The organism is Ligilactobacillus animalis KCTC 3501 = DSM 20602 (genome assembly GCF_001434535.1).
In the GTDB taxonomy this organism is placed as follows: Bacteria; Bacillota; Bacilli; order Lactobacillales; family Lactobacillaceae; genus Ligilactobacillus; species Ligilactobacillus animalis.
Map to the genome: position 1 here is coordinate 1 of NZ_AYYW01000011.1, position 57,230 is coordinate 57,230.

A 57,230-nucleotide genomic window follows, 5' to 3' on the forward strand; every position below is an offset into this window, starting at 1 on the left:
AAATATAGAACTAAGCACAACGAATATATCTGTTATGAATGCGGAAATATTATGGACAGAGATGAAAACGCAGTGTTGAATTTATTAGCACTGATATAAAAAATACAGGGGTGGGCTACACCCTTAAACTGTAAGAGTTAGTCACTGTCATTACCCTCTCGTTAGGATATGGGAATACTAATGTTGACGGCAGTAAATAAAATTAGGAAAGGAAAAACTATATAATTCTTTCTAACAGTGTAGAAGAATGTACTTAAACTTCTATATTGTTCTACATTTTATATAGCAGATGAATATTGCGCATCCTTTTCGTGAAGGAAATGGGCGGAGTATGCGTTTGTGGCTCGATAATCTGCTAAGAGCTAAATTAGGTAAGATCGTAGCCTGGAATAATATCGATAAAAACGAATACCTGAATGCAATGAAGCGCAGTCCTGTTTCGACCGGTGAACTCAAATATCTTTTGCAAAATAATTTGACGGATAATCTGAGTAAGGAAAGTTTTTTCAAGGGGATCGATGTTTCATATTACTATGAAGGTTTTAATACCTATAAAACTGAAGATTTGAAGTAAAACTCATGCTGTAGGATATTTGTACTCAGATTTTAAAATTTATTTTGCAAATATACTTGACGCACGATCTATTGCATGGTAATATACTAAAGGTCAATATATGATTCTACCTAAGACTCAGGTGGCGCAAGCCTTAATATCCTGCCGAGGAGTAATGTTACGGTTATTCTCTCTGTGTCTTGGTGGACATGGAGCTTTTTTATTTTAAAAGAGTTTCGACACAATGACTAGGAGGTGAATCAATTGAGTAAAGAAATTATCGCTAAAAAAGCTGCGATCGTTGAAGAAGTTGTTGAAAAATTTGAAAAGGCAAGTTCTGTTGTCGTAGTTGACTACCGTGGTTTAACGGTTGAAGAAGTTACTAACTTGCGTAAAGAATTACGTGAAGCAGGCGTTGAAATGCGTGTTATCAAGAACACATACTTGAAGCGTGCTGCTGATAAGGCAGGTTACGAAGGTCTTGATGATACATTCTCAGGCCCTACTGCCGTTGCTTTTGCTGATGAAGATGTTACAGCTCCTGCTCGTATCTTATCTAAATTCGCAGAAGATCATGAAGCTTTGGAAATCAAGGGTGGTATGATCGAAGGCAAGGTCGTTTCCTTGGAAGAGATCCACGCTCTTGCAAAATTACCAAACCGCGAAGGTATGCTTTCTATGTTGCTTTCTGTATTGCAAGCACCAGTTCGCAACTTCGCATACGCTGTCAAGGCAGTTGCCGACAGCAAAGAAGAAGATGCAGCTTAATGCGCGCATCCTGATCGCTTAATTAAAATATATAATTATTATCTACAAAATGGAGGATTTTAAAATGGCCTTAGATACAGAAAAGATCATTGCTGACTTAAAAGAAGCTAGCATTCTTGAATTAAACGACTTAGTAAAAGCTATCGAAGAAGAATTCGGTGTTTCCGCTGCTGCTCCAGTTGCAGCTGCAGGTGCTGCTGCAGGCGCTGCAGAAGAAAAGAGCGAATTTGATGTTGAATTAACAGATCCAGGTGCTGGTAAAGTTAAAGTTATCAAAGCAGTTAAGGATATCACAGGTCTTGGCTTGAAAGATGCTAAGGGCTTAGTTGATGGCGCTCCTTCCGTTATCAAAGAAGGCGTTGCTAAAGAAGAAGCTGAAGAAATCCAAGCTAAACTTGAAGAAGTTGGCGCTAAAGTTACTCTTAAATAAGAGTTTCTCAACTGATTTACTTTCAGTTTGCTAAAAGACGTATCTCTCATTTGAGGGATGCGTCTTTTTTTAGATTTAAATATCTGTTGTGCGCGATTTTGATTGACAGTTCTTGATGTGTGGTCTAAAATATACAAAAAATATTTTAGGATATGCAAAGTACAGATTTTAGAGACTAGGCAAATAAGTTAAGTATTTGCTAGGAAAAAGCTACAATAAAATTATAAGTGAAGAAAAGAGGTCAAAATATGGGTACTTTAGTTAACGGTAAATGGACGCAAAAAAGTTTAGCTCAACTGCGAGCTGAGGGCAAAGATATCCAAGTCGATCCCGGTTTTCGTAATTGGATCACCCCAGATGGTGCAGCGGGGCCAACAGGTAAAGGTGGTTTTAAGGCTGAGAAAGGTCGGTACCATCTGTACGTTTCTTACGGTTGTCCGTGGGCAAGTCGTGCTTTATTGATGCGTGATCTCAAGGGCTTACAAGACTATATCGGCCTCTCAGTCGTTGATCCGGTATTGGAAGCTGATGGGTGGCAATTTAGCGATTTTCCAGGCACGATCGCTGATCCGATCTTTGGGGCCAAATCATTGCCAGAAGTTTACACCAAAGCAAAAGCTGATTATACTGGGATCGCTAGCGTACCGGTCTTGTTTGATAAACAGACGGGACAGATCGTTAATAATGGATCAGCGGACATCATGCGCATGTTAGAGTCGGCATTTGATGAATTGACGGGAGATCACACCGATTACTACCCTGAGGCTTTACGCACCCAGATCGATGAACTAAATGTTTATTGCGATTCGTTTTATGCTAAAGTCAATGCGACGAAAGATGCTAAAACACAGTCTGAATATGAGCAAGCAGTCGCGCAAGTGTTTACGATGTTAGATGATTTAGAACAGCGTTTAGAAGGTCAAGCATATTTGCTTGGCGATGCTCCAGTTGAGAGCGACTGGAAGATATTTGTTTTCTTAGTGCGCTTTGATGTCGTCTTTTATGGCTTATACAAATGTAACCTCAAACTTTTGAGCGACTATCCTAATCTTTGGCGTTATGTTCGTCAATTGTACAATACGCCAGGAGTAGCAGATGCAGTCAACTTTGAGCATATCAAAGTCCATCATTATCGCGGACAATTAGACTTAAATCCATCGGGGATTGTGCCGGTAGGACCAAAAGAAGATTGGAGTTTATAACTTCCCTAGGTCACCTGTTGTGGGTGGCCTTTTTTTAGTGGGGCATATGGTATAATTAAGAAAGTATAAATTACGAGGGGGTTTTACAAAAATGAAGCAAGCGTTTCAGCAGATGAAAAGCTTCGTTGAAAAAAGAGCAACTATTCTGAAATTAATTTTTGTCCTTTCAGTATTGATTTTTGTAACTTTTGAAATCGGAAAGATCTTTCGCGAGGTCGATTGGTATCAAGTTGAACAGGGACTCGCTGATCAATCATTATTTAGTATTATTTTAATGATTGGTGCCGGTGTTATTGCGGTCAGTCCCATGCTATTGTATGATTTTTCGATCGTTAAATTTTTACCAGATAAATACAGCCTGTGGTACATCTTACGCAGTGGGTGGATCACTAATACGGCAACTAATATTGCCGGTTTTGGTGGCTTTTTAGGAGCAGCTTTGCGGGCTGATTTTTATCACAAAAATGCTAGTAAAAAGCAGGTCGTCTATGCGTTATCTAAGATCGCACTGTTTTTATTAGCAGGTCTATCGCTCTATTGTTGGGTCTCACTAGGATTGATCTTTGGCTTTGATCTTGGTCCACATTTAAAGGGCTATTGGCCGTGGCTGATCGGTGGCGGACTGTATTTTCCGATCCTGTTTCTAACGACTAAATTCAAGCAGGGAGATTTCTTTAAGGATCTGACTTTAAAGCGAGAACTGGTCTTGATCTTAGCTTCATTGTTAGAATGGGGTTTTGCAGCGTTATTTTTCATCTTCATCGGTGAACAACTCGGGATACATACGAATTACGCTGCCGTTTTAGCGTTGTATTTTACAGGTTCGGTATTAGGGATCGTCTCCATGGTGCCAGGGGGCTTGGGCTCATTTGATGTCTTCATGATGTTTGGGTTATTGCCGTTTGGTGTCACCACAGAGCAAGCCGTGATCTGGTTATTGTTTTTCCGTTTGTTCTATTACATCATTCCTTTTGGGATCGGGTTGAGCTTTTTTATCCACTATGCGGGCAGTCAAGTCAATCAGAAGTTAAACGGGATCCCAAAGTTGATCTTGCAAAAGACGGCCCATATATTATTGACCGCTTTTCTATATGTCTCCGGGATCTTATTGTTATTAGAAGCAGCTATTCCTAATTGGGCGTATTCAAACTCATTTTTAGCAAAACTATATCCGTACACCTTTTTATTTATCAACCAGTTGACCGATATTGTCTTTGCATTTGCCTTGATCGGGATGGCACGTGGAATCGAAGCTAAGGTCAAAAAAGCCTATTGGCCGACATTGATCGTTTTAGGGATCGGGATCGTCAATACTTTATGGCGCGTCTACACGCCAACTTTAGCGATCTTTTTAGGTGTGATCTTAGTGATGGTCGTCTTGTCACGTAAAGAGCTCTATCGCAAGCAACTACGCTATTCGATCATTAAAAAGATCGTAGATGGCTCGATTTTTGCGGGGATCTTCTTCTTGTATGCGATCGTTGGGTTTATCAACTCACCAAGCTATGTGCATCATCATCGCGTGCCAACGATCTTTTTATTCCCGGCACAAAGTATCTGGCTTTCCGGGTTTATCGGCTTATTGATCGCGGCTTGTGTCTTATTATTGATCAGTAACTATTTGTGCAGTGGTAAAGACATTTTTGCAAATACTGGTTTTGATAAAGAACGTGTGCGGGCGGTGATCGAAAAATTTGGTGGTAATGAAGTGAGCCATCTAGCCTTTTTACAGGATAAAGAGTTGTATTTTTACACCGAAGATGGCGAAGATAAACTCTTCTTCATGTACCGGATCAAGACTGATAAATTGATCATCATGGGTGAACCGGTGGGCGATCATGCTTATCTCCAAGAAGCTGTCCAAGCGTTCATGCAAGAAGCGGATAATTATGACTATCAATTGGTCTTTTATGAGATCAACGAGAGCTTCACGATGTTACTGCATGAGTATGGGTTTGATTTTATCAAGACAGGTGAAGAAGGCTTGGTCAAGCTAAGTGAGTTTACGCTTCAAGGTAAAAAGCGGCGGGCGCAACGTGCTTTGATGAATAAATTTGAACGTGAAGGCTATGAATTTACTTTTGCCAAACCACCATTTGATGATAACTTGATGGCTGAACTTCAAGCGGTCTCGGATAGCTGGTTAGGTAAACAAGTTGAAAAGGGCTTTTCACTAGGTTTCTTTGATGAAGCCTACTTAAATGAAGCACCGGTCTGTTTGATCCGTGATGCTTCGGGCAAACTAGTCGCATTTGCTTCGATGATGCCGATGGACGAAAAGACATTATCGATCGATCTGATGCGTCACAGTCAAGATGCACCATCCGGGATCATGGACAAGATCTTTATCAGTTTATTCGAGTATGGTAAAGAGCAGGGCTATGAGTACTTTGATATGGGGATGGCGCCGTTATCAAATGTCGGTGAATCACGCTTTAGCTTTATCGGTGAACGAGTTGCGCGCTTTATCTTTGAATATGGTGATCGCTTCTATGCTTTCCAAGGGTTACGTTCCTATAAGAACAAATATGTCACCAAGTGGAGCGCTAAATATACGGCTTATCGAAAGCGGACTTCATTAGTCGATGCGATGATCTTAGTGACATTGACTGTCAACCAAAAGCATATCAAAAAGGGCACCAGACGCAATTTGCTCTTACCAAGATTTTTACAATAAACATTAAGCATCCAGGCATGTGTCTGGGTGTTTTTTGCTTTCTTTGGCAGTAGTTGTTCAGATATACTTAAAGTGGGAATAAACATAGAAGGGATCGGGGAAAATGAAGGATCTATTGTATTTTATTTGGGTAAATGCAATATTTTTTTGGTTACCGCTAATTATCTTAGGTGCAAGTGTAGTTGGCATAATTGCTTTGATCAGAACTAAAAAGTTACCGCCAATTGCCAAGATCGTACTCGTAATACTTGCGCTCCTTATTCTATGGTACGTGGAATTTTACTTGTAGAATAGAAAGGGTTGAGAAAGATGGACGGTTTTTTACAGCTTATGTTGCTCAAAGTGATATTTTTCTTACCACTCTTAACTATTTTAGTAGCAAGTTTAGTGATTATGCTCATTGTGATCAAAACTAAAAAAATGTCGTCCTTGGCTAAGGTCGGGCTTGTTGTGATCTTTGGCCTTATCAGTTTGCTTATGGTGTATGGAATGATATTTGTGGTTATATTTGGATATAATTCTTAAAATTTGGCTCCAGTTGTTAGCTGGAGTCTATTTTTATTGAATGGATTTGGGGAATTTAAGTTCTGTGCTATAATCTGTAACAAATCAAAGGGGAGGAGTGCTTTGTTACAACTACATAAAAATATCAAAATATTTTATTTAGCAACTATTCTGACCACATTAGCGGCATCTTTACCACATGCAGTTTTGACCGTGCTCTTGTTTGCTAAAGGCTTATCATTGACGCAGATCATGCTGGTCCAAGCGACTTATAGTCTGGTCATTTTAGTCAGTGAATATCCCAGTGGCTTATTAGCTGATCTGTATTCTAAAAAAGTTCTCTTTTTATGGGCAAAAGTCTTTTTGATCGGGATGTTTTTGCTAGTTTGGTTAGGTGAAAGCTTTCAGACGATGCTACTTGCTTGGGCGTGCTATGGCTTGGCAATGGCACTTGAAAGTGGGACGCTGGATGCACAACTGATAAATGAACTCAAGCACCAAGATCAAAGCCACCTAGTCGCTAAATTTATCAGTAATACTAATCGTTTGGATCTTATCGGGTTACTGCTGGGCGGGACAATTGGTTCATGGTTGTATTACTCGTTGGGGATAAAGTTTTATTTGGTGAGTGTGAGCTTGACGTTAGTAGCGTTTTTGGCGGTCAGGTATGGTTATCTTGAGGCAAATACTGATATTTCACAGCAAAATTTGAAACAGAGCTTGGTCGCACAAATGGTAACGGGATTTAGCGAACTCAAGCATTCACGGCAGTTACGGCTGATGATCGCCTTGACGATTGCAGGACAATTTTTCTTTCAGGCCCACTACCAACTCTGGCAAGCGTTATTTTTGAAGCAGGGATTTGATAAGGAGCAATTTTATATTTACTATGTTATCTTCCAACTGATAAGTCTTGGTGCCTATAGCTTGCCGGTAAAACTGGACACATCTACGATCAAACGTTGGTATTTGGCATCCATGTTAGGATTAGTGGGTGCGGGTGTGTTTTTAGCATTTACAGTCAAAATGAGTTTTTTACTCAGTTATTTAGTTTTAGTCTTTATCTTCACCCTTTTTGAATATTTCAGCAACGTGCTATTTTCCAAAACAGTTTCACCGACGCATATTTCATCTTTGACTTCATTGCGTTCGAGCTGTGGGCGTCTGGCTTCATTAGCCTCATTGTTGCTGTCGAGTTTACTTTTGACATATCTTTCAGTCAAAAGTGTAGTTTTATTGAATTTTGGTTTGGCGATAATTGCCAGTTTAGGCGTGATCTTTTTAGCGCTCAAGAACAATACAGTTCACAGTAAATAACAAGGGTCCCATTATGATGCGTATCTTTACATCATAATGGGACCCTTGTTATTATATGTTTTTAAAATTCATAATCACTGTCTTGCATAGCTTCCACGTTACCAAGTAAGTAACCATTACCAACTTGAGAGAAGAAGTCATGATTGGAAGTCGAAGTTGAGATCCCGTTCATAACGACAGGGTTAACATCTTCGGCTGTATCTGGGAAGAGCGGATCCATTCCTAGATTCATCAAAGCTTTGTTGGCATTATAGCGCAAGAAAGTCAAAACATCATCGACCCAGCCAACTTGATCATAGAGGAGATGGGTGTATTTTTCTTCATTTTCGTAGAGATCATACAAAAGTTCATACATCCAACCTTTGAATTCTTCTTGTTCAGTTTCACTCAACTCGTTAAAGCCCAATTGGAACTTGTAACCAATATAAGTTCCGTGAACAGATTCGTCACGTAAGATCAACTTGATGATCTCCGCCACGTTAGCGAGTTTATTATGCCCCAACCAATAGAGTGGCGTGTAAAAACCAGAGTAAAAGAGGAATGTTTCCAAGAATACGGAAGCGACTTTCTTTTGCAAAGGTGTTCCGTTTTGGTAGATATCATTGATCTTTTGCGCCTTGTATTGCAAGATCTCATTTGAATCGGTCCAAGCAAAGATCTCTTCGATCTCTTTAGGTGTATTCAAAGTTGAAAAGATCGAGGAGTAACTCTTAGCGTGTACTGATTCCATAAACTCAATATTGTTGAAGACGGCTTCTTCTTGTTGTGTCCGGATATCTTTTTTAAGCACTGCGACCCCATCTTGAGATTGCAAAGTATCCAATAATGTTAAGCCCCCAAAGACTTTAGCAACGACATCTTTATCAGCCTCGGAAAATTCCCGCCAGTCCGCTAAGTCGTTTGAAAGGGGGATCCGAGTATCCAACCAAAATTGTTCGGTCAATTTTTCCCAAGTTGCTTTATCGATCTGGTCTTCTAAATTGTTCCAGTTGATTGCTTTATAGTTTTCCATTTTCCAAATACCTCGCTAAATTACACAGCTTTCGCATTCGTTGACCCCGACTTCATCTTGTGTATCGGTAAACGTGCGGACATAGTAGATCGATTTGATCTGTTTATGATGAGCATAGTTACGTAGGATCGAGAGGTCACGGGTCGTAATCTTATCAGTCCGACCATTCTTCCATTCATAAAGCCCGGCTGGGATCGAGGAACGCATAAAGAGCGTCAAACTCATCCCTTGATCAACATGTTGTTGTGCGGCTGCATAAGTATCGATCACTTTACGCATGTCTAGATCGTAAGCCGAAGTGTAGTATGGTAAAGTTTCGTTTGAAAGATATGGTGCGGGATAATAAATTTTACCGATCTTTCTTTCTTGGCGTTCTTCGATCTTGTTGATGATCGGTTGCAGTGAGGCAGTCGTATCATTGATATATGAGATCGAGCCATTTGGTGCGACGGCTAAGCGATTTTGATGGTAAAGGCCATCTTGTTTGACTGCTTGACTCAATTTTTCCCAATCGGCTTTAGTTGGAATGAAGATATCTTTGAATAGCGCTTTGACTTTTTCAGAATGTGGTGTAAAGTCTTCAGTCAAATACTTGGTGAAGTATTTACCATTGGCATAATCACTCTCTTCAAAACCAACAAAGCTAGTTTGGCGTTCTTTAGCGATCTTGTTGGAAGCAACTAAGGTCCAGTAGTTGAGCAACATGAAGTATAAGCTGGTAAATTCCAAAGCTTCTGGTGAACCATAGTGCATTTGGTTTTTAGCTAAAAAGGCATGTAAGCCCATAGCGCCAAGCCCGATCGTGTGCGCTTGGCGGTTGCCGTGTTGCACGGATGGCACGACATCGATATCTGAATGATCGGTCACAAAGGTCAAGGCCCGTGTCATGGCTTCGACAGACCGACCAAAATCAGGGGAGTCCATCAAGTTAGCAATATTGGTCGAGCCTAAGTTACAGCTGATATCAGTTCCTAAAACATCATAGCCTTGTTGATTGTTGACTAAAGATGGTGTTTGAACTTGCAAGATCTCCGAGCAGAGGTTGCTGGTGATGATCTTACCTTTGATCGGGTTAGCCTTATTAGCTGTATCGACATTGACAACATAAGGATAGCCAGATTCTTGTTGTAATTTTGAGATCTCTTCTTCGAGCAAGCGAGCAGAGATCTTCTTTTTAGCGATATCAGGATCGTTGACCAGATTATCGTATTCGGCTGTAATATCGACGTAAGAGAACGGTGTACCGTATTTTCTTTCGACATCATATGGGTCAAAGAGATACATATCGGCGTTTTGCTTGGCTAATTCGTAGAACTTATCCGGCACGAGCACACCTAAGGAGAGTGTCTTGACCCGGATCTTTTCATCGGCATTTTCTTTTTTGGAAGCTAAAAAGTCGATGATGTCGGGATGGAAAACATTCAGATAAACGACCCCAGCCCCTTGACGTTGGCCTAACTGATTGGAGTAAGAAAAACTATCTTCGAGTAATTTCATGACAGGTACGACCCCAGAAGCTGCGCCCTTGATCCCTTTGATCGGTGCGCCAGCTGAACGCAGGTTACTCAAGGTGATCCCAACGCCACCACCGATCCGTGAGAGTTGAAGGGCGGAGTTGATCACGCGGCCGATCGAATTCATATCATCAGTAACTTGTAAAACAAAACAAGAAACTAATTCACCGCGGCGAGCCCGCCCAGCATTCAAAAAGCTTGGTGTTGCTGGTTGATAGCGTTGGTGAACGATCTCATCAGCTAGTTGCAGCGCTAATTGTTCATCGCCATCAGCAAAGTACAAAGCATTGATCGCTGCACGATCGATGAAACTTTCCAAGTAATAACTACCATCATCGGTTTTTAGCGCATATTGGGTATAAAACTTGTAAGCTGCCATAAAGGTCTTGAAACGAAAATCAGCTGCTTCTAATTGCGCATAGAGCTTTTCGATGAAGGCAAAATCGTATTTTTGGATAAATTGTGTTTCAAGATAATTATTGTCTAGTAAATAGTCAAAGCGTTCTTTAAGTGAAGCAAAGGTCATCGTATTAGGAATGACGTTTTCCTTGAAAAAGGCGCTCAAAGCTGCTTTGTCTTGGTCGAGTTGGATCTGACCGTTTAAAGGAATATTGACTCGGTTGTTTAGGTCGTAGTACGTAACATTGTTGATATCGATATCTTTAAGACTCAAGTTTATTCACCGCTTCCTTGAAATTTTGGACGTCTGTGGGTGTTCCATTGAATTCAAACGAATAGATCACTGGAACATTAAACTTTTTAGACAAGTTTTTAGCTGTAAAAATAAATAACTCTGCAAAATTACGGTTGCCGGTCCCGACGATCCCTTTTAATGATGCAGCGTTATTTGCGTATTCTAAAAATTCAGTCACAGGGTAAGTGATCTCGTCTTCATAAGTCGGTACGATCAAGACGAAAGGTTCATTTACCATAAAAAGTGGGTCCACTGGATCGATCTCAGTGGCATCGACGGTAGGCCCAAGTTTTTTGATGAAGCGTCGGGTCTGCCCGGTGACGCTAAAATAGATTATTTTCATTGAGCTGCCAGCTTCTTTAAGAGATCAGGCCGAAAACCATTGATGATCGGTGCGTGATCTTGTTCTAAAACTGGAACTGTGCGTAAACCTTTTTCTTTTAGGTAGTTGATATATTCTGGATGATCGGAGATATTATGTTCTCCAAATTCAATATTATTCTCCATTAAAAACTTCTTGGTCATCTTGCATTGGATGCAATTATCTTTGGTATATAGATCTAAAGCCATCAGAATAAAACCCCTTCTAATTTGATTGTGATATCAGTATACCACAATTTATACAACATGTAGTATAAATTTTGCTCTGCTAATCGCTAGATATTGTGTCATTGGCTCAACCACGCAAAAAACGGACTCAAAATTTTTTTGAGTCCGTAAAGTGTAAAGTTATATTTAACTGATATTAGTACCAGCCGTTAGCAAGCCAAAATGACTTAGCTGCTTGCCAAGAACCGTAACGATTTGCAACATAGTTATCAGCTACACGTTCTTGGTTTTCTGGGGAGTAATCTCCACCAAGGTAAGAGTTAGTCAATTGATATTTACCATAGTAACGGCCGTTTTGAGCGGTATAAGAACCACCTGATTCAACATTAGCGATCCAAGCTTTAGCACTTGCTTCAGCATCGCTTGATGGAGTTTGTGGAGCAGTTGTTTGCACTTGTTGTGTTTGCTGTTGTGCAGGTTGTGCTTCTTGGACTTGAGTTTGAGCTTGTGGAGCTGCTTGTGCTGGTTGTTGAGCAGCTTGTGAAGCAGCTAAAACGTTGCTACCAAATTCTAAGCGTTGACCAACGAAGATCAAGTTTACATCTTGTAATTTGTTAGCTTGTTGGATCGCATCAATCGTTGTATTGTATTTAAGGGCTAATTCAGATACTGTATCGCCAGCTTTAACGATAATTTCATCGGCATTTGCTGTTTGGCCCAATGCAACTAAACCAGATAACGCGGCAGCTCCCGTAATAACTTTCTTCATTTCCATAAGTAAACTCTCCTTAAAAAAATATTTAATATTTACTTGCTTTTCATTTATCTACACTAGCAGTATACATTTTTTATATAACATACATATTCCGATAAAATTACAATTTGTCACGTTTATGTAACAAACAGATTAATTATTGTCAAATTCCACAAAAATAGAATCTATATGGGAAAATAAAGCATCTTTTTGAATTTTACTTTTTAAGTTATACTTAAAAGTATCGGAGGTGTGCAGAAATGCCTAAAATTTTGTTAATGAATGCCGGAAGTTCATCAGTTAAATGGAAACTATTTGAATTGACCGATGAATCAGTCGTCGCTAAGGGCTTGGTAGAGCGGATGTTAGCTCCAGGTTCAAAGTTTGAGATCAAATATGGAGATCAGACATATCAAGAAATACAAGATAACCTATCTTATGAAAAAGCGGCTGAAATGATCATTGAAAAGATCCAAGAGTTAGAGATCACATCTTTAGCTGACATTAAATGTGTTGGTCACCGTGTCGTAGCTGGAGGAACTAAATTCACGCAAGCTACTAAGATGGATCAAGCAGCGATCAAAGAAGTCTTAGCTTTGAGTGACCATGCTCCATTACATAATCCAATGGAAGCAAAATACATCGAATTGATGCAACAAGTCATGCCCGATACGCCCCAATATGCGGTCTTTGACAGCCAGTTCTTTACACAAATGCCAGAAGAAAATGCGATCTTTAGTTTGCCATATGAATTGACGCAAAAATATGGGATCAGACGTTATGGTGAACACGGGATCAGTCATGAATATTTGGCACAAAAGACAGCTGATCTTTTAGAAAAACCGTTGGCTGATCTTAAATTGATAACTTTGCACTTGGGGAGTGGCTCATCTGTTTCAGCTGTTAAAGATGGAAAAGCCTTTGCTAGTTCGATGGGATTCACGCCTTTGACCGGACTAACGATGGGGACCCGAGCTGGGGATGTTGATCCTTCAATCGTGCTATTTTTAATGAAGAAACTCGATAAAACAGCCGATGAAGTTCTTGAGCTCTTTAACCAAAAGTCAGGGCTATTAGGATTGTCAGGCTATTCGGATGACATGCGTGATATCAAAGCTAATCAAGCTGATCAACGTTGCAAGTTAGCTTTAGATGTTTACCTAAATAAGATCGTGTCATATGTCGGAAGTTATTTTGCCCAATTAGGTGGGGCCGATGTGTTGGTCTTTGCCGGTGGGATCGGGGAAAACAACCCATGGTTACGCGCTGATGTTTGCCAACGCTTAGCTTGTTTAGGCGTTCAATTAGACCAAGAGCTAAATGAAGCTAACCATGAAGGTGTGATCTCCACGGAAACTTCAAAAGTCAAAGTGATGCTAGTTCCAACTAACGAAGAGCTCGCAATGGTCCAACAGATCAAGGCCCAACTGGACTAATAATATGTTATAATCAACATATACTGTGTCTCTAATAATTAAGCTGAACGGCAATTAGACAAAATCTGGAGGAATTTATGGAAAAAATGCAAGAAAATGCAAATATCAAGTTATTTGCATTGAATTCCAATCAAGCGTTGGCACAAAAGATCGCAGATGAACTGGGGATCAAGTTATGTGATGCTTCAGTCAAGCATTTCAGTGATGGTGAGATCCAAATCAACATCAATGAAAGTGTGCGTGGAGACGATGTGTTCATCGTGCAATCAGTCGCTGATCCGGTTAATGAAAACTTTATGGAATTGATGGTCATGATGGATGCATTACGACGCTCCAGTGCTGGTTCGATCAATGCAGTTATTCCTTATTATGGTTATGCACGTGCTGACCGTAAAGCACGTTCGCGTGAACCGATCACAGCTAAGATGATCGCTAATTTCATCACTTTAGCTGGGGCTGATCGAGTTGTGACCATGGACCTACATGCAGGCCAGTTACAAGGCTTCTTCAACATTCCAGTGGATCATTTGTTAGCGATCTACGAACAAGCCGCTTACTTTAAGCAAAAAGGCATTTGTGAAGACGTCGTTGTCGTAGCGCCTGACCATAATAGTGTTAAGGGTGCAAGAAATCTAGCAGATCTCTTGAAAGCACCGATCGCGATCGTTGATAAACGCGATGATGCTCGTTTAGATATCGAGAATTCTTCGATCATTGGTGATGTCAGTGGCCATAACTGCATCGTCTTTGATGATATGATCGATACTGGTGGTAAGATGGCCGATGCAGCGGCAGCTTTGGATAAGGCGGGCGCACGTGAGATCTATGCTTGTGCAACGCATCCGGTCTTTTCAGGAAGTGCCGTCGAAGAGTTAGAAGAATCACCATATAAAGAAGTTGTGGTAACAGATACGATCGCGATCCCAGAAAACAAGCAATTCTCCAAGCTAAAAGTTTTATCGATCGCACCGATCTTTGCGAAAGCAATTTCTTTGATCTATCACAATCGTTCGGTAGATAGTTTGTTCAATAACAACGATAATATTTAATGAAAAGGGGTTCTGTTTTAAACAGAGCCTTTTTTGTTTTGCTTTGATATAATTGGTGTAAATTACATTTAGAAAGGGAAAAAAGTTATGAGTTTGAATTTTGTGCTAGGCACAGCGGCTAAAGACCACCAGACGTTACTGTTAGAGCAGATAAAAAACATCAGTCAAACTGATCCTAAAGCCAAAATATATTACATCGTTCCCAATCATATAAAGTTTGCGGCTGAAGTTTCAGTTTTAGATCAGTTACGGCAAAGTAGAGATCAAGATCTATTAGCCGCTACGGATATCCAGATCCTTTCTTTTTCACGGTTGGCTTGGTATTTTATGAAAAACGATCCTAGCTACCAGTTGCCCCGACTATCGGCTGCTGGAGCTAATATGTTGGTCCATAAGATCTTGCGGACTAAAAACGATGAATTGACGATCTTTAAGAGTGAGCAGACCCAGACTGGCTTTGTGTCACAATTAGCTGGTCAATTGATCGAATTGAGTTTAGCTTTGATCACAAGTGAGGATCTGTGGCATAGTTATGAGATGTTAGAACAGAGTAAAGATACCGATCTAGTAGCTAAGTTGCACGATCTAAGTATCGTTTATCGGGAATTTGAGCAACATATCCAGGGAAAATACCTTGGAACAGCTAATATGCTAGAAGCCTTAGCTAAAAAGTTGGCGCAAAGTGAGCTTAGTCACAGTTATTTTATCTTGGATGGCTTTTCCCAGTTCAACGCCGGCGAATATCAGATCATTACTAGTTTATTGCAAAATGCAGAACAAGTGACCGTTTCTTTAGTCTTGGATCGTCCATATGTCCATCATGCTCCAGAAGCAAGTGAGCTTTTTTACCGCTCAGGTCAAGTGTATTATCGCTTGTATCAGTTAGCACGCCAAGAACATGTTAAAGTCATGGTCGATAGTTTTGCTAAACAAGACCGTGTCAGTGCTGATCTAGTTACGCTGGAAGACTATTGGATTGCTTCAAATGATCTAAAACCATTTACCTTGACCCCTAAGTTGCAAGGTGATCTCCAACTCATCGAGGCTGATGATCGTTTAGAAGAAGTTAAATGTTTAGCCACAAAGATCCGCCAGATGGTCTTACTTGAGGGCTATCGTTACCAAGATTTCTTATTATTGACGCGCCATCTAGATCCGTATAAAAATATTTTGCAACCGACATTTGAGCAATTTGAGATCCCATTTTTTACCGATCTGCAAAAAAAGATGTCCGATCATCCCTTGGTCGAATTGATCCAAGCCCTCTTTTTGGTCGAACAGCGCAACTACCGCTATGAAGATATGATGCGCTTGTTGAAGACAGAGTTGTTGTTACCAAAATGTGAAGGTAAATTCATGCCATTAGCCGAGTATCGCCAAGCTCTTGATCTAGCCGAAAATCAAGTCCTTAAATTTGGCTACCGTAAAAAGGGATGGTTAGGTGAAGATTGGGTCTACTATCGGTTTGGAACTAGTGATTTTGGCGCACGAACGAAAAATGAAGATGAGATCACCGCTAAGATCAATCTGATCAAAAATTATGTAAAAGAACTCTTGCCACCGTTTTATGCGAAGTTGGCTAAAGCTAGTACCGGAAAAGCTGCTGCCAGTTTGTTATATGAATTTTTAGTCGATGCCGGCGTAGTTGAACAGTTAGATCTTTGGCGTAAGCAGGCTTTAAAGGCTGGGAAGGTCGATGCTTCAACGCGTGAAGAACAGGTCTGGGGGACTTTTTGTGATCTTTTAGATGAGTATGTGGAGATCTTAGGTGAGCAGCCATTTGAGCCCCAAGATTTCTTAGATCTGCTCCAAGCAGGTTTTGAAGGAGCAACCTATAGTCAAGTCCCAACGACTTTGGATCAAGTTGTCATCTCTGAAAGCGGGATGGTCCAACCAAATGACAAAAAAGTCGTCATGCTTTTAGGGGCGACAGATTTAGTGATGCCCGACGTTGCTGTCAGTGAAGGGTTATTTTCCGATCATGATAAGGAAATGTTACAGCCGACTCTAAGTGAAACGAGTTACCTACCCGATGATACTGAACATGTTTTAGCCAATGAGCCTTTTTTGAATTATCTTGCCTTCTTGACGCCGACCCAAAAACTCTTTTTGAGTTATCCGCGAAGTGATAATGATCAGCTCGATCTCAAATGTTCACCCTATGTTGAGCGGATCAAACAAGCTTTAGAGCTTCCATTGAGCCACGCCCATAAAAATGATGGAACGAGTGATGCTTTAAATTATATCGGTACTAAACGGACCACAATGAGTGAACTCATCAAAGTCGAACGTCAAGCGATCACCGAACAGCGGGAATTACCCGAAGTTTGGGATCATCTATTCCAAAGCTTTCAACAAGATCCTGCGACTAAACCGTTGTTTGAGCAGTTAAATCGGAGTTTGGACTATAAAAATATTCCTGAGCAACTGACCCCTGAAAGTGTCAAAGGCTTGTATGGTAAAGAATTAAAGACCTCGATCTCGCGGCTAGAAGACTTTTATGCTAATCCGTATGAATATTTCCTAAAATACGGTTTGGGCTTAAAAGAACGTGAGATATTTGAGATGAACGCAGCCAATACAGGTGAATACTTCCATACGTTGCTCGATACATTTTTCAAATTGCTCTTAAAAAATGGGCAAGATCTCAAGTTATTAAAGGGTCCCGAATTTGATGCTTACTTTAGAGAAAGTGTCGAATTGACTAAACGTTTACCACAGTTTAAGATCTTGGATAGTTCTAACCGAATGCGTTTTTTGGCGCGACAATTGAATGCAGCGGCTAAACAAGTTGGGGGAGCGATCCACAAACAGCGGCAATTCAGCAAGTTAAAGACGATCCAGACCGAAGCTTTATTTGGACATGTAGGTGAATTATCCGGTCTAGCTGGGCTGCAATTCACCACACCAAATGATCGTTTAGTGACCGTGCGTGGTAAGATCGATCGGATCGACGAATTGGTTTTAGGGGATAAGCATTATCTAAGTTTGGTCGATTACAAGTCGAGCGCAAAGAAATTTGACCATGCGAAAGCTTATTTTGGCTTAGCGCTACAATTATTGACGTATTTGGATGCTTTACTCAAGAATAAGACGACTTTAGTTAAAGATGCTACAAAAGAGCAGATCGCGACAGCTGGTGCGATGTATATGCACCTTTACAATCCGACCTTCAAGCAAAAAGAGATCTATCAAGCTGTTTATGAAGATGAAGTGCTCAAAAAGAACAAATATAATGGGCTATTGCTAGATCAGACCGATGTGTTAGAGGGGCTAGATGAAAGCTTGCTCGAGAGTTCAGGTAATTCATTGATCTATCCTTTTAGACGAAATAAGAATGGGAGTTATAAAGCAACCGGCGCACAATTAGTGACTGCCGATCAGTTGGAGGCGTGGTTGTTACACAATGAAGAATTGATCAAACAAGCAACGGATATGATCTTTAGTGGGCGGCTCGATCTGATGCCCGCCTTGTTCAAAGATGGTTCGGCGTTACAATACACACCATATGAAGCGATCATGCAGTTTGATCCGATGCTACCTGAAAATAATTATTATCGGCTCCCAACGGAAAAGCCCGCCGATATTTTAAAACTTTTACAAGCTGAGGAGGAAAAATAATGGCTGAGATCAAATTTACACCTGGTCAGCTCCAGGCGATCAACGATGAAGGCAAAAATATTTTAGTTGCTGCTTCAGCCGGCTCAGGGAAGACCCGGGTGTTGGTCGAACGTGTTATCAGGAAGATCAAAGAGAAAACCGCGGTGGACGAGATGTTGATCTTGACCTTTACTGAAGCAGCCGCGCGGGAAATGAAAGAACGGATCCAAGGCGCTTTGCGACAAGCGATCAATGCTGAAGCCGACCCTGAGACTAAGCGGTTTTACCTACAACAACTGACAAAACTCAATGTAGCTGATATCAGTACGATCGATGCATTTTGCTTGCGTATGGTCCAAAAATATTACTATTTAGCCCAGGTCGATCCTGATTTTCGCTTGTTGACTGATGAAACAGAGCGGGCTTTACTGCGCGAAAGTGTTTGGGAAGATCTGCGGGAAGAACTTTACGGTAAGTTAGATTCCTTGTTCGAACAGCTGACCTTGAATTTTTCTAATGATCGCAGTGATGATGGCTTGACTGAACTTGTGATGGAGTTATTTGATTTTGCCAATGTCAATCCTGATCCCAAAGCTTGGCTTGAAGATTTGGCTAAAAATTATCATTTGGAAGCGGGTAATTTAGAGCAAAGTGGTTTTTATCGCAATGAATTCATGCCGTACGTCGCTGAGCAACTGCAAAAATTTGCCAACTATATGGGGCAAGCAGCGCAGATCTTAGAGGAGATCGATGATCCAGAAGATAAGTTAGCAAAATTAAAGGCTCTTTATCATACAGAAGAGCAAGCGCTGTGTAAATTAGCTGAGCTTGATCTGTCAACGATCTCGTATAACGAGCTAAAAGTGACTTTAGAGGCGGTCGAATTCAAACGGGCCCCTGCAGCCCGCTTGGATGATGAACAAAAAGTGCTAAAAAATCAAGCTCAAGCGCTGCGTGATGAGACGAAAAAGCAGTTGAGCGAACTTTTGAGTAATTATTTTAATGCCCAAGAAAGTGAGGCCATTGAGCTATTTACACAAGCTGAGATCTTGGCTAAAAAGGCAGCTGAAGTGGTCTTACGCTTCATGCGCCGCTATCAAGCAGAGAAAAAACGGCGCCATGTCTTGGAATTTAGTGATCTAGAACACCTGACGTTAAAGATCTTACGCCAACAAGAAGATACAAGTGTCAAAGAACTCTTGCAAGCACGCTACAAAGAGATCATGGTCGATGAGTATCAAGATACTAATCAACTGCAAGAAGCGATCTTGACGACTTTGGCGCAGGATAACATGTTCATGGTAGGGGATGTCAAGCAGTCGATCTATGCGTTTCGTTTGGCTGATCCAACACTATTTTTAGGTAAATATCAGAGATTTGGTCGCTCAGATGATCCAAACGAGCGGATCATTTTGGCTGAGAATTTCCGCTCAGCTGAAAATATCACGGCAACGACGAACTTTATCTTTTCACAGATCATGGATCAAAAGATCGGGGAAATGGATTATGACAAAAATGCGCAGTTAGTTTATGGAGCTAAGGATTACCCGGAAATGTCGCTACCGACTGAGATCTTGTTATATACCTCGGAAGAAGATCCTTTGAATGATCCAGCTAAAAAGCCATTAAAAATGCGCTGGGATCAAGAACCAGAAGCGATGGGGCCTGACTTTGAGATCAATTCCAATCAAGAAGGTCAGATCGCTTTAGTGGCTAAGAAGATCAAAGAATTGCATGATGAAAAGTTTGAGATCTATGACCGAGGATCAGGCCAGATGCGTCCGATCACATACGGCGATATTGCAATCTTATCAGAGACACGGACCAATCATCTATTGTTATCTGAAGAGTTGAAGCGACTAGAGATCCCATTTTATGTGCAGAAGTCCCAAAATTATTTTCAAACGACGGAATTGCGGATCATGTTGGCGCTTTTAGCTTTGATCGATAATCCTTACCAAGATATCGAGCTTGCTGCGGTCTTACGTTCACCGATCGTGGGGCTAAAGGAAAATGAGTTAGCCTATCTGCGGATCAATGATAAGAGCGGGGATTATTTCCACGCCCTAGAAAAATTCTATCAAGATCCAAGCAATCAAGGAAAAGAACCGTTTGTCCAAGCGCTTTATGCTAAGATCACACGTTTTATGGAGCAATTGCAAGGCTTTAGAGATCTGGCGCATCAAAATGAACTGGCTACCTTGATCCTAGCGATCTATGAGCAGACAGGCTTTTTGGATTATGTCGGTGGCATGCCAGGAGGGCCCCAGCGCCAAGCTAATCTGCATGCACTTTATGAAAGAGCCGCGATGTATGAACAGAGCAGTTTTAAGGGACTATTTCAGTTCATTGGTTTTATCAAAAAGATGCAAGAAAAACAAGATGATCTCTCCGAGGCGGTCTTAAAGACAAGCGATGACACGGTAAATATCATGACGATCCACGGCAGTAAGGGGCTGGAATTTCCGATCGTATTTTTGATCGATGCGGCTAAAAAATTCAATATGCGTTCACTGGATAAAAAGTATATTTTAAGTGAAAAAGCTGGTCTAGCGATGAATTACTTAGATCAAGAGCGCCGGATCGAACATGAGACTTTGGTCAAAAATCTTGCTAAACAAACCGCTAGAAATAAGAGTGCCGCTGAAAAGATGCGCTTGTTATATGTTGCCTTGACCCGGGCCAAAGAAAAACTCTTTATCGTGGCAGGCTATGATTCACGAGAACAAGTGGAAAAACTGGTCGAAAAGGCTCAAACTTCTGAATTGTTATTGCCAGATGATGTTCGCGCCAATGCCAAAAATTTCATGGATTGGATCTTGCCCGCAGTTGCACGGCGGGAAAATATTGCTCAAGCATTTGATCTCTTAGTGCGACCACACCCAGCTTTAGATGAGATACCAGCCGAATTTGCATTGGATTTTGCTAATTACAACGATATTGCGGATGAACAACGGCTAGCGCAAGTAGATCTAACTAAGTGGTTTGATGAGCAAACCACAGCCCAAACCAAACTTACCCCTGAGATGATAACTAAGATCGATCAGATCCTAGCAGGTAAGTATCAACATGAAGCGGCAACTAGGACTGCTGCCTATCAAGCTGTTTCGGATATCAAGCGTTTGTTTGATGATCCTGACCTTGAGAAAATGGCAAAGATCACGCCCGAGACAACGGCTAATCGTGAAGTCGGTGATTTTAGAAAACCGCGCTTTATGACAGAAGAAGTTCAAGTGACGCCAGCTGCCATCGGGACGGCTGTTCACTTGCTCTTCCAAGAATCGGATCTGACTCAGATCCCAACGATCACAACGGTCAATGCTTTATTGCAACGTTTGACCGCTGATGGCTTGATCACGCCTGAAGTCGCTAAACGGATCGATGTTGCTAAGCTCGTAGCTTTTTATACGACACCGTTAGGCCAAGAGCTCTTAAAAAATCATACGCGGGCTAAGCGCGAAGTAGCTTTTTCGATGGTCTTGCCAGCGGGTAAAGTTTTTGAGGAGTTAGATGAGACCTTGACCGATCCGATCTTAGTCCACGGGATCATGGATGGTTATTTTATCACTGAAAATGATGAGGTCGTTTTATTTGATTACAAGACCGATCATGTTTATGGTGAAGATGGAGTCGAAAAGATCAAACAACGCTATCAAGGTCAGTTGAATTTATATCAAACGGCTTTGGAGCAGATCTTAAATAAACCTGTGCCCCATAAATATCTTTATTTAGTTGAACTTGATCAAGCTGTTGAATTACCGTGATGTCTAACAAATAAAATAATACGACAAGGGACCTACTATGACGCAAAATATGCATCGTAGTAGGTCCCTTACCGTATTATTTATTCATTTTTCTTCGTACTGATCAGTCTTTGTAGATGAATTTTCTTTGGAAGAATTTCACAACTTCAACGATGATGATCATTAAAGCACCAGCGCCTAAAACGATGCCCCATTGTTCTAACGCAAGCGTTGTAACGTGGAACGTGCTATTAAAGGCTGGAACGAAGATCGTCATTGCTAATAACACAGCTGAGGCCAAGACAGCAATGTTGAAGTACTTGTTGTTGAATGTTTCCTTAGAAAAGATCGTTCCATGGATCGATTTGGAGTTAAAGGCATGGAACAATTGGATCACACCTAGAGTTGCATAAGACATTGTCAACGCATCAGCATGGATCTGAGCTGATGTCTCATGGAATGGATAGTTGATCGCGATCCAATAGACCCCAAGCGTTAGGACACCTTCCAAGATCCCTTGGTAGATGATACTTGAACCGACACCATTGGATAGGAAGTTCGACTTGCTACCACGTGGTTTCTTTTTCATGATGTCTTTTTCGCCTTTTTCAACACCTAAAGCGATCGCTGGGAACGTATCTGTGACTAAGTTGATCCATAAGATCTGGACTGGAGCAAAGATCGACCAGTTGAGCATGGTCATCATAAAGAGTGTCAATACTTCACCCAAGTTAGCCGACAAGAGGTACTGGATCGCTTTTTGGATATTGGCAAAGACCTTTCTACCTTCGCGAACAGCTAAAATGATCGTGGCAAAGTTATCATCGGCTAGGACGATATCGGAAGCATTCTTAGATACTTCAGTCCCGGTGATCCCCATGCCGACCCCGATATCAGCAGTCTTTAGAGCTGGAGCATCGTTGACCCCGTCACCAGTCATCGCTACGATCTTGCCATGTGCTTGCCATGCCTTAACGATCCGTACTTTATGTTCTGGAGCAACGCGAGCATAGACCGAGTATTTAGCCACATTTTGCTTCAATTCTTCATCAGACATTGCATCTAGATCGCGTCCGGTGATCACACCACTTTCATCATCTGGTTGAATGATACCTAAGCGGATCGCGATGGCTCTAGCGGTATCTTTGTGGTCACCTGTGATCATAAGTGGGCGGATACCAGCTGATTTAGCTTCAGCAACGGCATCTTTGACTTCAGGTCTTTGAGGGTCGATCATCCCGATCATTCCGGCAAAGATCAAGTCATTTTCAAAATTATCCGATGTTGCTTCAACGTTGCTTTCTGCTTCAGTCAAAGACTTATATGCAAAGCCTAAAACACGTAAAGCTTCGAGCGCTAATTCTTGATTGGTGTTCAAGATCTTATCTTTATCGGCTTGCGTGATCGGTCTGACTTCACCATTATCTTCGATCTTAGTTGTTCGTTGTAAGATCTCATCAACGGCACCTTTGGTCATCAAATAACGTTGGCCAGCATGCGAAACGATCACTGACATCATTTTACGTTCAGAATCAAAGGGGATCGAATTGATCCGTGGAAAATCATTTTGGACTTGTTTAACGTCCATTTGACGATCCAAATAGTATTGGATCAAGGCGGTTTCAGTCGGATCACCGACTAGGCCATCGGGCGTTTCTTGACTATCATTAGCTAAGATCATGATCTGGGCTAAACGTTTTTCAGGTGAGACTTTGAAGCTATCAGCTGCTACTAAGTTATAGTCAGTGTAGAGTTGTTCGACAGTCATCTTATTTTGGGTCAAAGTCCCAGTCTTATCAGAAGCGATGATCTCAGTTGTCCCTAAGGTTTCGACTGCTGGTAATTTGCGGACCAGCGCCTTGCGTTTAGCCATCGTCTGGGTACCTAAGGCGAGGGTGATCGTTACGATCGCAGGTAGACCTTCAGGGATCGCAGCTACAGCCAGTGAGATCGCTGTTAATAACATGTCTAAGACGGATTCACGTCCTGTCATGACCCCAAAGACAAAGATCACAACAGCGATGATCAAGATCAAAACAGTCAAGACCTTACTCAAATGGGTAATGTTTTTTTGTAGAGGAGTTACGGAGTTGTCAACTTCATCTAACATGGTAGCAATATGCCCAACTTGGGTCTGCATTCCCGTTGCAAAGACGACCGCTTCAGCTGTACCATATGTGACGCTGGTGTTCATAAAGCACAAGTTGCTTTGTTCGCCTAAAGGAGGTTCTTTTTCAGTCAAGACACTACTTTCTTTATCGACGGGCACCGATTCGCCCGTTAAAGCAGCTTCTTCGATCTTGAGAGAAGAAGATTCGAGGATCCGCATGTCGGCGGGAACGATATCGCCAGCTTCGAGCAAGACGATATCCCCTGGGACGATCTCATCACTTTTGACTTGCATGACCACACCATTGCGTTTGACACGTGAATAAGGGGTCGTCATTTTCTGTAAAGCATCGATCGCATTTTCAGCCTTGGCTTCTTGAAAGACCCCAAAGACAGCATTTAGGATCACCACTAAAAAGATGATCAAAGCATCGGATACTTCACCTGCAAGCATGGCAACTAGGGCAGCAACCATCAAGATCACGATCATCAAGTCTTTGAATTGAGCGATGAACTTTTGGAGTAAAGTTGTATGCTTCTTGGATTCTAAGACGTTAGGACCGTATTTTTCTTGACGTGCTTTGACCTCAGCTTCAGTCAAACCATTAGCTGAACTCTTTAATTCAGCAAGTGCCTGTTCTCCAGTAAGTTGATAATATTTCGTTTTCAATCACGAAATTCCTCCTTTAATGTGATTTATTAGGTTACAGGGTTATCGTATCACACTTACTTATTAAAAAGAAATTATTCGATGGTAAATTCATTGTAAATTTTATGTAAAATATTGGAAATTAAGGCAAAATAAATCCACATGTGCACACCTGACAGGGGCCCATGTGGAGCTATTTGTATTCAATTAATTGAACTTTTCCCGGGTTATCAGCAAAATCTCGCGAGTGATCCTGCAGTTAAGATATCCCGGTCAGAGCTCCACTAGTATGTCATGTGGTGCTCAATTATTTAGCAGCTTTTTCAGCTTCTTCGCGTTCCTTTAAGAAACTCAATACAGCTTGATGTTCTGCACGACGCTTCTTAACGTTTTTGTTGTTAACTGGGCGGCGGTCGTTACCAACGCCTACGTGTGTATTTTGTGACATGGTAGTCCCTCCCTTCATTACTCATGCAACTTTATATTTTAGCGAAAAACTTCCTAAATATCAAGGGTAAATTATAGTAGTTCTTTAAAAATAGCGGTTCTATGGTATAATTAGCGAAAGATTTGAGTAGAAAGAATGAATTGAAATGAGTATTTTAGAAGTAACAGATCTCTCGATGAGTTATGCGGATAAGCAACTTTATGATCAAGCTTCATTTGTCTTGAACAAAGAAGACCATATGGGAGTTATCGGCCAAAATGGTGCGGGAAAATCGACTTTGATCCGCTTGATCACGGGCCAGACTTTACCGGATGAAGGGCAGATCAAGTGGCAACGTGGCAAAAAGATCGGTTATCTCGATCAATATGCAGAATCAGCGCATAATCTGACTATTGGTGACTTTTTGCAGAGTGTGTTTAAGGGATTATACGAGATCGAAGCTAAACAAGCTAAGTGCTATGCTGATTACGCAACAACTTTTGACGATGCTTTATTGGCCAAAGCGGGTAAATACCAAGAACAGTTAGAAGCAGCTGATTTTTATGGTTTGGATGTCAAGATCGATCAAGTCATGACCGGGCTAGGGATCGATGCCCTAGGTAAAGAACCTCAAGTCAGCAGTTGTTCTGGCGGGCAACGTTCTAAAATCATTTTAGCTAAATTATTATTGGAAGAACCCGATGTTTTACTCTTAGATGAACCGACAAACTATTTGGATACTGAACATATCGAGTGGTTGATCGGTTATCTAAATGAATTTTCGGGTTGCTTTATGGTCATCTCACACGATTATGACTTTTTAGAAGCAATCACTAATATGATCATTGATGTGGCATTTGGTAAGATCACGAAATATACCGGTAGTTTCCAAGCTGCGATCAAACAAAAAGAAGTCAAAAAAGAAGTTCAACTCAAGGCTTATGAAAAACAACGACGCCAGATAGAAAAAGACGAGGCTTATATTCGCAAAAATAAAGCGGGGACACGCGCTGCAATGGCTAAATCACGGCAAAAACGACTGGATAAATTAGAGCGCTTGACGCCACCAAGTGATAATCTCCAAGCTCATTTCAACTTCCCATATCTAGAACTGCTTTCAAGTGCGACTTTGCGGGTCAAAAAGTTATCGGTGGGATATAACAAACCGTTGCCCGAACCAGTGACGTTTTCGATGAGTCACGGGGAAAAAGTCGTACTTAAGGGATTTAACGGAGTCGGAAAATCAACGTTGATCAAATCGATCTTAGGCAAGATCAAAACTTTTGGCGGGACGGCCCAATTTGTTGATGCGGCGGTGATCAATTACTTTACCCAATAGTTAACGTGGCAAGACCCCGAACAAACGCCGCTCCAAGTCTTACAAGATGCCTATCCTAAACTTGAGCCCAAGATGATCCGGCAACGCTTAGCTCGGGCGGGGATCAATGTGGCTAATACACTCAAACCGATGAAGTTATTGAGTGGGGGCGAACAGACTAAGGTCAAATTGTGTTTGCTGGAATTGAAACCAAGTAATTTCTTGATCTTAGATGAACCGACAAATCATCTTGATGATGAGACTAAGCAGGCCTTAAAACAAGCCTTGATGAATTTCCCAGGAAATGTTTTGCTGGTCACTCACGAAGCTTCATTTTATGCTGGTTGGATCGATAAGATATTTGATGTGGAAAATATCCAGCTAAAACGCTGATAAAGTTGACATTTTCCAGGCTTATCCTTATATTGAATTAAGGTCAATTAGTTAAGAAAGGATCACTTTAATTATGAAAAAAGCAAGTTGGATCCATTGGGCAGTTGCAATTATTTTAGTTGGACTTGCAGGATATAGTGCGGTATATATTCACCGTGCCGAAGAAAAAAATGCGCTAAAAGTTGAGCGTCAAGCAAAACTTGATAAGCAAGAAGAGAAACGAAAAAAAGAGCTTTTGCGGGAACAAAAAAAGCATATGCGAACACCGATCGCTTGGGACCAGCCGTCAGAGACCTTGCCATATCCTGATGTAAGTCAGGCTGTCAAGTCTAAAAAGCTCGAGCAAAAGATCTGGTTATTGGTCTCACCAAATAAACAACGCGTTTACGTGCGCCAAGGACCATATACGTTATACACGATGTATGCTTCGATCGGGAAAAATTTTGAAAATGTCAAGAATTATCAAGAAACACCAACTGGAGATTTTAAGCTTCAGAAGGAACGTGGTGAAGAATTCTACGACGCGACGAAGGGCTATGGAGCTAAATACTGGACATCGTTTAGAGGATATGGTGCATATCGCTTTGAGTCAGTGCCATTTGATCAGGCGGGAAAAGTTATCGAAAGTCAAGCTAAAATGTTAGGGCAAAAGGTGACCAAAAAACACAATGTCAAAGCATATGGTAGCATTCGTTTGAGTGTAGCTGATGCTAAGTGGATCATGGATAACCTTCCAGCTAAAACAAAAGTCGTGGTCGAAGATAATGATCCTAAGCATGATGCATGGGAGTATATGAAAGATTGATAAAAAAGGCTCACATCGAGATTTTTCGATGTGAGCCTTTTTTATTAGCCGTTGATCACGACTTTTGTACCGGTTTTTAAGTTTTCTGACATCCATTTTGAATCAGGAATGCTTAGACGGATGCAACCGTGAGAAGCGGATTTTTTACCTAGCTTTTTAGCTTCTTTGACGTTGTAATTGCCAGAAGCATCCGTTGGGACCGAATGGAAGAGGTAGATCCCATGGTCTTTGAATGAGACCCAATTATTAGCCCCTTCATTTAGGGATGTGTTGTAAAATGAATCACCGCGTTCGGGTTCGATGTAGAAAGTACCAGTTGGGGTGTAACTTTCGTATTTACCAGTTTCTTCAGCGTGATGATAACTCCCGCCAGACGAATACATCGTATAGATCACTTTATCGCCTGACATTAGGTAAGTCCGATTCTTTTTAAGATCGACCTTGACCCAAAAATCACTGACTTGGTCTAGATCAGGATAAGGTTTGGTTTCAGAAGACTTTTGCCAATCGATCGGGGTTCGCATGGTCTTACTCTCAGAAGCAGTTGTTTTTTTAGCAACTGTAGCTTTAGTCGCTTGAGTTTTTTCAGTTATCTGTGCTTGAGTCGTTGTTGAAGTTGGTGATTGTTTAGTTACACGGTAGATCAAAAAGGCACCGCAGATGATCACAGCAATCGCGAGACTCAAATAAAAGCGAGAACTTTGTGGTTTCATATTTTAGTCTATTCTATTCTTTAGTAAGTATTGTCACTATCTATTATACAGATTTCTAAAATTAATTGTAGTAGCATTAGGAAAAATTAAGGTGTAAACTTTTAAAGTGTCAGGAAGGATATGATAAGTTATGAATGAACAAGCATGTACGACGATCTTAGTAGGAAAGAAAGCCACGATCGATGGATCAACGATGATCGCGCGCAATGACGACACGTTTTTACCACTGACACCACAACGCTTTATCATGCAACCGGCAGTGCATGGTCGCCAAGAGATATGGCGCTCAACACAAAATGGGTTTGAAGCCCCACTGCCAGCTGATGGCTATCGAGCGACGATGACACCCAATGTCGATGTTGAAGGGTTAGGCTACTTTGGTGAAAGTTCGATCAATGAGAAAAATGTTGCAATGTCAGCGACCGAATCTGTTTATGGTAATCCGTTAGCTCTAGCCCACGATCCCTTTGTCGAGGATGGTTTAGCTGAGGATTCCTTACAATCAATGGTCGCACCATTTATCGATTCAGCCCGGGAAGGCGTCTTATACTTAGGTAAATTGATCAAAAAATATGGTTCGCCTGAAGGTAATGGTGTTTTGTTCGCGGATAAAGATGAAGTTTGGTATATGGAGATCGTAACGGGACACCATTGGGCTGCAACGAAGATCCCCGATGATGCGTATGCGATCGCTGCCAATCAAGTTGCACAAGATTACATAGATTTTAATGACCCCCAAAACTATTTGTGGTCAGAAGGTTTACAAGAATTTGTAGAAAAATACCACTTGAATCCCGATAAGTCGACGTTTAATTTTAGAAAGATCTTTGGGACTGACAATGAAAAAGATCGACATTACAATACGCCCCGGGTATGGTATGGTCAACGTTGCTTTAACCCAGAGATCGAACAAGATCCACAATCAAGTGATCTACCATTTATCTGCCGTTCTAAGCGGTTGTTGAAAGTTGAAGATCTGACATATATTTTAGCTTCTCACTACAACGAAACTAAATACGATCCTTTGGGACATGGTAGTCAAGCTGATAAGCTCAAATTTCGCCCGATCTCATTGAACCGGACCCAAAATTCGCATGTTTTACAGATCAGAAATGATGTCCCAGCTAAAAATGCAGCCTTGATGTGGATCTGCTTTGGGGTCCCAACATTTACCCCATATGTGCCATTCTATACGAATGCGACTGATACTGATCCAAGCTGGAGCCAAACGCCATTGGATTATGATATCACCAGTGCTTATTGGATGTATCGGACGTTATCGATGCTGACTGAATCGCATTACACGCAATTTATACAAAAAAATCGCGATTATCTGATCCAAACACGTGAAGTTTTACACCGTTTGCTCAGTGAAGTCGACAATGGAGTAGCTGATTTGAACGGTGAAGAAGCAACGACCTATTTGACGAAGCAAAATTATCAGATCGTGGCTAAAATGCGAGAGCTGACGATGAAAGCGATCGCTGATTGCATCACTGGCGGACTAGAATTATCCAAATTGACCTTCGATATGGATAAGAATCTTTAAAGTTGTGATATAAAATTTTGTAATTTGGAGACTTTTTGTGTAGAATGTTCACTGAGATTTAATTGGGGTGTGAAATAATGGAAATCAAAGTCAGTGATTTTATCACAACAGTCACAGAAGAAAAATTTAATCGAGATACGATCTTAGCTACACTTGCACAAGTTGAAGATCTAGGAATTGCAGATAGCTTAGCTCCGATCATGGAAAAGATGATGGACACAATCAAGCAAGGTCAACTGGGACAAGCTGAGCTTTCGATCGAAGGTAGTGACGAACCGATCTATATCCGACTTGAGACGGGGATCATTAATTTACCCTTTGAGAATATCAATCGGGTCGCTAATTTCTTTGATGAGCCCGAGGCAGTAGTTCCAGTGAATGTCTATCTGGTAGTTGTTTCACCTGATTTGAATGTATCGGGGCTACATATTATGCAGATCTGTCCGGCAAGTGACTTCGCCAAAGGACAAGGCCAAGATGCTGTAATGGTCGCTGTCGCTGAAAGTCTAAAACAGATCCAAGAAAATAAAGCCCAAAAAGAAAAAGTACCAGCTGAATAAACTAAAGTTCCAAACTTCGAGCGGAGTTTGGAACTTTTTGATATAAAAGTAATTTAATAATAAAGTATCAGTTAGGTTAGTTTTTTATAATTTTATTTTGAGAGTAAAACCCAGTGATATCAAGTGATTTTTGCTGATGACAAATATTTTTCAAAAAAATATTAAAAAATTTATTGACAAATTAAAGAAATAAAGATAATATCAAAGCAACAAAGATAACTAAATATTTAAAGACGTTGATGAGAAGAGTAGTCTGTTGGAGTAGATAGACAGAGACCCTCGGTTGCTGAAAAGGGGGATCGAAAGAAGAGATGAAGATGAGCTCGGAGTCTGATCGTTGGTGCAAGCTTGCGGTCCGTTTTAATGCGATATAATTTGAGACTACTGATTTAGAGTTAGTAGTTGATGAGTCTACTTTTGTGAAGAAGTAGAAAAATAAGGTGGTACCGCGAGTTTTCGTCCTTTTAGGGATGGAAGCTTTTTTTTTGCCCTAATTTTAAAATTAACGATGAGAAAGTAGTGATCAAATGATTGAATTTAAGCAAGTTTCAAAGACTTTTGCGACTGCCAGTGGTCAAGTTGATGCGGTCAAAAATGTTGACTTGACCATCAACGCGGGCGAAGTTTACGGGATCGTCGGTTTCTCTGGCGCCGGTAAGAGTACATTAGTCCGCATGTTGAATGGCTTGGAAACACCGACCAGTGGTGAAGTGATCATCAATGGTAAGCGGATCGACAATTTAAAAGGCAAAGAGTTACGTGATCAAAGAAAGAAGATCGGTATTATTTTTCAACATTTTAACCTCTTGTGGTCACGAACTGTTTTAGAAAATATTGAATTTCCGCTTGAATTAATAGGTGTCGCTAAAGAAGAACGCCACAAGAAAGCTAAGCATTTAGCAGATCTAGTTGGTTTAGGTGAACGGATCAACGCATATCCTTCCCAACTTTCTGGGGGCCAAAAGCAACGGGTCGGGATCGCACGTGCGTTAGCGACCGATCCAGACATTTTGATCTCGGATGAAGCAACCAGTGCGCTTGATCCTCAAACGACCGATGAAGTTTTAGATCTACTCGATGAGATCAATGAAAAACTTAATTTGACGATCGTGATCATCACCCATGAAATGCATGTTATCCGTCGTTTAGCCGATAAAGTTGCCGTGATGGAAAATGGCCAAGTGATCGAGGAAGGCCCCGTATCAGAAGTCTTCACACATCCAAAAGAAGAGTTGACCAAACGCTTTGTCAGTGCTGAAGTTGATACCAAACAAACAACTGATGTCAAACAAGTTGTCGCTAACTTGCTTGAGAAAAATCCACAAGGTAAGCTAGTTGAGCTCAAGTTCCACGGTCAACAAGTTGAACGCCCTGTGATCAATGAATTGAGTAAGAATTTCCCTGAACTAGAGATCAGTATCTTAGAGGGTTCGATCCATCAGTTAGCGGATAAAGGGACGATCGGTTCATTATTCGTTCAATTAGTGGGACCAGTTGAACAGATCAAAGAAGCGTTGACTTTATTAGAAAAACTTGAAGTGGAAGCGAAGGTGATCGAACATGGATAGTCAAGGTTTAGCATCATATTTTGAATTTAAAAATGTGAATTGGCCCGATCTTTGGGCCGCCACTTGGGAAACAGTCTGGATGACCGTTGTTTCGGTGGCAATTGTAGCAATTTTAGGATTGTTATTAGGTCTGTTGCTTTATGAAACATCAGATAGTAAGAGTTTTGCAGTTAGAGCTTTAAATTGGATCGTGGCATTGTTCGTCAATGTTTTCCGCTCGATCCCCTTTATCATCTTGATCGTCTTGTTACTCCCAGTTACTCAGGTAATTGTAGGGGCGATCACGGGTGCTAAAGCAGCGATCCCATCGTTAGTCATCTCAGCCGCTCCGTTTTATGCTCGCCTAGTTGAGTTAGCCTTCCATGAAGTTGATGGGGGCGTGATCGAAGCCGCTGATGCGATGGGAGCAACCAAATGGCAGATCGTTTACAAAGTTTTGATCCCTGAAAGTCTACCAGCTTTAGTTTCTGGGATCACAGTCACAGCGATCTCATTGATCGGATACACTGCTATGGCCGGTGCGATCGGAGCTGGTGGTTTAGGACAGTTAGCCTACACTGACGGGTTCCAATCTTACAACAATGCGATCACTTTAGCTGCTACAGCGGTGATCGTGGTCATCGTCTTTGTCTTCCAATATCTAGGCGACTTTTCAGTTCGCAAGATCGACAAGCGTTAGTTAGTAATTATAAAAAATAAACATTTATGGAGGAGATCACTATGAAAAAAGGTATCAAGCATTTATTAGGTATTACAGTTGCAGCCACAGCCCTACTTTTAGGGGTAGCCAACACAGCTAAAGCAGACACAACTTTGACCGTCGGGGCTTCAGCGGAACCACATGCTAAGATCTTAGAACATGTGAAACCTGAATTGAAAAAACAAGGCGTTGATCTAAAAGTTAAAGTTTTTAATGACTATATCTTGCCAAACAAGGCTTTAGCTAATAAAGAATTGGATGCTAACTACTTCCAACACGTACCATTTTTGGATAACTGGAACAAGAAAAATAAAGGGACTTTGATCAATGTTGGTGGTGTTCACCTTGAGCCGATCGGGGTCTACTCCAAGAAATATAAGAGTCTAAAAGACTTACCAAAGAACGCAACAGTTTATGTTTCAAGTAATGTGGCTGACTATGGTCGTGTCTTACAGATCTTTAAAGATGCTGGATTGATCACCTTGAAGAAAGGGACAAACTTGACGAGTGCAACCTTTGAAGATATCAAAACTAACAAGAAAAATATCAAGTTCAAGCACACATTTGAAGCTAAATTGATGCCTAAACTTTATGAATCAAACGAAGCTGATGCAACAGTCATCAATGCTAACTATGCAGTTCAAGCTGGGATCGATCCTACTAAGAAGGCGATCGCATTAGAAAAGAAGAATTCACCTTATGTAAATATCATTGCTGTTCGTAAGAGTGAAAAGAACAACAAAGCGGTCAAGAAATTAGTCAAAGTACTTCAATCCAAATCAACTCAAAAATGGATCGAAAAAGAATTTGACGGCGCTGTGATCCCAGCAACTAAATAATTGCCCTAAAGCACCTAGGTTTATTCGTCTAGGTGCTTTTTGTTTAAAAAAATGATATGATTATCTATAGTAGAAACGAGACTGGACTTTGACTGTTACTGTGATAGAGCTGTGGGAGCCAGAATCAAACAAGATAACTATTTTTTGAATGGAGATGGAGTTAATATGTCTAGTGGTCAGGCGATAACGAATCTGATCATCATCTTGATTGTTTTTTATTTTGCTGCTTTCTTTGTGGCGGCTGAGTTTGCGATCGTATCAGTACGTAAAAGTGCGATCGAAAGTGCGTTAGAGAATGGAGAAGGAAACCAACGGAAGCTTAAATTAGCCTTAAAGATGGTCACCAACATGAATGAGTATCTTTCAACGACCCAGGTCGGGATCTCGACAACAGGGATCATTTTAGGTTGGATCGGGGCTGATACCTTGACTAAGATCTTGACGGATGTTTTAGGTTTCATGCCGATCAACCATGCGACAACTGTGGCGATCAGTGCGATCTTAGGGGTCGTGATCTTAACGTATCTTGAAGTGGTCGTGACCGAGATCGTGCCTAAAAATATCAGTATCGATATGCCATTAAAAGTGATGATGTTCATTGTAACGCCACTGCATTACTTCCACGTGGTATTTTACCCATTTGTGTGGTTGCTGAACGCCTCAGCTTCCGGGATCGTGCGCTTAGTCGGATTAAAACCAGCTGGTGAAGGTCAGGATGTCTTATCGCAAAGTGAGATCTTGAGTATTTCACGTAATGCGGTGACTGGTGGTGCGATCGATAAAGATGATTTTGTATATATGCAACGTGCTTTTGAATTCAACGATAAGGTCGCTAAAGATATCATGGTCGACCGGACGAGTTTAGAGGTCGTTGATATCACAGATACAGTACATGATGTGATCGAAAAGTATCTGCATAAAAAGTATACGCGTTATCCAGTGGTCGCTAATAACGATAAGGATAAGATCTTGGGGTATGTCTATATCTATGATATGATCCGTCAAGCTCAAGTCGATGATACAGTTCGGGTAAGTAAATTGATGCGGACGATCATTACCGTCCCAGAGGTCACTCCGATCCAAAAATTACTGCAAAGTATGGTCCAAAAGCAAACACCGATCGTAGTTGTGTTAGACGAATACGGTGGAACTAGTGGGATCGTAACTGACCGTGATATCTATGAAGAACTATTTGGCACGGTGCGTGATGAAGCTGATGATGTGATCCAAGAAGATATCGTGGATAACCATGATGGGACCTATCGTGTTTCAGGGAAGACGACTCTTTATGATTTCCAACGCTTCTTTGATTTCTATACCAATGATTTCCAAGAAGCTGAAAGTGTAACGATCGCAGGTTATCTTTTGGAAAATTATAAAGTTGAATTGGGGACCGTCATTACGTTGGGCGACTTTGACATCAAAGTTACCGATTTTAGCCGAAACTATATCGAATGGATGGAAGTCAGCCCCCACCAAGAAACTGAAGAAAAAACCGAGAGTTAAACAATGAGAAGAGATCAAGGAAAAACTTGATTTCTTCTTTTTTAAAATCTAAAAAGTTGCTCAAAATATAGTTTGATGAGGTGATCTAATGATAAAAGTAGCAGCTGCTGTGATCGTTTCAGAGGGCAAGATCTTAGCTGCCAAGCGGAAAAATGAACGTCTTGGCGGAGGCTTTTGGGAATTCCCTGGTGGTAAACTCGAACCCGGAGAAACACCAAAGCAAGCTTGTCAAAGAGAAGTTGCCGAAGAACTAGGTGATCAGTGTGAAGTGTTGGAGCGGATCGATGTTTCCCGGCATTTTGAGACGCCGTATGGTGAGTTAGAGATCGATTTCTTTTGGACAAAACTAAAGACATATAATTTAAAATTGGTGGCTGCTAGTGAGTACCGGTGGTTGACACCAGAGCAACTGGAAAGTGTTACTTGGCTCAAGCCCTCTGAGCCAGTTCTAGAGGTCATCAAACAAACAGATCTGAGGAAATTTGAATGAGTGAAGAATTTAAAAATGCGATCTTAGCTGGTTTATATGACAGCAAATATGCACCTAAGTTAGATGGGCCAGTGCCTAAATTATTGACTAATCAACCGACCGAGACATTGTGGAGTCACTTACAACAAGAATTATTGACGTGTGATCATTTTGTCCTAGCGCCAGCCTTTTTGACCGTTGATATGTTAGTGCCACTAAAAGCTGTTTTGGCCCGTATAGCCAAAAAAGGTGTGACCGGAACGATCTTAACGGCTGATTATTTGGGATTCAATGCGCCCGCTGTGTTTACGGAGCTGTTGAAGTTACCCAATGTTACGACTAAGATCGTGACTAAGGAAGCTTTCCATATGAAAGGTTATTTCTTTTGGCATGGTCCACAGCAAACAGCTTACGTAGGAAGTGCTAATTTTACGCGAAATGCTTTATTGAAAAACTGTGAATTGACTTTACGGGTGACTAGTGCAGAACAAGCTGATTTTACGCAACAATTAGCGCAGATCTTGAAGCGACTAGCTGAAGATGCAATTGATCTGACTACTGACTGGATCGTAGCTTATCAAGCACGCTACCGTCCACCAGTGAGACCAGCTGCTACCAAAAAAGAAAAACTGCTACCTAATCGAATGCAAAAAGAAGCATTACTGCAATTGGCTAATTTACGAGCTCAGGGCAGTACTAAGGGGTTAGTCGTTTCAGCTACGGGAACGGGGAAGACTTACTTAGGTGCTTTTGATGTTAAAGCTTATGCCCCTAAGCGCTTTTTGTATGTCGTTCATCGTGAACAGATCTTAGAAAAGACCAAAGCTAGTTTTCAAAAAGTCATCGGCGGTCCAGCCAGTGATTTTGGCACATATTCTGGTAAAAAGCATGAAACTGAGGCTAAATATTTATTTGCTACAGTCCAATCACTGGCTAAAGACGAAGCCTTAGCTCAATTTTTGCCGACTGAGTTTGATTACATCTTGTTTGATGAAGCCCATCATTTAGGGGCACCTATTTTTCAAAAAGTGATGGATCATTTTACGCCGGCCTTTTGCTTAGGGATGACCGCAACGCCAGAACGCATGGATGATTTCAATGTGTATCGTAGCTTTGATTACAATCTAGCCTATGAGATCTCATTGGATGAAGCTTTGACGGCTGAATTATTATGTCCATTTGACTATGTAGGTGTGACTGACTATGAATATGAAGGCGAAATGATCACCGAAAAGACACCGCTCAAGCAGTTAGCTGCACCTGAGCGTGTTGCCCATATTCTAAAGCAATTAGAATATTATGGTAGTACTAAAAGTCGGGGGGGCTTAGTTTTTTGCAGCCGCCAACAAGAAGCAAGAGCGCTGGCCGAAGCCTTTACAGCTGCTGGGTATCCGAGTCAAGCCTTGACCAATGAAGATAGTGTTGCTAAAAGAGAACAAGCCGTTGCCCGCTTAGAAAGGGGTGCCGTAAAATATTTGATCTCAGTTGATATCTTCAATGAAGGGATCGATATTCCCTGTGTCGATCAGATAATTTTGTTACGCGATACGCGTTCAAAGATCGTCTTTACCCAACAATTGGGCCGGGGATTGAGATTATTTCCCGGGAAAACGAGCGCATTGATCTTAGATTTTATCGGTAACTACCAAAACAACTATCTGATCCCCCAAGCTTTGACAAATGATCGTTCTTTGAATAAAGATCGTTTGGTCGCTGACTTAAAAGAGCAGGTCGTCTATGGCCTATCCACGATCAATTTTGATGAGATCGCCTATCAAAAGATCTTAGCTGTGATCGCTAGAACTAAACTTGATTCACTTAAGCACCTAAAAGAAGCTTATTTTGAATTATCCCAAAAATTAGGGCGCATACCGATGCGACGCGATTTTTATCAGAGCAGTCAACTAGATCCTCAGATTTTTACGCAAGGTAACACCTTAGTCAGCTATGCCGATTTTTTGGATAAGCTAGGTGTAAAGCAAGAACTATCGCATTACGCTAAACAAGTTATCGCTTTTCTAGAAAAAGAATTGATGAATGGAATGCGTAAACATGAACTATTGCTGTTACAACAATTATTGATAGCCGAAGTGACGCAAGCTGACTATTGCGAACGCTTGACTAAAGCGGGATGCTATGTGGATGATGCGGTCTTGGACTCGGTAAATGCGATCTTGTCACTGCGCTTTTTTGAAGTCAAAGCAGGCAAGAAATTACGCTCTGAAACCTATGGTGCTAAACCTTTGATCGTACTTGAACAAGGTAAATATCGTCTAAGTAGCGCATTTAGTGAAGCATTGTTGCAGCCAGCATTTAAACAACACGTTGTAGATATTATTGAAACGGGGCTTTTGCTGAGTCAAGCTTATCAGGCGCAAAAGCGTTTTACACTGTATCAAAAATATACGCGTAAAGATGTATGTCGCTTGTTAGATTGGCCTAAGGATATCAGTGCCCCGCTCTATGGTTATCGTGTGGTCGATGATGTGTGCCCGATATTTATCACCTACCAAAAAGAAAAGCAGGGTTATCAAAATGTCTTGACAGATGACCGTGCGATCCGCTGGTATACGCGAAGCCCTAGATCATTAGCGTCAAAAGAGGTAAAAGAACTTTTAGCAGGTGTTAAAACTGGGGACCCATATGTTAAGTTGCCACTCTTTATCAAGCCAAGTGATGCTTTTGGTGCTGAATTTTACTATGTGGGGGAAGCTAAGATCATCGCTAAAAGTGTACGCGAAGTTGAACTAGGTACTAAAAATAAACCTAAAAAAGCAGTGGCGATGGATCTGCTCTTTGAACAGCCACTGCCGCTTGAAATGCTGGAAAAACTCCAGGCGTTTCCAGTAGATCCCGAAGATTAGAAAAAAATTTCGGTAAAATTAAAGATTTTTCCAAAAAATAAGGTGAGAAAAACTTGCAATTGTAAAGATTTTTTTGTAAATTATAATACAATATAATAATTTAAAACAAAGGAGAGTTTACGATGTCCAATTGGGATACTAAGTTTACAAAAAAAGGTTTAACGTTTGATGACGTGTTATTGATACCGGCAGAAAGTAATGTTTTGCCAAATGAGGTCGATTTGAGTGTTCAGCTCGCAAAAAATTTGAAATTAAATATCCCAATCATCAGTGCTGGTATGGATACAGTTACTGAATCTTCAATGGCGATCGCAATGGCTCGCCAAGGTGGTTTAGGTGTTATCCATAAAAATATGACGATCGAACAACAAGCAGATGAAGTCAACAAGGTAAAACGCTCTGAAAGTGGCGTTATCATTGATCCATTCTTCTTGACACCAAAGCACACGGTAGCTGAAGCTGAAGGCTTGATGGCTAAGTATCGTATCAGCGGGGTGCCGATCGTTGAATCCATGGATAGTCGTAAATTCTGTGGGATCATCACAAACCGTGACATTCGTTTTGTGTCTGATCACAATGTTGAGATCGGTGCAGTTATGACCAAGGGCAACTTGATCACTGCACCAGAGGGAACCTCTTTAGAAAAAGCTGAAGCGATCTTACAACAACATAAGATCGAAAAATTACCGATCGTCAATGAAGCTGGCGAATTAACTGGTTTGATCACGATCAAGGATATCGAAAAAGTGGTCGAATTCCCAGATGCCGCTAAAGATGAACATGGGCGTTTGTTAGTTGCTGCCGCTGTGGGGGTAACAAGTGATACATTTGAACGTGCAACTGCATTATTGAATGCTGGGGCTGATGCTTTAGTCATTGATACAGCTCATGGCCATTCAGCTGGTGTTATCCGCAAGATCAAAGAGATCAGAGAACATTTCCCAGATGCAACTTTGATCGCCGGAAACGTAGCTACTGCTGAAGCCACACGTGCATTGTTTGATGTCGGTGTTGATGTCGTTAAAGTTGGTATCGGACCAGGCTCTATCTGTACAACACGTATCGTTGCCGGGGTCGGTGTTCCACAATTAACAGCGATCTATGATGCTGCTAGTGTAGCGCGTGAATATGGTAAAACGATCATTGCTGACGGTGGTATCAAGTATTCAGGTGAGATCGTCAAAGCGATCGCCGCTGGTGGGAATGCTGTTATGTTAGGTTCAATGTTAGCCGGAACTGATGAAGCACCCGGTGAAACGATCATCTACGAAGGTCGTCGTTTCAAGACATATCGTGGTATGGGTAGCTTAGGCGCAATGGATTCAACACACGGTTCATCTGATCGTTACTTCCAAAGTGGGGTCAATGAAGCTAACAAGTTAGTTCCAGAAGGGATCGAAGGCCGTGTTGCTTATAAAGGTAGCGTAGCCGATATTATCTACCAAATGGATGGTGGTCTACGTGCTGGTATGGGTTACGTAGGCGCAGCTGACTTGAAAGATCTAAACGACAATGCTCAATTTGTTCAGATCACAGGTGCTGGATTACGTGAATCACATCCACACGATGTTCAGATCACAAAAGAAGCGCCAAACTATTCAACTCGTTAATTTAAAAGCCTAAAAAAAAACGCCGTTACTGGCGTTTTTTTTAGGCTTATTTTTTTTGAACTAATTGTCCGTCCGTCAGTTCATAGATCTTGTCGGCTTGTTCGATCAAGCGAAGATCATGCGTTACAGTAATGACGGCTTTATTTTGTTGCTTAGCTAAGGCTTGTAAGATCGTACCAACTTTTTTGACGCGCTGACTATCGAGCGCAGCCGTTGGTTCATCGGCTAAAACGATCTCCGGGTCAGTGTAGAGCGCCCGGGCGATCGCAGCGCGTTGACTTTGACCACCGGAAAGTTCATTGGGATATTTATCTTTGAGTTCAGCGATCTCAAGGTGAGCTAACAGCCGTTCAAGTTCGGCTGGACTTAGATTGCCCGTCTTTTTGACGCGATCGACCAGTTCAAACTGTTCTTTGAGCGTTAAATAAGGAACGAGATTATGAGCTTGTAAAACAAAACCGATCTGATTCAAGCGGAGTTGTTCTCTTTCTTTGTTGCTATAGGCAGCGATCTCTTTTCCATTGATCAAAACAGAGCCACTACTAGGACTTAAAATGTTACCGGCAATTGTTAAAAAAGTACTTTTCCCTGAACCAGAAGGCCCTAAGATCAAGACAAATTCACCTTTATCAGCTGAAAAATCGATATCTTTAAGGGCATGAACTTTAGCTGAACCACTGCCAAAATATTTGTTAACATTTTTAAATTCAATTACTGACATAAAATCAACCTCCGATCGCTTGGGCTGGATCGATCCGCAAGATCGCTCTGACTGGGATCAAGGAACCCAAAACTGATGTTAAAACGAGTCCGACAGAAACTAGACTTAAGAATTTTAGATCAAAAGTCATCGGAACATTTGCTGGGATCACCAGGGCGGTAGCTAAGGTCAGCAAAGCTCCAATGATCAAGCCTGTAACGACTAAGATAAAAGATTGCCCGATCGTATTTTGGATTAAGACTTTGTTAGCGATCCCTTGGACCCGCAAGACTGCGTAGTTGGGGAGTTTTTGGATCGTGATGATATATAAGAAAACGGCGATCACGATCAAAGAGATGATCATCAAAAAAGCGATCATAAAGGTAAAAGTGCTATTTTGAGCACTGTAGCCAGGTAATTTATCGATCAAAGCTTGTTGTGTGGCCACTTGCAGTTGCGGATCAGTGACTTTAAAATCAGGATCTTTGGATAAGACCCCGCTGGCAGCAAAGTTAGGACCAACGTTTTTTAGTTCAGACCAAGCAGTTAGTGAACCATAGACAACGGGTAAAACATTTAACTTGGCATTTTTTATAAAGCCAGTGATCGTATAGGGTGTTGTTTGGGAGTTGAAATATACTTTATCTCCAAGTTTATAGCCGTCATTTTTGAAACTATCATCGACGACGACTTCTTGCTTAGTTTTGGGAAGATGCCCCGAGCTTGCCTTTAATTGTTGATAGACGAACTGAGATCTCTCTAGCCCAACAAATGTAGCCGAGAGTTTTTGGCGTCCCTTTTCTTTGACAATGATGGGGGCTTGTCCGATCACGGCTTCATTTTTAGTCAATTTAAGTTCGTTTATCTGCTCTTTTGTGAGCAGTGATTGACGCAAATTGACATCGGCATCACGGTTCAAGGCGATCTTTTCAAAATCCCAACTTTTGATCGCATAAGTATTTTCGTGCGCCAATCCGAGCGCAAGACTGGTCAGGATAAAGACGAGATAGCTGATCAAAACGACCATCGCGATGATCAATGAATAACGGATCTTTTCATGTTTGATCTCTTTTAGTGCTAGATACATAGTGAAACTTCCTTTCTTAGTTATCTAGGGGAGAAAGCAAGGCAATGCTTTTCTCCAAGCGCTCAAGATAGAGTTCTTTATTTTGCGGATCATTTAAGGCTTCTCTTAAGGCTTGATGGCTCAAAGTCGCTAACGCCCAGCGAGTAGCAGAAAGGCTAGGGTCGGCAAAAGCTAAAGGTAATTCATTTACAGTCAAATGTAACTTGAGCAGATCGTAATAGGGGCTTTTTAGTGAAGCCGTGATAAAAGCGCGCGTTGCGTTGAGGAGCGCTTGCGGTGAACTTGACTTAAGATCGGCATGGATATCAACTAGCGCTAAGTGGTAAAGATAGTCATAAGCTTCGTTTAAGTCAGTGAAATATTTGTAAAAAGCCCCGCGCGCGATCTGAGCATCTTTGACGATCCGGGCGACTTGGGCGTCTTTTAGTGGATAAGTGGAAAATTCCGTCAAGAGAGCAGCATTGATGCGCTCTTTTTTTTCAGGGGCAAGATTTTTGAATGTCGGTGAAACCATAGTGTACCTCCTTAAAAGTATAAAAGTAATTTACGCTCTAAGCATAACAATAAAGTGACACGTTGTCAACGTTGGGTAAAATAAAAAAGCTATGTCGCAACATAACTTTTGAAAAACTAGATCCCAAATGTCCCACCGTGAACTTTAACAACGTTTGAAGCGATGATAAAAGCATCGGGATCAATATCATGGATCGCAGCTAGTAATGGACCGTAGCTTTGATTGTCGATGACCGCCATCAATAATTCTTTTTCGTTAGCTGAATAACCACCACGAACATTGAAGATCGTCATGGCATGGTCTTCAGATTCGAGCATTTTTTTGATCTCAGGGAGTTTAGTTTGACTCATCACTTGGATCTGATATTTGTGGTCAAGACCAGCTTCGGTATAACGCATGACGATCGAGGTGATGACCAGTGAAAATGAAGCCATGAAAAAGGCATTCAAACCGGAAACAAAGATATTAAAAAAGGTGACTAGCATATCGATCGCTAAAAGTGAAAACGCAGGATTGATATGGAAATACTTTTTAAAGATCATCGGTGGAACAGTTGTCCCGCCACTGGAAGCGTTGATCCGATAAAGGGCAGCTACCCCGAGCGCAAAGACGGCTCCGCCAACGATCACGGCTAATAGATCATCTTCAATTATCTTTTGACTGGGAGTGATATACATTAACAGTGGTAAAAGGAAACTACCATAGATGATATTTTTAACAGTCTTTTTGTCGAGCAATAACCAAGCAGCTAAGATCATCAGTAAATTGATGAGTAAAACTGTCAACGAGCGATTGATCCCAAAAGCAGCGTCTAACAAGATTGCAAGTCCCGTTGCTCCACCGGCCGCAATATTGATCGGGGCATAGAAGAAGTTGACTGAAATGGCAATCAATTCTAGCGCAATGACTAAAACGAGCCAATAAAACCAAGGTGTTTGGACTAATCTTTTTTTCACGAATATTCCCCCGTATTTATTTGATAATATAAGTTTAACGTATTCAAGAAAAAATAGCTATATTTTTTAAAATATAAATTTTTGTTGCTTTATTTCTAAGCGTAAGTCGCCTGGTGGAAAGGTAAATGTTTCTCCATTAACTTGAATGATCTGGGGGGCAGTAGTGGTCAGTTCAAGCTGTTTAGTTATATAGAAGCTAAGTGAGCGGGCCTGAAGATGATAAGTTCCGGGTAAAAGCATCAATAAAAAGATGCTTAAGAAATTTAATAAATTCTTTTTTTCGATCACGACCAAGGTAAGGTTTCCATCATCTAATCGTGCTTTGGGGAAAAGCGCAACACCACCGCCAAAATACGGTTGATCAGTGATCGTACACAAAAAGGCATGTGAAAAATTTTTAGCTGGAAAATCCGGCGATACCACCGTCACTTCGAATGCTTTTTGGCGTCTGAGCGCTTTGAAAAAACAAGCAGCATAGGCGAATTTACCTAAGTGTAATTTATTTAGCTGCTTTTTTAAACGTGAATTATTCGTCATTTCGACGATCCGGGCATCAAAGCCAAGCCCTAAATTATTTGAGAAAACACCAGTATGATTTGAAGTCTTAAAGTATCCTAGATCAAGCGTATGGGGCGTTTTTTGAGCTAAGAGCTGAGCTAAAGATTTGTTGGGGTCGGTAGAGATCTGAGCGGCTTTGGCAAAATCGTTGCCAGAGCCACAGGGGATGTATCCTAAAGTAACATCTAATTTGGTGGGAAAGGCTACGGCATTTAAGGAGTGATAAAGCGTACCATCACCACCTAAGATCACAAAGATAGTAGTTGGCTTTAGCTGTGCTTGCCGGCGTAGGTGCTGTTTTAGATCTGTACTTGATGTGGTCAAATAGTAGCTATACTTTACATTTAGTTGGTGTAATTGCTTTTGTATTTTAGGCCAACTTTTCCGAGCGCATCCATTGCCAGCACAGGGGTTGATAATAAAATGATACATAAAAAGCCTCCAAATTAAGGTTCTTGATAAGTATACCTTAATTTGGAGGATCAATGTTTATTTTTTATCTTTCAATAAATCACGAATTTCAGATAAAAGTTCGATCTCTGGTTCTGGACCAGTCTCTTCAACTTCTTCTTCGACTTTCTTAGGCATAACTTTATTGACTGCTTTAACGATCAAGAAGACAACAAAAGCAATGATCAAGAAGTTGATCACGGCGTTCAAGAAGACCCCAAATTTGAAGGTCGTACCGCCGATCGCAAGTTGAAGATCAGAAAGGTCGATCTTACCGAGGAATAACCCGATAAACGGATTGATCAAGTTAGTAACAAGTGAGTTAACGATTGCAGTAAATGCGCTACCGATGATAACCCCGACAGCTAAGTCTAAAACATTACCTCGGCCAATAAATTCTTTAAATTCCTTTAACATTAATTTCACCTCCAGTACAAATTGGTTGCAATCAAGATATTTTTAAGTTTAGCTAATATATCTAAATAAAACAAGCTAAAAGCCTTGAAAAAATTCAGTTTTTTTGAAAAATTCAACTTTTGTCTGGAGTGAATTATGTATAGATGCAAAATATAACAAATTAGTTTTTAAACTTTAATATGAGTTTAATTTGGGGAATAGGACTTGAATTTTAAATATACATTAGGGTAGAATTAGAAATAGAATTTGAGCAGCAGAAAGTCAAACGTAGATGCCACCAAATACTACGATCTTCAAGAAAGGAAAAACTATTAAAGTCTTTCAAAATACAGTAATGTATTTTTCTACGTTTATTTAATAGTAGGGATAAGAGATGGGATATGTCGATGAAGTTTTAGCACGTGTAGCAAAGCAAAATCCAGAACAAGCTGAGTTCAAGCAGGCGGTCGAAGAGGTTTTAGAATCGCTTCGACCAGTGATCGAGCGCGACGAGGAAAAGTATCGTAAGCAAGCGATCTTGGAACGTTTGACCACCCCTGATCGGCAATTGCTTTTCCGGGTCGCTTGGGTCGATGATGCAGGTCAAACACAAGTCAATAATGCATATCGAGTTCAATTCAACAATGCGATCGGACCATATAAGGGTGGTTTACGGTTGCACCCTTCAGTTGACCTAAGTATCATCAAGTTTTTGGGCTTTGAACAGATCTTTAAAAATGCTTTGACTGGCTTACCAATTGGTGGCGGTAAAGGTGGGTGTGACTTTGATCCTAAGGGAAAATCAGACCGCGAGATCATGGCATTTTGTCAAAGCTTTATGACTGAACTAGCTAAATATATCGGGGCTGATATGGACGTACCAGCTGGTGATATCGGAACTGGGGCACGTGAGATCGGCTATCTTTTCGGCCAATACAAGCGCTTAAAGGGTGTCTATGAAGGTGTCTTGACGGGCAAAGGACTCGAATACGGTGGTTCTTTAGCCCGAACAGAAGCGACAGGTTACGGTTTATTGTATTTGGTCGATGAATTACTAAAAGATCACGATCAAAGTCTACGTGGTAAAATAGTAACTGTTTCAGGTGCCGGTAATGTGGCGATCTATGCGATCAAGAAAGCGCAAGAACTTGGCGCTAAGGTTGTAACTTGTTCAGATTCGACCGGTTGGGTCCATGATCCAGCGGGGATCGATGTCGCTTTATTACAAGAAGTAAAAGAAGTTAAACGGGCGCGTTTGACAGAATATGTGGCCAAGCGTGCTTCGGCTAAATATCATGAGGGACATGGTGTTTGGAGCGTTAAAGCTGATGTAGCGCTACCGTGTGCGACCCAAAATGAATTACATTTGGCTGACGCAAAACAGTTAGTCGAAAATGGGGTCCTAGCTGTGGCAGAAGGGGCTAACATGCCAACGACCTTAGAAGCAACAAAATACTTACAAGAGCATGGTGTTTTATTTGTTCCTGGTAAAGCGGCTAATGCTGGTGGAGTCGCTGTTTCAGCGCTGGAAATGAGCCAAAACTCAGAACGTTTGAGTTGGACCTTTGAACAGACGGATGAAAAATTAAAAGAGATCATGCAAAAGATCTATCAAAATATCAAACAGGCTGCTAAAGAATACGGCTATGAAGATGATTTTGTTTTGGGAGCTAATATTGCGGGCTTCAAGAAAGTCGCTACAGCAATGGAAGCACAAGGTATCTATTAATGAAACGATAGCTTATAAATACAGCAAACGAGGGGCCCATCACTGTATCGTGGTGGGTCCCTCGTTATTTAGGATTTATTCTTGTGTAGTTGCTTTGGCTGCTTCAATATCAGTTTGGGTGACCGAGATCGTGGCGAGATTGCTGCCATCAGGATTATCGTATTTTACCAAGACCTTAACATCGGGTGCAATGGCCTTAGCCCTATTTAATAAAGGCTCAACTTCTGGGATCAAAACTTGTTTTAAAGCTTCATTATCAAGATTGATATTTTGTGGTTGAGAAAAAGTATAGTTGTAAATGATCGTACTATCTTCACCTTCATCGATCGCGATATCTTTAAAAGTATCATTTTCGCCGTTGAGCTGAGCTTTAAGGGCTGGAATCTGACTTTGGGCAGTTTTGATCATTAAAGCAAAGTCTGCGGAGTTACCTTTGGTTGATCTAGCACGTGAAAGTGAGTTTTTACTGGTCGAACTGGCTTTACTGCTCAAACTTTTAGCACTACTGGAACTGGTAGAACTGCTAGAACTGCTAGAAGAACTACTTGCAGTATCCTTTGCTTTATCATTAGAACAGGCTGTTAAACCAAAAAGGAAAAATACACTTAAAAATGCAATAAAAAACTTGTTTTTCATTAAAAAAACCTGCTTTCTTTTAAGATATATTTTCATTATATAAAGGGGGATATCGAGTACAAATCTAAAAAAATTGATATTGTACCTTTGAATGGGGACAGTTACAAATATAACTATATTATTTTAGATGTTATTGAAGCGATAATATCAATGGGATAAGAAAGGTGTTTTTTGCGAGTTTCTACCTATAATATGTAGATTATACTAAGTGGACATTTTGAGTAACTGGAACTTTCTTAAATTAATTGTTAAACTTAAACTAAAGAAAGATAAGGTAGGGGAAGCGAGATGACCGAGTTACACATTAGACATCGCAAATTATTATATTGTTTAAGTGGTTTAGGGATCGTTTTGGCAGCAGTACTGATCTATATTATTTTCAAAAATAACGAAGCGCAGTATTTACAATTTTTAGATCCTAAACATGATAAGAGTGTTTTGATGCATACATTTCGTGATCGTGGTCCTAAAGATGCACTATTGTTGATTTTATTGACGGCGGTCACTTCGGCTGTGCCAGCACTCTCAAGTTCAGTTATCTGTATTTTTAATGGTGTTTGTTTTGGGCCTGTTATCGGATTATTGATGAATATTACAGGCAATTCACTAGGAAATGCACTAGTAGCTGGCTTTTTTACTAAGTTTGATGAAAATCATGATTTTAATAAGGAAACTAAGCACCCTAATCGGATCTTAGAGCGCTTGGCTCATTTTAAGAACAAAATGGTCGCATTGATCCTAGGCTATATGATCCCGATCATCCCATCGTTTTTAGTCAATTATATGGGAGTTCGTTTGAAGATGGATTTTAGAAAGCAATTCTTATGTATCGTGATCGGTGTTTTACCGACATCATTTTTATATGCTTTTGGTGGGGATGCCATTTTTAAGGGAAATGATCTCCGGTTGATCGTCAGTGCATTGTGCATTATCTTACTGGTAGTGGGTGGTGTTACTTTCTATCGTAAAAAGCATGATGCTAAAAAAACTAATTAATGTATAGTAGTAAAGATCAGGTAGTGGGTCAGACCACTGCCTGATTTTTTTATATTTTGCGCTAAATGACGTATTTTTGTCATAAATATTTGGCAACAAGTGGAAGTTAAGATAAAATCTCGACCAAAAATACGAACTTATGTTTGTTATGGGTGTTACACTATTTCATGAATGTAACAAGAATGGCTAAAAAAGCAGAATTTTCGAAAAAATAACCGTTTTTTGGCCGTTGAAAAAATTTTTTTCGAATTTTTTCAAAAAAATTTGGTCAGAATTGGTAAAAAATCGGCTTTTTTTGTCATAAAACTTGTAAAAGGTAAGAACGGCGCTATTACGGGCTTGAGTTTAAACATAGATAATTTTATTACAAAAGTTTTGTTACTAAATATTACGAAATGTAACAAATATTACATAACATCCATTTTAGGTAAAGTTTTTGGTACTTTAATGTCACAAACAATCCGTATACTATTCATTGTTAGCTCGCAGGGAGCTAAAAAGCTTTGAGCTTTGGATGTTATTAGAAAAATAAATAATTGAATTTAAAAACATATAAGTAGAAGAATTTTACAGGAGTGAATATATTTTATGAATTTAAATAAGGTTTTATTGTCAGCCGCAACAGTCGTAGGTTTTACCGCTGCTACAGCAGCTGCCGCAAATGCAGATACAGTAACAGTTAATGCAGGTGATACACTTTCACACATCGCATTGCGTAATAACACAACAGTTGAAGCTCTTCAACAATTAAACAACTTAGAAAACATCAACTTGATCTTCCCAGGTCAAAAGATCGAAGTTGGCGGTCAAGCACAAACAGTTGAACAAGCACCAGTTGTAGCTGCTCAACCAGCACAAACAACACAAACAACTCAAGCTGACCAAGCTCAACAAGTGGCTCAAGCCCAAGCTCAAGCAGCAGTTGAAGCACAACAAGCAGCGCAAGCACAAGCCCAAGCAGCCGCTCAAGCTCAAGCTGCAGCACAACAAGCAGCCCAAGCAGCAGCAGTTCAACAAGCAGCACAAGGTCAAAGCTACACAGCTACTCAACAACAAACAACAAATACGACCGGTAACGGTGATGAAGCAGCTGCTCGCGAATGGATCGCAGGTAAGGAATCCGGTGGTTCTTACACAGTAACAAACGGTCAATACATCGGTAAATACCAATTATCAGCTTCATACTTGAATGGTGACTACTCAGCTGAAAACCAAGAACGTGTTGCTAACAACTACGTATCTTCACGTTACGGTTCTTGGACAAACGCTAAACAACACTGGTTACAAAACGGCTGGTACTAAGATAAAATAATAATAAGTTTTAAAAGACTAGGCTCGTTCTAGTCTTTTTGTGTTATTTTTAAACTTTCACTAAATGAGCTTAATTTTCATGAAAACTTCCAAGGAAAGTATTATAATTTTAAATGATGAAATATTTAGTAACTTGAGGTGAGGATATGCGACTTTCAACAACGCTAATTATTCTGTTGGTATGTTTGTTTGGGTTGTTGATGATCATTAGTGCGGTCAATATGCACGAAAAAGAGTCGATCATAATGAAAGTTATCTTATTTGTCATCGGTGTGTTGGCACTGATGGTCGGAGGGTATCTTTTGATTCGCGTAGTCTTATTAGGGTAAGATAAAACAAATTATTTGGTCTATAAAGCGCAATGTGGTAGTGTTAGAATGAAAGAGCTAATTATTAATTGGAGGGATCTGTATGGAAAAAGAATTTGATTTGGCCCAGTTAGCACAATATGACGGGCAAGAGGGACGTCCAGCTTATGTTGCGATCGATGGTGTTGTCTATGATGTTACTGCAGTACCTGCTTGGAAGGGTGGCAAGCACCACGGGAACACAGCTGGTAACGATCTCAGTGCTGCGATCGCCCATGCTCCCCACGAAAAAGCAGTCCTAACTAAATTACCTAAAGTTGGTACACTAAAATAATACAAAAAAAGGAAGGTTTTTTAGCCTTCCTTTTTTGTGCTCATTTTTAGAGATCAAGGGTGTTTTTTGTGCTGAAATTAAGCCCAGTCACCGTTTCTAAAGATCGGGGCTTTTGTACCATCAGCACGGATGCCGTCAATATTCATGTCAGCTGAACCCATCATGAAATCGACGTGGATCTGGCTGAGATTTAGTCCAGCCGCTGCCAATGCTTCATCATCCATCGTAGTTCCATCCTGGATACTGAAAGGATAGGCACTTCCTAACGCTAAGTGGTTGCTGGCATTTTCATCAAATAAAGTGTTGAAAAAGACGATCCCTGAACGTGAGATCGGTGAAGGATCGGGAACAAGTGCTACTTCACCAAGGGAGCTAGCCCCAGCATCAGTTTCGACTAAATGTTCTAAGATATCTTGTCCAGAGCTAGCTTCGATCTTAGTTACATGACCAGCTTTGAATGTAAACTTGATATCTTCTAGAATATTGCCTGCATAGCTAAGTGGTTTAGTCGAAGTGACATAGCCGTCGATCCGATCTTTATCAGCCGCAGTGAAGACCTCTTCAGTTGGCATATTAGCCATAAATTCGATCCCCTCGACACTAAAGCTACCAGCACCTTCCCAAATATGGTTTTTAGGTAATCCAATAGTCAAGTCGGTCTTAGGGGAAGTGTAGTGGAGAGCCACGAATTGTTCGTCATTGAGCCATTTAGCTTTATTACGCAAGGTTTGATCGTGTTCTTGCCACGCTTTGATCGGGTCTTTTTGATCGATCCGACAAGTCTTAAAGATCTCCTCCCAAAGACGGTCGACAGCTTCAGTATCACTTAGATCAGGGAAAACTTTTTTGGCCCAAGCTACATCTGAAGCAGCAACGACAGTCCAGGTAAGGTCATTGTTTTGGGTCGCTTTATGTACATTTAAAAGAGCTTTTCCCATCGCAGCCTGGTTTTTAGCGATCCGTTTGGGGTCGATCCCACTAAATGCATCGGGGTCTTCAGAGATCACTGATATCCGTGCGGCATGCTTATCCACGATATAATCTGCTTCAGCGCTTACGTAGGCTGGAATGTTTTCTAGGCGTTCTTCTGAAGCATGGGCTAAAAATTGCCGGCTAGTGAAGGTATCATTCCATTTAACGATAACTTCATTTGCTCCAGCAGCATAGGCTTCTTTGACGATCAAATGAGCTAATTGTTGTTGCGTCACTGAGATATATAGGACAACAGTTTGTCCAGGTTGAATGTTGACCCCCGTTTTTATGATCAAGTGAGCATATTGGGCGAGTTTATGTTCGAAATTTGCAATGGCCATAAAAATTCCTCCTTATTTTTTATCTATAATACCATAAGTAGCTTGAATTAAGGTACAATTAAATTTTTGTTTGAGCTTAACTATTGTTATAATAAGATGAAATACAAAACTTTTAGGAAGTGATGTACGTGAAAAAGCTTAAAGTGATGCCAATTTTTGGAACTCGTCCAGAAGCGATCAAGATGGCACCATTGATTTTAGAATTAAAAAAACGTGCGGCTGAATTTGAGACTGTTGTCACTGTGACAGCTCAGCACCGTGAAATGTTAGATCAAGTACTCGAAATTTTTGAGATCACCCCTGACTATGACCTTGATGTGATGCAACCAGATCAGACGATCACAACGATCACGACTAATGTGATGAATCGTTTAGAACAAGTGATCCAAGCCGAAAAACCGGATATCATCTTAGTTCATGGTGATACAACAACGACTTTTGCTGCTAGTTTAGCGGCCTTTTACAATAAAACTGCAATCGGTCACGTTGAAGCAGGGTTACGGACTTGGAATAAGTATTCGCCTTATCCCGAGGAGATGAACCGGCAGTTGACCGATGTTTTGAGCGATCTGTATTTTGCGCCGACTCTGCAAAGTAAAGAAAATTTATTACAAGAAAATCATCCTGTAGAGCAAGTTTATGTGACGGGAAATACGGCGATCGATGCCTTAAAGCAAACGGTCGCTCAAGATTATCAACATGATATCTTGGAAAAAGTTGATTTTTCTAAAAAAGTTATTTTAGTAACGATGCATCGCCGGGAAAATCAAGGTAAGCCGATGGAACAAGTCTTTAAGGCGATGAAAGATGTTGTGACCAAGCATCCTGATACCGAGATCATTTATCCCGTCCATCTCAGTCCCACGGTGCAAAAATTAGCCCATACTGCCTTTGATGGGGTCGAGCGCGTCCATTTGATCGACCCGCTAGATGTTGTTGATTTTCACAATTTGGCAGCCCGAAGCCATTTTATCATGAGTGATTCTGGTGGGGTCCAAGAAGAAGCTCCATCCTTGGGCAAACCTGTATTGGTCTTGCGCGATACGACCGAACGTCCGGAAGGGATCGCGGCTGGAACGCTTAAGTTAGTCGGGACTGAATACGAAAACGTCAAACGTGAAATGACGGCGTTGCTAGAAGATGAGAACCAGTATCAACAAATGGCACAAGCTAAAAATCCATATGGTGATGGGCAAGCTAGTCGGCGGATCTTAGATGCGATCGCCTACCACTTTGGTCAGTTGGCTGACCGACCACAGGATTTTAGTTGATAAAAAGCATTAAATAACTAACTGACAAAGGACCCATCACGATGCAAATGCATCATGATGGGTCCTTTACTATTTATACGGTTTTAGTGGCTTTTTTATTTTTCAGAAATGCGAAAAGGCCTAAGCTAGCATATAATAGCAGCCCTAGTGCTGATAATAAAGCCCCGATCTTTAAGCCAGGTAAGTGGTAAGTAAAACTTACGTGGTGTTTTCCCTTAGTTAAGGTCGTCCCGATAAAAGCATGATTAGTCTTGATGACGGTGCGTTTTTTACCATCGACCGTAACTTCCCAGCCCTTTGAGTACGGGATCGAAGACGTCAAGATCCCCTTTTTGGTGGCGGTAATATTACCGCTAACACCATTTTTGGTCAATTTGACATCTTGTAAAGCCTGTTTTTGGAGTTGTTGGACTTGCTTATCATAGCTAGTGCCCAGCTTTTCAACGTAGATCTTTAATTTAAAACTATATGTTCCAAGTTTAGATGGCGTCAAAGTCAAACTTGCAGGTAATTCTTTGAAATAGCCACTATTTAAAGTACCCTGAGTAACAGTCTTATAAAATGATAAAGCGTTTTGCTTAGGCTGGAAGAGTTTTTCTTGCCCAAGGTCTGAAGTTACACTAAGTGAAAAACTGTTGTCCGGCGATCCTTGTAGGATGTGGTAACGGAAATATTTGTAGGAACTTAGAAGTTCATTTTTCGCTAAGATCCCTTGGGTCAGATCGTTAATTTGCTTGCGTTTTTCCAAAGCTAACTGCTCACTAAATGTGAAAGGCGTGTATTTGATCTGAGAAAAATCAAAATGTAATTCGCCTGCACCGTACTTTTCGGGTTCTTCTAACATGATCTGGTAGGTCTCATCACTATCTTGTTTTACAAGGTCTTGGGGTGAGATCACCGTTCCCCGGCTTGAGATCAAACGATAAGGGACTTCAACGACTTCAGAAGTGATGGTCGTTGTAGGATAATTTTTAGCTAGCTTATCATCGACCACGACCCCTAAAGCTAAAGCCCGTTCACGTTGGGTGGGATTTAATTTATCAGCAGTCGAAGTAGCGATCGCTTTAGACTGGAGATACAACAGTGGAAAAGCATTTTTTGTTTGATAGAGCAAAGTTTGTTGATCTTTTTTACTATTTCCATTTGGATCAGTGAGCTTTTGGGTCGTCTTAGCCAGCTCATAACCATAAGGGATTTTATTAGCGTTAGGCTGGTTGAGCAAGGCAAACAGATAGCGGACGCCTAAGAAATTATTCAATACTGTTCGGTCAGAAACTTGGCCCAAGGGAATATTAGCTTCATACTGTGAGTTTTGCATCACATTTGAAAAATCGCCTAAGGACTTAGTTTGAAGTGAGTAGTATGAATTGATCGAATAGAGTTTAGAACCTAAAACATTGTAGAGATGGTAATCTGAACCCAATTCATAATTCTTGCTCAAAGTCGAGATCCGGTAAAAATCAGTTTGCGGATCGGGCAACGCTTTGTCTAAACCAAAGAAACGCTCATTTTTTAAAGTCTTATAGGCACCAGCGGGTAACATTTCGGTCGCATAGCCACCGTTATAGGGTGCTTCAAAGTAGATAGCATTAAAGCAGACATTAGCGATCAAGGCCCATAATAATAGGTGGGCTGGTAATTTTGAGCGGATCTTGGGCATGTTTGAAGCGATCAAAATACTCCAAAAGATAAATAAAAAGATGACCGGGATGAAGAGTTTTTCATCATTTTGGAATAGATAAGTCACGCCAATATAGGCTACATAGATCAGTAGGCTATACGTAAAGCTTTTTAAGCTCTTTTGTGTGAGCTTGTGGCTATTTTTTATCAAGCAACAAACTGCTAAGGCCATCGGTAAACATGTTAGCAAAGTCCACCGATTTGACGGTGCAAGCATCCCGTTAAAAACTGCGCCGAAAAATGGAAAGAGCAACATGATAAAACTCAGCAAAAAGCTCCCAAATAATAGCGGATATTTTTTGCGTTCACATACGATATAAACGAGCGCAAAAAACGCCAAGCTAGCAAATCCTAGCGCACTCCAAAAGTAAAAATCACGGTTAGCTCCATTGATCAGCTGACTCGGTAATGCTAGGTAGTAATAGGGGGGGTAAAGCGTCAAGCCGTTCGCAAATGCTCCCCCAGAACGAGTCGAGTTTTTAACAGCCAAGATCTCAGGGATAAGCATGATGCTGGCACACAATAAACTGGTCAGCGTCGCTATGCCTAAATTGAAGATGACCCGAAAGATATCTTTAGGCTGATAGAGCCGACGGTAGTGTGTCCAAAAGCGCAATCCCAAGTAGAGTATGGCGCCGATCCCTAAGACATAGGCAAAGTAAAAGCTACTGATCAGCATCCAAGTAAAGACGAGGATCAACGGTAAGTAAGAACGTTTTTGTAAAACTGCCTCTAAAGCCACGATTATCAACGGAAAGAGGATAAACGGGGTCGTAAAGAAGGGTTGGGCGACATTTGAATAGAGCAAAAAGGCATTAAAAAGATAGACCAATGCTCCGGCAACGATCGTCCAACGTCCAAAGTCAAAATGCTTAGCTAGATAACAAAAGGCCAATCCCGCACAGTATAACCGCAAGATGATCGTCAATTGAAAAGCTAAAGCCAGCTGACTTTTAGGGAATAGCAAAGCGATATAGGTGAAAATATCTCCAATGTTATAGTAGGAATAGACTTGAAAAGCATCACTTCCTAGGCCAAAGTTCCACGCCCATTGAGTTATTCCCTGACTAGGATCTTTGAAAAAGTTTAAGACCAGCTCGCGGTATTGTTCCAGTAAAGGCAGATGTTGATTAGCACCATCTAAATGCCAGATCAAGGCGTGTCCAGTGATCAAATAAGTTCCATAGACAAAAAATGAAACCAGTAAGAAGGCCAAAGTATAGGTCAAATACAGATGTTTTAACTGTTTTTTCTCAAAGGAAAAATTCAAAGCAGTCACCTCAGATCAGTTTTTGTCATGGATCTAACTTTAAGCATTGACAGCTTGAGCTAAAGCTGCGGCAAAATCATCCAAACGTTTGATATCTTCGTCACTATCGGGTGCTAAATTGATCTTGACGTTTTGAGCTCCTTGTTTAGCCCCAGCATTTTCTAAAGCTTGTCCAAATTTATCGACTGCCAAGCCAAAATATTCACCGTAGAAAGTATCGCCAGAGCCAGCCACACCGTAAACTTTGCCAGTTAGATCGACATCGGCTAGTTCTTCGTAAAAATCGATCCCTTCATCAGGAAGTGAACCTTCATCGTAAGTATAGGGGCAGACCACACAGAGATCGACCTCTTCGAAATCAGCTGGATCGGCTTGTGAGATCTCTTCGACTTCGACGTCCATTCCTTTTTCTTCGAGTGCTTGTGCGATAATATCTGCAATATCTTCATTGTTGCCAGTGATCGTGGCAAAGACAACTTTAGCTGTAGCCATAAAATTATCCTTCTTTCATATTTAATGTTTAGTTACAAGGACTATTATACCATGTATAATTTTTTCTTACTGCTAGGCGGTTTTTAAGTCTCATAGAGTGCCTAGGGTCTCTTTTGGGTCTCTATCCTAGATAGCGAACGAACTTTTGAATAGTCTCTTTTTGATCTTGTCGGGTCAAGTGAGTATAGATATTAAGTGTAGTACTTACATCACTATGCCCGAGCCTATTTTGAACTTCTTTGACGCTAGCACCAGCAGACAGCAACAGAGTAGCGTGTGTATGCCTAAACCCGTGAAGCGTGATCTTAGGTAAGTCACCAGCTTTTAAGAGTTGCTTGCACCATCTACCTATTGCCGTAGTGACAAGCAATTCATTAGACCTATTGCTAAAAACTAGCTGGCTTTTTGACATTGCATTTATCCCGATCGCTAACAAGTAACTAGCTTGCTTAACTTTCCACCGCTTTAAGATCTGCATTGTTTCGACGTCCATATCTAACAGGCGCTTACTTGTCTTAGTCTTTGGATCGTGTATGATCGGTTGACCATCTGCATTCTTTGACAGGGTCTTATTAATGCTGATGGTGTTATCTGCAAAATTGACATCATCCCAAGTCAACGCAACAAGTTCACCAATTCGCATACCGCTGTAAGCTAGTAGCCTAAACAACGCATATTGTTTTAGGCTCTTTTTTTCTGCCAACGCCAAGAATGTTTTTAATTGGCCAACGTCCAAGAAATTTATTTTTTCCCGTTTTTGAGTTCGTGGTATTGTCGTATCACTAAACGGGTTCTTGTTTGCTATTTCCAGCTTAACAGCGTATTTTATCAATGCTGACGCATACACCTTTATTATGCTGACAGAACCAGGGCACTTAGACGCCCACTCATTAACAGCTTTTTGGCAGACACTAAGTGTTAAACTATTGACCTTGTATGATCCTATTGCAGGTAAGACATAGTATTCTAGCGCCCTTTTAGCATTAAAAAACGTTGCTTCTTTGACCGTCAAACGGTACTGGTCTATCCAAATATTGTATACATCCCTTACCGTTTCGGGTCTTTCCTGCTTGAAGTATCCACCGTTAGCGATCTCATATTCTAACTTGACCAACTCTTTTTTTGCTTGCGCCTTGGTTTTAAAACCTGATCGCTTGATATATTTTTTCTTTCCCGTTGTTTCGTCGATACCTGCATACACACGAAAGCGATACAGCTTCCCTTTTGAATTTGAATACTCAACAATCTTAGCCATATTTATCAGTCCTTTATCTTTTAATTGCACGGGCTAAGTGGCTTAAAGTAATGCACGATAATGCTAAGGCGTTGAGATCATTATTCTATTGTG

The 57,230-nt window shown here is 41.0% G+C and carries 44 protein-coding genes, 3 pseudogenes and 1 other annotated feature; of the genes and pseudogenes, 28 read left to right on the forward strand and 19 right to left on the reverse strand.

The genetic code is table 11. The features are described from left to right. From FC30_RS09730 to FC30_RS02490, 7 genes and pseudogenes are all read left to right on the forward strand, one after another. A pseudogene (locus tag FC30_RS09730) lies at window positions 1–99 on the forward strand (RNA-guided endonuclease TnpB family protein); the annotation flags it as partial. A 190-nt stretch (window positions 100–289) separates the two neighbouring features. Further along, window positions 290–574, forward strand: a pseudogene (locus FC30_RS02455) (protein adenylyltransferase Fic); the annotation flags it as partial. Window positions 575–665: 91 nt separating this feature from the next. Continuing rightward, window positions 666–784, forward strand: a sequence feature (ribosomal protein L10 leader region). A 33-nt stretch (window positions 785–817) separates the two neighbouring features. Continuing rightward, the gene (gene rplJ, locus FC30_RS02460; protein WP_004051400.1) at window positions 818–1,321 is read left to right on the forward strand and encodes a 50S ribosomal protein L10; all 504 of its coding nucleotides are present in this window, start codon (window positions 818–820) and stop codon (window positions 1,319–1,321) included. A gap of 64 nt (window positions 1,322–1,385) precedes the next feature. Next, complete coding sequence (gene rplL, locus FC30_RS02465) at window positions 1,386–1,751, forward strand: 50S ribosomal protein L7/L12 (protein ID WP_004051402.1); 366 nt, start codon at window positions 1,386–1,388, stop codon at window positions 1,749–1,751. Between the two features lie 248 nt (window positions 1,752–1,999). Continuing rightward, entirely contained in the window at window positions 2,000–2,953 is a 954-nt protein-coding gene (locus FC30_RS02470; RefSeq protein WP_010688511.1) for a glutathione S-transferase family protein, read from the forward strand. 91 nt (window positions 2,954–3,044) lie between these two features. Then, window positions 3,045–5,630 carry a bifunctional lysylphosphatidylglycerol flippase/synthetase MprF gene (gene mprF, locus FC30_RS02475; protein ID WP_010688510.1) on the forward strand — a complete coding sequence of 862 codons (2,586 nt, stop codon included), beginning with the start codon at window positions 3,045–3,047 and terminating at the stop codon, window positions 5,628–5,630. A 627-nt stretch (window positions 5,631–6,257) separates the two neighbouring features. After that, window positions 6,258–7,451 carry an MFS transporter gene (locus FC30_RS02490; protein ID WP_010688507.1) on the forward strand — a complete coding sequence of 398 codons (1,194 nt, stop codon included), beginning with the start codon at window positions 6,258–6,260 and terminating at the stop codon, window positions 7,449–7,451. Between the two features lie 61 nt (window positions 7,452–7,512). Here FC30_RS02490 and nrdF read toward each other — a convergent pair whose 3' ends face one another. The 5 genes from nrdF to apf (FC30_RS02515) form a co-directional block, all read right to left on the reverse strand. After that, complete coding sequence (nrdF, locus tag FC30_RS02495; RefSeq protein ID WP_010688506.1) at window positions 7,513–8,463, reverse strand: class 1b ribonucleoside-diphosphate reductase subunit beta; 951 nt, start codon at window positions 8,461–8,463, stop codon at window positions 7,513–7,515. 15 nt (window positions 8,464–8,478) lie between these two features. Next, window positions 8,479–10,650 carry a class 1b ribonucleoside-diphosphate reductase subunit alpha gene (gene nrdE / locus FC30_RS02500; protein WP_010688505.1) on the reverse strand — a complete coding sequence of 724 codons (2,172 nt, stop codon included), beginning with the start codon at window positions 10,648–10,650 and terminating at the stop codon, window positions 8,479–8,481. Next, on the reverse strand, window positions 10,640–11,014 hold the full coding sequence (gene nrdI / locus FC30_RS02505; protein ID WP_010688503.1) for a class Ib ribonucleoside-diphosphate reductase assembly flavoprotein NrdI: 375 nt from the start codon (window positions 11,012–11,014) through the stop codon (window positions 10,640–10,642). Before nrdI ends, nrdE begins: the two co-directional genes overlap by 11 nt. Further along, window positions 11,011–11,241: a glutaredoxin-like protein NrdH gene (gene nrdH, locus FC30_RS02510; RefSeq protein WP_004051414.1), complete on the reverse strand. Its 231-nt coding sequence runs from the start codon at window positions 11,239–11,241 to the stop codon at window positions 11,011–11,013. Before nrdH ends, nrdI begins: the two co-directional genes overlap by 4 nt. 175 nt (window positions 11,242–11,416) lie before the next feature. After that, entirely contained in the window at window positions 11,417–11,995 is a 579-nt protein-coding gene (gene apf / locus FC30_RS02515; protein WP_010688500.1) for an aggregation-promoting factor, read from the reverse strand. 239 nt (window positions 11,996–12,234) lie between these two features. On the opposite strand from apf (FC30_RS02515), the gene FC30_RS02520 reads away from it, so the two are divergent. The 4 genes from FC30_RS02520 to addA all read left to right on the forward strand — a co-directional run bounded on the left by FC30_RS02520 (window position 12,235) and on the right by addA (window position 21,823). Further along, a complete protein-coding gene (locus FC30_RS02520; RefSeq protein WP_010688498.1) occupies window positions 12,235–13,410 on the forward strand; it encodes an acetate/propionate family kinase in 1,176 nt (391 codons plus the stop codon). A gap of 77 nt (window positions 13,411–13,487) precedes the next feature. After that, on the forward strand, window positions 13,488–14,459 hold the full coding sequence (locus tag FC30_RS02525; RefSeq protein WP_010688497.1) for a ribose-phosphate diphosphokinase: 972 nt from the start codon (window positions 13,488–13,490) through the stop codon (window positions 14,457–14,459). An 87-nt stretch (window positions 14,460–14,546) separates the two neighbouring features. Next, complete coding sequence (locus FC30_RS02530) at window positions 14,547–18,080, forward strand: PD-(D/E)XK nuclease family protein (RefSeq protein ID WP_056938462.1); 3,534 nt, start codon at window positions 14,547–14,549, stop codon at window positions 18,078–18,080. Next, window positions 18,080–21,823 (forward strand): helicase-exonuclease AddAB subunit AddA, encoded by a 3,744-nt coding sequence (gene addA / locus FC30_RS02535; RefSeq protein WP_010688495.1) that lies wholly within the window; start codon window positions 18,080–18,082, stop codon window positions 21,821–21,823. Before FC30_RS02530 ends, addA begins: the two co-directional genes overlap by 1 nt. Before the next feature lie 103 nt (window positions 21,824–21,926). Here addA and FC30_RS02540 read toward each other — a convergent pair whose 3' ends face one another. Both FC30_RS02540 and FC30_RS09575 read right to left on the reverse strand, forming a co-directional pair. Then, window positions 21,927–24,581: a cation-translocating P-type ATPase gene (locus FC30_RS02540; protein ID WP_010688494.1), complete on the reverse strand. Its 2,655-nt coding sequence runs from the start codon at window positions 24,579–24,581 to the stop codon at window positions 21,927–21,929. 286 nt (window positions 24,582–24,867) lie between these two features. Next, window positions 24,868–25,008: a hypothetical protein gene (locus tag FC30_RS09575; RefSeq protein WP_004051430.1), complete on the reverse strand. Its 141-nt coding sequence runs from the start codon at window positions 25,006–25,008 to the stop codon at window positions 24,868–24,870. A gap of 145 nt (window positions 25,009–25,153) precedes the next feature. On the opposite strand from FC30_RS09575, the pseudogene FC30_RS02545 reads away from it, so the two are divergent. Both FC30_RS02545 and FC30_RS02550 read left to right on the forward strand, forming a co-directional pair. Further along, window positions 25,154–26,698, forward strand: a pseudogene (locus FC30_RS02545) (ABC-F family ATP-binding cassette domain-containing protein). Window positions 26,699–26,771: 73 nt separating this feature from the next. Then, on the forward strand, window positions 26,772–27,503 hold the full coding sequence (locus FC30_RS02550; RefSeq protein WP_010688493.1) for a L,D-transpeptidase: 732 nt from the start codon (window positions 26,772–26,774) through the stop codon (window positions 27,501–27,503). A gap of 44 nt (window positions 27,504–27,547) precedes the next feature. Here FC30_RS02550 and FC30_RS02555 read toward each other — a convergent pair whose 3' ends face one another. Next, the gene (locus tag FC30_RS02555; protein ID WP_010688491.1) at window positions 27,548–28,216 is read right to left on the reverse strand and encodes a L,D-transpeptidase; all 669 of its coding nucleotides are present in this window, start codon (window positions 28,214–28,216) and stop codon (window positions 27,548–27,550) included. Window positions 28,217–28,346: 130 nt separating this feature from the next. Between FC30_RS02555 and FC30_RS02560 the strand changes: the two genes are divergently transcribed. From FC30_RS02560 to guaB, 9 genes are all read left to right on the forward strand, one after another. After that, entirely contained in the window at window positions 28,347–29,765 is a 1,419-nt protein-coding gene (locus FC30_RS02560; protein ID WP_010688489.1) for a C69 family dipeptidase, read from the forward strand. Between the two features lie 77 nt (window positions 29,766–29,842). Then, window positions 29,843–30,325, forward strand: a complete 483-nt coding sequence (locus FC30_RS02565) for a hypothetical protein (protein WP_010688487.1) — start codon at window positions 29,843–29,845, stop codon at window positions 30,323–30,325. Window positions 30,326–30,852: 527 nt separating this feature from the next. After that, window positions 30,853–31,893: a methionine ABC transporter ATP-binding protein gene (locus tag FC30_RS02570; protein ID WP_010688485.1), complete on the forward strand. Its 1,041-nt coding sequence runs from the start codon at window positions 30,853–30,855 to the stop codon at window positions 31,891–31,893. Then, window positions 31,886–32,572, forward strand: coding sequence for a methionine ABC transporter permease (locus FC30_RS02575; RefSeq protein WP_010688483.1), 687 nt, complete (start codon window positions 31,886–31,888; stop codon window positions 32,570–32,572). Before FC30_RS02570 ends, FC30_RS02575 begins: the two co-directional genes overlap by 8 nt. A 41-nt stretch (window positions 32,573–32,613) precedes the next feature. Next, entirely contained in the window at window positions 32,614–33,432 is an 819-nt protein-coding gene (locus FC30_RS02580) for a MetQ/NlpA family ABC transporter substrate-binding protein (protein ID WP_010688480.1), read from the forward strand. A 165-nt stretch (window positions 33,433–33,597) separates the two neighbouring features. Next, complete coding sequence (locus tag FC30_RS02585; RefSeq protein ID WP_010688479.1) at window positions 33,598–34,938, forward strand: hemolysin family protein; 1,341 nt, start codon at window positions 33,598–33,600, stop codon at window positions 34,936–34,938. Window positions 34,939–35,026: 88 nt separating this feature from the next. Further along, the gene (locus FC30_RS02590) at window positions 35,027–35,428 is read left to right on the forward strand and encodes a (deoxy)nucleoside triphosphate pyrophosphohydrolase (RefSeq protein ID WP_005917899.1); all 402 of its coding nucleotides are present in this window, start codon (window positions 35,027–35,029) and stop codon (window positions 35,426–35,428) included. Beyond that, window positions 35,425–38,271 (forward strand): DUF3427 domain-containing protein, encoded by a 2,847-nt coding sequence (locus FC30_RS02595; protein ID WP_010688478.1) that lies wholly within the window; start codon window positions 35,425–35,427, stop codon window positions 38,269–38,271. The genes FC30_RS02590 and FC30_RS02595 overlap by 4 nt, the downstream gene beginning before the upstream one ends. Window positions 38,272–38,393: 122 nt before the next feature. Continuing rightward, window positions 38,394–39,881, forward strand: a complete 1,488-nt coding sequence (gene guaB / locus FC30_RS02600; protein ID WP_010688477.1) for an IMP dehydrogenase — start codon at window positions 38,394–38,396, stop codon at window positions 39,879–39,881. Between the two features lie 46 nt (window positions 39,882–39,927). Here guaB and FC30_RS02605 read toward each other — a convergent pair whose 3' ends face one another. From FC30_RS02605 to mscL, 6 genes are all read right to left on the reverse strand, one after another. Continuing rightward, window positions 39,928–40,602: an ABC transporter ATP-binding protein gene (locus FC30_RS02605; protein WP_035448429.1), complete on the reverse strand. Its 675-nt coding sequence runs from the start codon at window positions 40,600–40,602 to the stop codon at window positions 39,928–39,930. 4 nt (window positions 40,603–40,606) lie between these two features. Further along, a complete protein-coding gene (locus FC30_RS02610) occupies window positions 40,607–41,668 on the reverse strand; it encodes an ABC transporter permease (protein ID WP_010688474.1) in 1,062 nt (353 codons plus the stop codon). A 16-nt stretch (window positions 41,669–41,684) separates the two neighbouring features. Then, window positions 41,685–42,182 carry a TetR/AcrR family transcriptional regulator gene (locus FC30_RS02615; RefSeq protein WP_010688472.1) on the reverse strand — a complete coding sequence of 166 codons (498 nt, stop codon included), beginning with the start codon at window positions 42,180–42,182 and terminating at the stop codon, window positions 41,685–41,687. 116 nt (window positions 42,183–42,298) lie between these two features. Further along, window positions 42,299–43,138, reverse strand: a complete 840-nt coding sequence (locus FC30_RS02620) for a YitT family protein (protein ID WP_010688470.1) — start codon at window positions 43,136–43,138, stop codon at window positions 42,299–42,301. A gap of 66 nt (window positions 43,139–43,204) precedes the next feature. After that, window positions 43,205–44,128, reverse strand: coding sequence for a diacylglycerol/lipid kinase family protein (locus FC30_RS02625; protein WP_056938463.1), 924 nt, complete (start codon window positions 44,126–44,128; stop codon window positions 43,205–43,207). A gap of 57 nt (window positions 44,129–44,185) precedes the next feature. Then, window positions 44,186–44,563 carry a large-conductance mechanosensitive channel protein MscL gene (gene mscL / locus FC30_RS02630; protein ID WP_010688464.1) on the reverse strand — a complete coding sequence of 126 codons (378 nt, stop codon included), beginning with the start codon at window positions 44,561–44,563 and terminating at the stop codon, window positions 44,186–44,188. A 373-nt stretch (window positions 44,564–44,936) separates the two neighbouring features. Here mscL and gdhA point away from each other — a divergent pair, with 373 nt between their 5' ends. Further along, the gene (gene gdhA, locus FC30_RS02635; protein WP_010688463.1) at window positions 44,937–46,271 is read left to right on the forward strand and encodes an NADP-specific glutamate dehydrogenase; all 1,335 of its coding nucleotides are present in this window, start codon (window positions 44,937–44,939) and stop codon (window positions 46,269–46,271) included. A gap of 75 nt (window positions 46,272–46,346) precedes the next feature. Here the strand turns inward: gdhA and FC30_RS02640 are convergent, their stop codons facing one another. After that, window positions 46,347–46,907: a hypothetical protein gene (locus FC30_RS02640; RefSeq protein WP_010688462.1), complete on the reverse strand. Its 561-nt coding sequence runs from the start codon at window positions 46,905–46,907 to the stop codon at window positions 46,347–46,349. Window positions 46,908–47,195: 288 nt separating this feature from the next. Between FC30_RS02640 and FC30_RS02645 the strand changes: the two genes are divergently transcribed. The 4 genes from FC30_RS02645 to FC30_RS02665 all read left to right on the forward strand — a co-directional run bounded on the left by FC30_RS02645 (window position 47,196) and on the right by FC30_RS02665 (window position 49,856). Beyond that, window positions 47,196–47,903, forward strand: coding sequence for a TVP38/TMEM64 family protein (locus FC30_RS02645; RefSeq protein ID WP_010688461.1), 708 nt, complete (start codon window positions 47,196–47,198; stop codon window positions 47,901–47,903). A gap of 588 nt (window positions 47,904–48,491) precedes the next feature. Continuing rightward, a complete protein-coding gene (gene apf / locus FC30_RS02655) occupies window positions 48,492–49,205 on the forward strand; it encodes an aggregation-promoting factor (RefSeq protein ID WP_010688459.1) in 714 nt (237 codons plus the stop codon). Window positions 49,206–49,360: 155 nt separating this feature from the next. Next, a complete protein-coding gene (locus FC30_RS02660) occupies window positions 49,361–49,543 on the forward strand; it encodes a hypothetical protein (protein ID WP_029507289.1) in 183 nt (60 codons plus the stop codon). An 82-nt stretch (window positions 49,544–49,625) separates the two neighbouring features. Continuing rightward, window positions 49,626–49,856 (forward strand): cytochrome b5 domain-containing protein, encoded by a 231-nt coding sequence (locus tag FC30_RS02665; RefSeq protein WP_010688458.1) that lies wholly within the window; start codon window positions 49,626–49,628, stop codon window positions 49,854–49,856. 77 nt (window positions 49,857–49,933) lie between these two features. On the opposite strand, the gene FC30_RS02670 is transcribed toward FC30_RS02665, so the two are convergent. Continuing rightward, window positions 49,934–51,169, reverse strand: a complete 1,236-nt coding sequence (locus tag FC30_RS02670) for an aminopeptidase (protein WP_010688457.1) — start codon at window positions 51,167–51,169, stop codon at window positions 49,934–49,936. Window positions 51,170–51,297: 128 nt separating this feature from the next. Here FC30_RS02670 and wecB point away from each other — a divergent pair, with 128 nt between their 5' ends. Beyond that, the gene (gene wecB, locus FC30_RS02675; protein WP_010688456.1) at window positions 51,298–52,440 is read left to right on the forward strand and encodes a non-hydrolyzing UDP-N-acetylglucosamine 2-epimerase; all 1,143 of its coding nucleotides are present in this window, start codon (window positions 51,298–51,300) and stop codon (window positions 52,438–52,440) included. A 73-nt stretch (window positions 52,441–52,513) separates the two neighbouring features. On the opposite strand, the gene FC30_RS02680 is transcribed toward wecB, so the two are convergent. The 3 genes from FC30_RS02680 to FC30_RS02690 form a co-directional block, all read right to left on the reverse strand. Beyond that, entirely contained in the window at window positions 52,514–55,390 is a 2,877-nt protein-coding gene (locus tag FC30_RS02680) for a YfhO family protein (RefSeq protein WP_010688455.1), read from the reverse strand. 39 nt (window positions 55,391–55,429) lie between these two features. Beyond that, a complete protein-coding gene (locus tag FC30_RS02685; RefSeq protein ID WP_010688454.1) occupies window positions 55,430–55,882 on the reverse strand; it encodes a flavodoxin in 453 nt (150 codons plus the stop codon). A 121-nt stretch (window positions 55,883–56,003) separates the two neighbouring features. Further along, window positions 56,004–57,137 (reverse strand): site-specific integrase, encoded by a 1,134-nt coding sequence (locus FC30_RS02690; RefSeq protein ID WP_010688453.1) that lies wholly within the window; start codon window positions 57,135–57,137, stop codon window positions 56,004–56,006. Window positions 57,138–57,230: the final 93 nt, after the last annotated feature.

Excerpts from the sequence above, each read along its gene's own strand:
- addA (WP_010688495.1), top strand. The coding sequence starts at position 18,080 with ATGGCTGAGATCAAATTTACACCTGGTCAGCTCCAGGCGATCAACGAT.
- FC30_RS02610 (WP_010688474.1), bottom strand. The coding sequence starts at position 41,668 with ATGTATCTAGCACTAAAAGAGATCAAACATGAAAAGATCCGTTATTCA.
- FC30_RS09575 (WP_004051430.1), bottom strand. The coding sequence starts at position 25,008 with ATGTCACAAAATACACACGTAGGCGTTGGTAACGACCGCCGCCCAGTT.
- FC30_RS02665 (WP_010688458.1), top strand. The coding sequence starts at position 49,626 with ATGGAAAAAGAATTTGATTTGGCCCAGTTAGCACAATATGACGGGCAA.
- FC30_RS02685 (WP_010688454.1), bottom strand. The coding sequence starts at position 55,882 with ATGGCTACAGCTAAAGTTGTCTTTGCCACGATCACTGGCAACAATGAA.
- FC30_RS02565 (WP_010688487.1), top strand. The coding sequence starts at position 29,843 with ATGGAAATCAAAGTCAGTGATTTTATCACAACAGTCACAGAAGAAAAA.
- mscL (WP_010688464.1), bottom strand. The coding sequence starts at position 44,563 with ATGTTAAAGGAATTTAAAGAATTTATTGGCCGAGGTAATGTTTTAGAC.
- FC30_RS02615 (WP_010688472.1), bottom strand. The coding sequence starts at position 42,182 with ATGGTTTCACCGACATTCAAAAATCTTGCCCCTGAAAAAAAAGAGCGC.
- FC30_RS02595 (WP_010688478.1), top strand. The coding sequence starts at position 35,425 with ATGAGTGAAGAATTTAAAAATGCGATCTTAGCTGGTTTATATGACAGC.
- FC30_RS02580 (WP_010688480.1), top strand. The coding sequence starts at position 32,614 with ATGAAAAAAGGTATCAAGCATTTATTAGGTATTACAGTTGCAGCCACA.
- FC30_RS02520 (WP_010688498.1), top strand. The coding sequence starts at position 12,235 with ATGCCTAAAATTTTGTTAATGAATGCCGGAAGTTCATCAGTTAAATGG.
- FC30_RS02660 (WP_029507289.1), top strand. The coding sequence starts at position 49,361 with ATGCGACTTTCAACAACGCTAATTATTCTGTTGGTATGTTTGTTTGGG.
- FC30_RS02530 (WP_056938462.1), top strand. The coding sequence starts at position 14,547 with ATGAGTTTGAATTTTGTGCTAGGCACAGCGGCTAAAGACCACCAGACG.
- FC30_RS02670 (WP_010688457.1), bottom strand. The coding sequence starts at position 51,169 with ATGGCCATTGCAAATTTCGAACATAAACTCGCCCAATATGCTCACTTG.
- nrdI (WP_010688503.1), bottom strand. The coding sequence starts at position 11,014 with ATGAAAATAATCTATTTTAGCGTCACCGGGCAGACCCGACGCTTCATC.
- nrdH (WP_004051414.1), bottom strand. The coding sequence starts at position 11,241 with ATGGCTTTAGATCTATATACCAAAGATAATTGCATCCAATGCAAGATG.
- guaB (WP_010688477.1), top strand. The coding sequence starts at position 38,394 with ATGTCCAATTGGGATACTAAGTTTACAAAAAAAGGTTTAACGTTTGAT.
- rplL (WP_004051402.1), top strand. The coding sequence starts at position 1,386 with ATGGCCTTAGATACAGAAAAGATCATTGCTGACTTAAAAGAAGCTAGC.
- mprF (WP_010688510.1), top strand. The coding sequence starts at position 3,045 with ATGAAGCAAGCGTTTCAGCAGATGAAAAGCTTCGTTGAAAAAAGAGCA.
- apf (WP_010688500.1), bottom strand. The coding sequence starts at position 11,995 with ATGGAAATGAAGAAAGTTATTACGGGAGCTGCCGCGTTATCTGGTTTA.
- FC30_RS02605 (WP_035448429.1), bottom strand. The coding sequence starts at position 40,602 with ATGTCAGTAATTGAATTTAAAAATGTTAACAAATATTTTGGCAGTGGT.
- nrdF (WP_010688506.1), bottom strand. The coding sequence starts at position 8,463 with ATGGAAAACTATAAAGCAATCAACTGGAACAATTTAGAAGACCAGATC.
- FC30_RS02525 (WP_010688497.1), top strand. The coding sequence starts at position 13,488 with ATGGAAAAAATGCAAGAAAATGCAAATATCAAGTTATTTGCATTGAAT.
- apf (WP_010688459.1), top strand. The coding sequence starts at position 48,492 with ATGAATTTAAATAAGGTTTTATTGTCAGCCGCAACAGTCGTAGGTTTT.
- FC30_RS02560 (WP_010688489.1), top strand. The coding sequence starts at position 28,347 with ATGAATGAACAAGCATGTACGACGATCTTAGTAGGAAAGAAAGCCACG.
- FC30_RS02555 (WP_010688491.1), bottom strand. The coding sequence starts at position 28,216 with ATGAAACCACAAAGTTCTCGCTTTTATTTGAGTCTCGCGATTGCTGTG.
- FC30_RS02625 (WP_056938463.1), bottom strand. The coding sequence starts at position 44,128 with ATGTATCATTTTATTATCAACCCCTGTGCTGGCAATGGATGCGCTCGG.
- FC30_RS02645 (WP_010688461.1), top strand. The coding sequence starts at position 47,196 with ATGACCGAGTTACACATTAGACATCGCAAATTATTATATTGTTTAAGT.
- FC30_RS02690 (WP_010688453.1), bottom strand. The coding sequence starts at position 57,137 with ATGGCTAAGATTGTTGAGTATTCAAATTCAAAAGGGAAGCTGTATCGC.
- FC30_RS02550 (WP_010688493.1), top strand. The coding sequence starts at position 26,772 with ATGAAAAAAGCAAGTTGGATCCATTGGGCAGTTGCAATTATTTTAGTT.
- FC30_RS02570 (WP_010688485.1), top strand. The coding sequence starts at position 30,853 with ATGATTGAATTTAAGCAAGTTTCAAAGACTTTTGCGACTGCCAGTGGT.
- FC30_RS02590 (WP_005917899.1), top strand. The coding sequence starts at position 35,027 with ATGATAAAAGTAGCAGCTGCTGTGATCGTTTCAGAGGGCAAGATCTTA.
- gdhA (WP_010688463.1), top strand. The coding sequence starts at position 44,937 with ATGGGATATGTCGATGAAGTTTTAGCACGTGTAGCAAAGCAAAATCCA.
- FC30_RS02470 (WP_010688511.1), top strand. The coding sequence starts at position 2,000 with ATGGGTACTTTAGTTAACGGTAAATGGACGCAAAAAAGTTTAGCTCAA.
- FC30_RS02585 (WP_010688479.1), top strand. The coding sequence starts at position 33,598 with ATGTCTAGTGGTCAGGCGATAACGAATCTGATCATCATCTTGATTGTT.
- FC30_RS02575 (WP_010688483.1), top strand. The coding sequence starts at position 31,886 with ATGGATAGTCAAGGTTTAGCATCATATTTTGAATTTAAAAATGTGAAT.
- FC30_RS02640 (WP_010688462.1), bottom strand. The coding sequence starts at position 46,907 with ATGAAAAACAAGTTTTTTATTGCATTTTTAAGTGTATTTTTCCTTTTT.